The organism is Paenibacillus sp. M-152 (genome assembly GCF_003856555.1).
Taxonomy (GTDB): Bacteria; Bacillota; Bacilli; order Paenibacillales; family Paenibacillaceae; genus Paenibacillus; species Paenibacillus polymyxa_C.
Genome location: NZ_CP034141.1, coordinates 785,858 through 843,528 on the forward strand (window position 1 = coordinate 785,858; position 57,671 = coordinate 843,528).

The 57,671-nt window shown below is 46.1% G+C and carries 44 protein-coding genes and 2 rRNA genes (1 of these 46 cut by a window edge); 30 read left to right on the plus strand and 16 right to left on the minus strand.

The features are described from left to right. The first annotated feature begins 28 nt into the window (after positions 1 to 28). Positions 29 to 2,958 (plus strand): 23S ribosomal RNA (locus tag EGM68_RS03595). A 77-nt stretch (positions 2,959 to 3,035) separates the two neighbouring features. Further along, a 5S ribosomal RNA gene (rrf, locus tag EGM68_RS03600) occupies positions 3,036 to 3,152 on the plus strand. 183 nt (positions 3,153 to 3,335) lie between these two features. Here the strand turns inward: rrf and EGM68_RS03605 are convergent. Beyond that, the gene (locus EGM68_RS03605) at positions 3,336 to 3,761 is read right to left on the minus strand and encodes a MarR family winged helix-turn-helix transcriptional regulator (RefSeq protein ID WP_025675712.1); all 426 of its coding nucleotides are present in this window, start codon (positions 3,759 to 3,761) and stop codon (positions 3,336 to 3,338) included. A 203-nt stretch (positions 3,762 to 3,964) separates the two neighbouring features. Here EGM68_RS03605 and EGM68_RS03610 point away from each other — a divergent pair, with 203 nt between their 5' ends. The 4 genes from EGM68_RS03610 (at position 3,965) to EGM68_RS03625 (ending at position 8,397) form a co-directional block, all read left to right on the plus strand. Further along, positions 3,965 to 4,405 carry an OsmC family protein gene (locus EGM68_RS03610; protein ID WP_090737030.1) on the plus strand — a complete coding sequence of 147 codons (441 nt, stop codon included), beginning with the start codon at positions 3,965 to 3,967 and terminating at the stop codon, positions 4,403 to 4,405. Positions 4,406 to 4,463: 58 nt separating this feature from the next. After that, a complete protein-coding gene (lpdA, locus tag EGM68_RS03615) occupies positions 4,464 to 6,149 on the plus strand; it encodes a dihydrolipoyl dehydrogenase (RefSeq protein ID WP_129548673.1) in 1,686 nt (561 codons plus the stop codon). 450 nt (positions 6,150 to 6,599) lie between these two features. Next, on the plus strand, positions 6,600 to 7,814 hold the full coding sequence (locus EGM68_RS03620) for an MFS transporter (protein ID WP_481855130.1): 1,215 nt from the start codon (positions 6,600 to 6,602) through the stop codon (positions 7,812 to 7,814). 13 nt (positions 7,815 to 7,827) lie between these two features. After that, on the plus strand, positions 7,828 to 8,397 hold the full coding sequence (locus EGM68_RS03625) for a sugar O-acetyltransferase (protein WP_013369292.1): 570 nt from the start codon (positions 7,828 to 7,830) through the stop codon (positions 8,395 to 8,397). A gap of 121 nt (positions 8,398 to 8,518) precedes the next feature. Here the strand turns inward: EGM68_RS03625 and EGM68_RS03630 are convergent, their stop codons facing one another. Further along, positions 8,519 to 9,073, minus strand: coding sequence for a helix-turn-helix domain-containing protein (locus EGM68_RS03630; protein WP_090737024.1), 555 nt, complete (start codon positions 9,071 to 9,073; stop codon positions 8,519 to 8,521). Positions 9,074 to 9,185: 112 nt separating this feature from the next. Here EGM68_RS03630 and EGM68_RS03635 point away from each other — a divergent pair, with 112 nt between their 5' ends. From EGM68_RS03635 to treR, 4 genes are all read left to right on the plus strand, one after another. Beyond that, on the plus strand, positions 9,186 to 9,767 hold the full coding sequence (locus tag EGM68_RS03635) for a LysE family transporter (RefSeq protein ID WP_013369294.1): 582 nt from the start codon (positions 9,186 to 9,188) through the stop codon (positions 9,765 to 9,767). Between the two features lie 277 nt (positions 9,768 to 10,044). Continuing rightward, positions 10,045 to 11,772, plus strand: a complete 1,728-nt coding sequence (gene treC, locus EGM68_RS03640) for an alpha,alpha-phosphotrehalase (RefSeq protein WP_129548674.1) — start codon at positions 10,045 to 10,047, stop codon at positions 11,770 to 11,772. A gap of 105 nt (positions 11,773 to 11,877) precedes the next feature. Continuing rightward, complete coding sequence (gene treP / locus EGM68_RS03645) at positions 11,878 to 13,842, plus strand: PTS system trehalose-specific EIIBC component (protein WP_013369296.1); 1,965 nt, start codon at positions 11,878 to 11,880, stop codon at positions 13,840 to 13,842. 76 nt (positions 13,843 to 13,918) lie between these two features. Further along, complete coding sequence (gene treR / locus EGM68_RS03650) at positions 13,919 to 14,668, plus strand: trehalose operon repressor (protein ID WP_013369297.1); 750 nt, start codon at positions 13,919 to 13,921, stop codon at positions 14,666 to 14,668. Positions 14,669 to 14,790: 122 nt separating this feature from the next. Here the strand turns inward: treR and EGM68_RS03655 are convergent, their stop codons facing one another. The 3 genes from EGM68_RS03655 to EGM68_RS03665 are packed head-to-tail and all read right to left on the minus strand — an operon-like array spanning position 14,791 to position 18,800. Then, entirely contained in the window at positions 14,791 to 15,990 is a 1,200-nt protein-coding gene (locus EGM68_RS03655) for a Ger(x)C family spore germination protein (RefSeq protein ID WP_013369298.1), read from the minus strand. Further along, positions 15,983 to 17,086: a GerAB/ArcD/ProY family transporter gene (locus EGM68_RS03660; RefSeq protein WP_013369299.1), complete on the minus strand. Its 1,104-nt coding sequence runs from the start codon at positions 17,084 to 17,086 to the stop codon at positions 15,983 to 15,985. The genes EGM68_RS03655 and EGM68_RS03660 overlap by 8 nt, the downstream gene beginning before the upstream one ends. Positions 17,087 to 17,111: 25 nt before the next feature. Then, positions 17,112 to 18,800 (minus strand): spore germination protein, encoded by a 1,689-nt coding sequence (locus tag EGM68_RS03665; RefSeq protein WP_013369300.1) that lies wholly within the window; start codon positions 18,798 to 18,800, stop codon positions 17,112 to 17,114. 317 nt (positions 18,801 to 19,117) lie between these two features. Between EGM68_RS03665 and nirB the strand changes: the two genes are divergently transcribed. Both nirB and nirD read left to right on the plus strand, forming a co-directional pair. Next, the gene (nirB, locus tag EGM68_RS03670) at positions 19,118 to 21,547 is read left to right on the plus strand and encodes a nitrite reductase large subunit NirB (protein ID WP_129548675.1); all 2,430 of its coding nucleotides are present in this window, start codon (positions 19,118 to 19,120) and stop codon (positions 21,545 to 21,547) included. A 42-nt stretch (positions 21,548 to 21,589) separates the two neighbouring features. After that, positions 21,590 to 21,919 carry a nitrite reductase small subunit NirD gene (gene nirD, locus EGM68_RS03675; protein ID WP_013369303.1) on the plus strand — a complete coding sequence of 110 codons (330 nt, stop codon included), beginning with the start codon at positions 21,590 to 21,592 and terminating at the stop codon, positions 21,917 to 21,919. Positions 21,920 to 21,986: 67 nt separating this feature from the next. Here the strand turns inward: nirD and EGM68_RS03680 are convergent, their stop codons facing one another. The 3 genes from EGM68_RS03680 to EGM68_RS03690 all read right to left on the minus strand — a co-directional run bounded on the left by EGM68_RS03680 (position 21,987) and on the right by EGM68_RS03690 (position 28,154). Continuing rightward, positions 21,987 to 23,660, minus strand: coding sequence for an exosporium glycoprotein BclB-related protein (locus EGM68_RS03680; protein ID WP_058831275.1), 1,674 nt, complete (start codon positions 23,658 to 23,660; stop codon positions 21,987 to 21,989). A 213-nt stretch (positions 23,661 to 23,873) separates the two neighbouring features. After that, positions 23,874 to 27,764, minus strand: coding sequence for an immunoglobulin-like domain-containing protein (locus EGM68_RS03685; protein ID WP_129548676.1), 3,891 nt, complete (start codon positions 27,762 to 27,764; stop codon positions 23,874 to 23,876). A gap of 48 nt (positions 27,765 to 27,812) precedes the next feature. Next, a complete protein-coding gene (locus EGM68_RS03690) occupies positions 27,813 to 28,154 on the minus strand; it encodes a phage tail protein (RefSeq protein ID WP_013369306.1) in 342 nt (113 codons plus the stop codon). A 245-nt stretch (positions 28,155 to 28,399) separates the two neighbouring features. Between EGM68_RS03690 and EGM68_RS03695 the strand changes: the two genes are divergently transcribed. The 3 genes from EGM68_RS03695 to EGM68_RS03705 are packed head-to-tail and all read left to right on the plus strand — an operon-like array spanning position 28,400 to position 32,419. Then, positions 28,400 to 30,100, plus strand: coding sequence for a spore germination protein (locus EGM68_RS03695; protein WP_040102183.1), 1,701 nt, complete (start codon positions 28,400 to 28,402; stop codon positions 30,098 to 30,100). A gap of 22 nt (positions 30,101 to 30,122) precedes the next feature. Beyond that, positions 30,123 to 31,217, plus strand: coding sequence for a GerAB/ArcD/ProY family transporter (locus EGM68_RS03700; protein ID WP_040102182.1), 1,095 nt, complete (start codon positions 30,123 to 30,125; stop codon positions 31,215 to 31,217). After that, positions 31,214 to 32,419: a Ger(x)C family spore germination protein gene (locus EGM68_RS03705; protein WP_090737004.1), complete on the plus strand. Its 1,206-nt coding sequence runs from the start codon at positions 31,214 to 31,216 to the stop codon at positions 32,417 to 32,419. Before EGM68_RS03700 ends, EGM68_RS03705 begins: the two co-directional genes overlap by 4 nt. A 74-nt stretch (positions 32,420 to 32,493) precedes the next feature. Here the strand turns inward: EGM68_RS03705 and EGM68_RS03710 are convergent, their stop codons facing one another. Further along, positions 32,494 to 33,042 (minus strand): PadR family transcriptional regulator, encoded by a 549-nt coding sequence (locus EGM68_RS03710; protein ID WP_013369310.1) that lies wholly within the window; start codon positions 33,040 to 33,042, stop codon positions 32,494 to 32,496. Positions 33,043 to 33,202: 160 nt separating this feature from the next. Here EGM68_RS03710 and EGM68_RS03715 point away from each other — a divergent pair, with 160 nt between their 5' ends. Next, positions 33,203 to 33,694 (plus strand): phenolic acid decarboxylase, encoded by a 492-nt coding sequence (locus tag EGM68_RS03715; RefSeq protein ID WP_016819418.1) that lies wholly within the window; start codon positions 33,203 to 33,205, stop codon positions 33,692 to 33,694. 105 nt (positions 33,695 to 33,799) lie between these two features. On the opposite strand, the gene EGM68_RS03720 is transcribed toward EGM68_RS03715, so the two are convergent. The 3 genes from EGM68_RS03720 to EGM68_RS03730 form a co-directional block, all read right to left on the minus strand. Next, the gene (locus tag EGM68_RS03720; RefSeq protein WP_058711701.1) at positions 33,800 to 34,246 is read right to left on the minus strand and encodes a hypothetical protein; all 447 of its coding nucleotides are present in this window, start codon (positions 34,244 to 34,246) and stop codon (positions 33,800 to 33,802) included. Positions 34,247 to 34,516: 270 nt separating this feature from the next. Then, the gene (locus EGM68_RS03725; protein ID WP_025677980.1) at positions 34,517 to 34,912 is read right to left on the minus strand and encodes a winged helix-turn-helix transcriptional regulator; all 396 of its coding nucleotides are present in this window, start codon (positions 34,910 to 34,912) and stop codon (positions 34,517 to 34,519) included. Between the two features lie 163 nt (positions 34,913 to 35,075). Then, complete coding sequence (locus EGM68_RS03730) at positions 35,076 to 36,419, minus strand: glycoside hydrolase family 30 protein (RefSeq protein WP_129548677.1); 1,344 nt, start codon at positions 36,417 to 36,419, stop codon at positions 35,076 to 35,078. 213 nt (positions 36,420 to 36,632) lie between these two features. Here EGM68_RS03730 and EGM68_RS03735 point away from each other — a divergent pair, with 213 nt between their 5' ends. The 7 genes from EGM68_RS03735 to EGM68_RS03765 all read left to right on the plus strand — a co-directional run bounded on the left by EGM68_RS03735 (position 36,633) and on the right by EGM68_RS03765 (position 42,404). Further along, positions 36,633 to 37,313, plus strand: a complete 681-nt coding sequence (locus EGM68_RS03735) for a response regulator transcription factor (RefSeq protein WP_014599457.1) — start codon at positions 36,633 to 36,635, stop codon at positions 37,311 to 37,313. Then, positions 37,310 to 39,079: a sensor histidine kinase gene (locus EGM68_RS03740; RefSeq protein WP_129548678.1), complete on the plus strand. Its 1,770-nt coding sequence runs from the start codon at positions 37,310 to 37,312 to the stop codon at positions 39,077 to 39,079. Before EGM68_RS03735 ends, EGM68_RS03740 begins: the two co-directional genes overlap by 4 nt. Before the next feature lie 23 nt (positions 39,080 to 39,102). After that, complete coding sequence (pssA, locus tag EGM68_RS03745) at positions 39,103 to 39,612, plus strand: CDP-diacylglycerol--serine O-phosphatidyltransferase (protein ID WP_025677988.1); 510 nt, start codon at positions 39,103 to 39,105, stop codon at positions 39,610 to 39,612. A 22-nt stretch (positions 39,613 to 39,634) separates the two neighbouring features. Further along, positions 39,635 to 40,129, plus strand: a complete 495-nt coding sequence (locus EGM68_RS03750; RefSeq protein WP_013369317.1) for a DedA family protein — start codon at positions 39,635 to 39,637, stop codon at positions 40,127 to 40,129. An 89-nt stretch (positions 40,130 to 40,218) separates the two neighbouring features. Beyond that, positions 40,219 to 40,635: a phosphate-starvation-inducible protein PsiE gene (gene psiE / locus EGM68_RS03755; RefSeq protein WP_013369318.1), complete on the plus strand. Its 417-nt coding sequence runs from the start codon at positions 40,219 to 40,221 to the stop codon at positions 40,633 to 40,635. A 55-nt stretch (positions 40,636 to 40,690) separates the two neighbouring features. Then, positions 40,691 to 41,698: an AI-2E family transporter gene (locus EGM68_RS03760; protein WP_013369319.1), complete on the plus strand. Its 1,008-nt coding sequence runs from the start codon at positions 40,691 to 40,693 to the stop codon at positions 41,696 to 41,698. 145 nt (positions 41,699 to 41,843) lie between these two features. Continuing rightward, positions 41,844 to 42,404 carry an NADPH-dependent FMN reductase gene (locus tag EGM68_RS03765; protein ID WP_129548679.1) on the plus strand — a complete coding sequence of 187 codons (561 nt, stop codon included), beginning with the start codon at positions 41,844 to 41,846 and terminating at the stop codon, positions 42,402 to 42,404. Positions 42,405 to 42,471: 67 nt separating this feature from the next. Here EGM68_RS03765 and EGM68_RS03770 read toward each other — a convergent pair whose 3' ends face one another. Then, positions 42,472 to 43,389, minus strand: coding sequence for a ketopantoate reductase family protein (locus tag EGM68_RS03770; RefSeq protein WP_129550286.1), 918 nt, complete (start codon positions 43,387 to 43,389; stop codon positions 42,472 to 42,474). Positions 43,390 to 43,792: 403 nt separating this feature from the next. On the opposite strand from EGM68_RS03770, the gene EGM68_RS03775 reads away from it, so the two are divergent. The 3 genes from EGM68_RS03775 to EGM68_RS03785 all read left to right on the plus strand — a co-directional run bounded on the left by EGM68_RS03775 (position 43,793) and on the right by EGM68_RS03785 (position 45,908). Further along, a complete protein-coding gene (locus EGM68_RS03775; RefSeq protein ID WP_025677993.1) occupies positions 43,793 to 44,164 on the plus strand; it encodes an MmcQ/YjbR family DNA-binding protein in 372 nt (123 codons plus the stop codon). Between the two features lie 119 nt (positions 44,165 to 44,283). Continuing rightward, complete coding sequence (locus EGM68_RS03780) at positions 44,284 to 44,910, plus strand: nitroreductase family protein (protein WP_045245148.1); 627 nt, start codon at positions 44,284 to 44,286, stop codon at positions 44,908 to 44,910. Positions 44,911 to 44,948: 38 nt separating this feature from the next. Then, positions 44,949 to 45,908: a ring-cleaving dioxygenase gene (locus EGM68_RS03785; RefSeq protein WP_129548680.1), complete on the plus strand. Its 960-nt coding sequence runs from the start codon at positions 44,949 to 44,951 to the stop codon at positions 45,906 to 45,908. A gap of 115 nt (positions 45,909 to 46,023) precedes the next feature. Here the strand turns inward: EGM68_RS03785 and EGM68_RS03790 are convergent, their stop codons facing one another. Beyond that, on the minus strand, positions 46,024 to 49,383 hold the full coding sequence (locus EGM68_RS03790) for a DEAD/DEAH box helicase (protein ID WP_129548681.1): 3,360 nt from the start codon (positions 49,381 to 49,383) through the stop codon (positions 46,024 to 46,026). Between the two features lie 169 nt (positions 49,384 to 49,552). Continuing rightward, on the minus strand, positions 49,553 to 50,410 hold the full coding sequence (locus EGM68_RS03795; RefSeq protein WP_276311707.1) for a macrolide 2'-phosphotransferase: 858 nt from the start codon (positions 50,408 to 50,410) through the stop codon (positions 49,553 to 49,555). A 425-nt stretch (positions 50,411 to 50,835) separates the two neighbouring features. Between EGM68_RS03795 and EGM68_RS03800 the strand changes: the two genes are divergently transcribed. After that, entirely contained in the window at positions 50,836 to 51,924 is a 1,089-nt protein-coding gene (locus tag EGM68_RS03800; RefSeq protein WP_013369327.1) for a site-2 protease family protein, read from the plus strand. A gap of 155 nt (positions 51,925 to 52,079) precedes the next feature. Here EGM68_RS03800 and EGM68_RS03805 read toward each other — a convergent pair whose 3' ends face one another. Beyond that, positions 52,080 to 52,994, minus strand: a complete 915-nt coding sequence (locus EGM68_RS03805) for an AraC family transcriptional regulator (RefSeq protein ID WP_129548683.1) — start codon at positions 52,992 to 52,994, stop codon at positions 52,080 to 52,082. Between the two features lie 273 nt (positions 52,995 to 53,267). On the opposite strand from EGM68_RS03805, the gene EGM68_RS03810 reads away from it, so the two are divergent. From EGM68_RS03810 to EGM68_RS03820, 3 genes are all read left to right on the plus strand, one after another. Further along, positions 53,268 to 55,274: a beta-galactosidase gene (locus EGM68_RS03810; protein ID WP_129548684.1), complete on the plus strand. Its 2,007-nt coding sequence runs from the start codon at positions 53,268 to 53,270 to the stop codon at positions 55,272 to 55,274. 135 nt (positions 55,275 to 55,409) lie between these two features. After that, the gene (locus EGM68_RS03815) at positions 55,410 to 57,209 is read left to right on the plus strand and encodes a sensor histidine kinase (protein ID WP_013369330.1); all 1,800 of its coding nucleotides are present in this window, start codon (positions 55,410 to 55,412) and stop codon (positions 57,207 to 57,209) included. Further along, positions 57,206 to 57,671, plus strand: the start of a protein-coding gene (locus EGM68_RS03820) for a response regulator transcription factor (protein WP_013369331.1). It continues 602 nt past the right edge of the window; the window shows 466 of its 1,068 coding nt (coding positions 1–466); the start codon lies at positions 57,206 to 57,208; its stop codon lies off the right edge, out of view. Before EGM68_RS03815 ends, EGM68_RS03820 begins: the two co-directional genes overlap by 4 nt.

Below are 57,671 nucleotides of genomic sequence, written 5' to 3' on the forward strand. Positions count from 1 at the left end.
GCATATCGTATTTACATTGTAGATACTAGGTTAAGCTACAAAGAGCACACGGAGGATGCCTAGGCGCCAGGAGCCGACGAAGGACGTGGCGAACAACGATAAGGCCTCGGGGAGCTGTAAGCAAGCTTTGATCCGGGGATGTCCGAATGGGGAAACCCGGCTGTCTTCATCGACAGTCACTACTCACTGAATTCATAGGTGAGTGAGAGGCAGACCAGGGGAACTGAAACATCTAAGTACCCTGAGGAAGAGAAAACAATAGTGATTCCGTCAGTAGCGGCGAGCGAACGCGGATTAGCCCAAACCAAGGAGCTTGCTCCTTGGGGTTGTGGGACGTCTCACATGGAGTTACAAAGGAACCGGTTAGATGAAGAGGTCTGGAAAGGCCCGCCAGAGAAGGTAAAAGCCCTGTAGTTCAAAACCTGTTCCCTCCGAGACGGATCCCGAGTAGTGCGGGGCACGTGAAACCCCGTATGAATCCGGCAGGACCATCTGCCAAGGCTAAATACTCCCTGGCGACCGATAGTGAAGCAGTACCGTGAGGGAAAGGTGAAAAGCACCCCGGAAGGGGAGTGAAATAGATCCTGAAACCGTGTGCTTACAAGAAGTCAGAGCCCGATCTATGGGTGATGGCGTGCCTTTTGTAGAATGAACCGGCGAGTTACGTTCCCGTGCAAGGTTAAGGTGAAGAGCTGAAGCCGCAGCGAAAGCGAGTCTGAATAGGGCGACTTGAGTACGTGGACGTAGACCCGAAACCGGGTGATCTACCCCTGTCCAGGGTGAAGGTGCGGTAACACGCACTGGAGGCCCGAACCCACGCATGTTGAAAAATGCGGGGATGAGGTGGGGGTAGCGGAGAAATTCCAATCGAACCCGGAGATAGCTGGTTCTCCCCGAAATAGCTTTAGGGCTAGCCTCGGAAAAAAGAATCGTGGAGGTAGAGCACTGATTGGGTGCGGGGCCCGCAAGGGTTACCAAGCTCAGTCAAACTCCGAATGCCATAGATTTAGTTCCGGGAGTCAGACAGTGAGTGCTAAGATCCATTGTCGAAAGGGAAACAGCCCAGACCATCAGCTAAGGTCCCCAAGTGTGTGTTAAGTGGGAAAGGATGTGGAGTTGCACAGACAACCAGGATGTTGGCTTAGAAGCAGCCACCATTGAAAGAGTGCGTAATAGCTCACTGGTCGAGTGACTCTGCGCCGAAAATGTAACGGGGCTAAACACACCACCGAAGCTATGGCTTGATGCTTTGCATCAGGGGTAGGGGAGCGTTGAATGCGGGTTGAAGGTGTACCGGAAGGAGCGCTGGACTGCATTCAAGTGAGAATGCCGGTATGAGTAACGAAAAGATCTGTGAGAATCAGATCCGCCGAAAGCCTAAGGGTTCCTGAGGAAGGTTCGTCCGCTCAGGGTAAGTCGGGACCTAAGGCGAGGCCGATAGGCGTAGTCGAAGGACAACAGGTAGAAATTCCTGTACCACCGTAATCCGTTATGAGCAATGGGGTGACGCAGTAGGGTAGTGACGCGGACTGATGGATGTCCGTCTAAGCAGTGAGGCTGATGTGTAGGCAAATCCGCACATCGTGAAGGCTGGGCTGTGATGGGGAGCGAAAATTATAGTAGCGAAGGTCATGATCTCAGACTGCCAAGAAAAGCCTCTAGCCAGGAGAAGGTGCCCGTACCGCAAACCGACACAGGTAGGCGAGAAGAGAATTCTAAGGCGCGCGGAAGAACTCTCGTTAAGGAACTCGGCAAAATGACCCCGTAACTTCGGGAGAAGGGGTGCCTCGGTAGGGTGAATAGCCCGAGGGGGCCGCAGTGAAAAGGCCCAAGCGACTGTTTAGCAAAAACACAGGTCTGTGCGAAGCCGCAAGGCGAAGTATACGGGCTGACGCCTGCCCGGTGCTGGAAGGTTAAGGGGAGTGGTAAGCTCTTCGGAGCGAAGCTATGAACCGAAGCCCCAGTAAACGGCGGCCGTAACTATAACGGTCCTAAGGTAGCGAAATTCCTTGTCAGGTAAATTCTGACCCGCACGAATGGCGTAACGACTTGGGCGCTGTCTCAACGAGAGATCCGGTGAAATTTTAATACCTGTGAAGATGCAGGTTACCCGCGACAAGACGGAAAGACCCCATGGAGCTTTACTGCAGCTTGATATTGAATTTGGGTACGATCTGTACAGGATAGGTGGGAGCCGTTGAACCTTGAGCGCCAGCTTGAAGGGAGGCATCCTTGGGATACCACCCTGATCGTATCTAGGTTCTAACTTGGTACCGTGATCCGGTACGAGGACAGTGTCAGGTGGGCAGTTTGACTGGGGCGGTCGCCTCCTAAAGAGTAACGGAGGCGCCCCAAGGTTCCCTCAGAATGGTTGGAAATCATTCGAAGAGTGCAAAGGCAGAAGGGAGCTTGACTGCGAGACCTACAAGTCGAGCAGGGACGAAAGTCGGGCTTAGTGATCCGGTGGTACCGCATGGAAGGGCCATCGCTCAACGGATAAAAGCTACCCTGGGGATAACAGGCTTATCTCCCCCAAGAGTCCACATCGACGGGGAGGTTTGGCACCTCGATGTCGGCTCATCGCATCCTGGGGCTGAAGTAGGTCCCAAGGGTTGGGCTGTTCGCCCATTAAAGCGGTACGCGAGCTGGGTTCAGAACGTCGTGAGACAGTTCGGTCCCTATCTGTCGTGGGCGTAGGAAATTTGAGAGGAGCTGTCCTTAGTACGAGAGGACCGGGATGGACGTACCGCTGGTGTACCAGTTGTTCCGCCAGGAGCACCGCTGGGTAGCTATGTACGGAAGGGATAAGCGCTGAAAGCATCTAAGCGTGAAGCCCCCCTCAAGATGAGATTTCCCAGTATGTAAGACCCCTTGAAGACGACGAGGTAGATAGGTTGGGGGTGGAAGTGCAGTAATGCATGGAGCTGACCAATACTAATCGGTCGAGGGCTTATCCTAAGATAAGGCGCAATGAAGTTTCGGATCCAGTTTTCAGGGTGTAACCTTGAAGTTAGAATTTGCGAGGCAAATTCATGTTTGGTGGCGATAGCGGAGGGGTTCCACACGTACCCATCCCGAACACGACCGTTAAGCCCTCCAGCGCCGATGGTACTTGGACCGCAGGGTCCTGGGAGAGTAGGACGCCGCCAAGCAAGATAAAAAGGCACATCCCAGTAAGGGGTGTGCCTTTTTTTGGAATCAAGCCGATCTTACTTACTTAACCATTTACTTCTACTTTTCCAGTAAGTATAGAAGTGTAAAACAGCAATTACATGCGCGCTTTATAAGAAAAACGACCAAGGGAAGTACCTTTCTTGGTCGTTTTTCTATATTTGCTATTTCCTTGTGTTATCAACCATTCTCTGAAGCACACTCTCAAAGGTATGAAGATCGTCTTGAGAGATCCCAGCAATGGTGTCTTGCTTAAACTTCTCAGCAATCGGCAGAAGCTTAAGACAAACCTGCGTACCAAGATCGGATAATTGAATTTGTTTCATTCGTTTGTCTGTGTCATCAATACTTCGAAGTAAATACCCTTCGGCTTCTAGTTTTTGTAGCAGCCGCACCACACTTGGCTCCTTAATCGACAATTCTTCTGCAAGTTCTCGTTGAGTCATGGATTTATGTGTATAGATATAATACATCGCAATCCATTGACTCCTAGTAATGTTATAAGGCCGAAATTCTTTCTCCAAGGCTTCCGAAAAGATTTTTCCACTACGATTGGTAATAAAAGCAAGACAATTCTCTAAGTTAAACATGGCCACACCAACCCATTCAACTAAACTATATTTCTTATACATCAACTTAAGTATAACAGACCTTTGTACTTTTCATCATATCAGATACTTTCTTAACAGCTAAAATAAATTACTTAGCTAACTATTGATTTTTGAAACCAAGAGTGCTACAATTTCCCTGAATCAAGTTATTTTTTTCACAAAGTAAACGGGAGGTTATATTTATGTTAACTACATTTAAAGCTACTGCAAAAAAATTACCTGAAGGGTTGCAGGTGGAAGCTCAATCTAGAGGGTTTAAAATTGTGATGGATGAACCTGAAGATTTTGGTGGAACCGACAAAGCGATGAATCCGGTTGAAGCACTTCTGTGTGCGCTTGGTGCATGTCAGTCGATCGTTGTTGCTGCTTTTGCCGAAAGCTTTGGGTTTTCGTATGAAGAATTCCATATAGAGCTGGAAGGAGATTTGGACCCGGATGGGTTCATGGGGTTAGCGGATGTTCGTTGTGGCTTTCAGGAGATTCGTTTTGTCATGCACTTTAAAACGACAGAGAGCCAAGAAAAAGCAGAAGCTTTTGCAGCGTTTGTTGAAAAGACTTGTCCTGTGGGTGATTGTTTGGCTAATGGGGTTAAATTGGTACAAGCTGGCGTAGTCAGACATTAAATTATTCGCTAAAAGGGCTCAATAAATTCTCTTTTGGTTGTGAAGGAGTTTGAGAATTATGGAAGTTAAAATGTCAATGATCCCTGGAGGAAAAAAGGGGAAAGCCAGCAGAAATCACGTCCAGCTCGGACAAAACGTTTCCTTTGGGGATGTACTACTTGAGGTTGAGACAGGAAAAGGTGTTCGAGAAATTACAGCGACTGTCGAGGGAAGCATTAGTAAAATCCACTTTGAAGAAGGCGACGAAGTGTCCTCTAATCAGGTCTTGTTTACAATTGACGCTGCTGCCGAAGAGGGGACGTCTACAGTAACATCACAGGCTACTAAGATGGAACAACCTACACTGGATAAGAACGTGGATTTACTAATTATTGGAGCTGGACCAGGAGGGTATGTGGCAGCGATTTATGCCGCTAAAAAAGGAATAAAGGTGGCCTTGGTGGAAAAGGAGGAGTTGGGTGGCACCTGTCTTAATGTAGGGTGTATTCCAACTAAATCCCTGGTGAAGTCTTCTGAGATTTGTCACCACATCAAGGAATCGTCTTTGTTTGGTATTCATACGGGAACAGATCTTCAAGTCGATATGAAACAAGTCATTCGTCGTAAAGATGAAATCAAAGGAAAATTGATTTCGGGTATTGATTATTTAATGGAAAAAAATAATATTGAAATTATTCGCGGTCAAGCAGCCTTTTTATCTGCCACACAAGTAAGCGTCAAAGGACAACGACATTACCAGGTTACAGCAAACGATATCATTATTGCGACAGGTTCTAAAATTACCAAAGTGAATATTCCCGGCATCAATCTTCCTATTGTAATGAATAGTACCGATGCCCTTGCCTCTACTGAACTACCAAAAAGTATTACGATTATTGGCGGTGGTGTGATTGGTATGGAGTTTGCTTTCATCTATCGCAATTTCGGCGTAAAGGTTCACGTAGTAGAATTTATGGATCGTTTGTTGACCATGGTTGACAGTGACATTTCAGAAGAAATTAAACATTCGGCAGAGAATGCTGGGATTCATATCCATACCCAATCTAAGGTATCTAAGATCCAACAGGCGGACAATGGACAGGCTATTGTCACCTATGAAAACAAACAAGGTGAGCATTTGTTAGTTAGCGAGAAAGTGCTTGTTGCGATCGGACGTGAGCCCAATTTGGATGGACTGGATATTGAACAAGCGGGTATCCAGCGCAATGAGCGAGGGAAAGGCATTGCCGTTAACGAATATATGCGTACAAACGTCGAACATATCTATGCCATTGGTGATGTGACGGATATTATGCAGCTTGCCCATGTCGCCTCCCATCAGGGGATCACGGCTATTGATGCCATCATGGGTGGATCGGAAGGTATGCACTATGCCGCCATTCCAAATGTCATCTTTACTTCACCCGAAATCGCAAGTGTTGGTATATTAGAGGATCAATGCAAGCGAGAGGGAATGGATTTCAGTGTAAGCAAAGTTTCGTTCTCCAGCAATGGGAAAGCATTAACGATGAATGAATCGGAAGGCTTTATTAAATTGATAAAGGATAATGTGACACAAAAAATTGTGGGTGGATCGATCATTGGTCCAGATGCATCATCTTTAATCAGTAGCCTGACATTGGCGATTGCCAATGAGCTGACAGAGCAGCAAATCACGCAAACGGTTTTTGCTCATCCAACGACTGGAGAAGTGATTCACGAAGCTGCGTTTGGCCTTAGCATTGGAGCGCTTCATCAAGCGTAACATTAAAAATAAAAGGAATGCTTCTAGTCTAAGTAAACGGACAAGGAAGTATTCCTTTTTTCATTATTGAATGTTCATGTAAGGTACATATACGAAACCGATCATCATAATGCTTTTGAGGAGAAAACGAAGAGGATTGACGGAGGAAGAGAGATGTATAGATCCATTATTGTAGGAACTGGTCCTACCAGACTAACCGCTGCCTTTACTTGGCGCATGCGGATATGAAGCCACTCGTCGGCATAACACGTCACACGGGAAGCGATTGGGGCGACTTGGGGATGGAGAAAAAACTTGTAATGATGAAGCACTGAAAACGGGCAGGCGGCTGTCCTCAGCTTTATCATACTGCCCAGTTTTTTTGACAATAGTGCTGGATACGAGTAGAATAACTTGTTATAATGATACTTATTAAAAGATTTATAAAAAGTATCGTTAAGGAGCTAATTGATGACAGTAGAACCCTCCATGAATCCTAGGATAGTTCGCAATGTTTTATTTGTTTTATTCGCTTTACCGGGTATAGCTTTTGCATCCTGGGTGTCCCGCACGCCTGTCATACGCGATATTTTGCATGTCTCGACTGCCGAAATGGGGATTATTATTTTTGGATTAGCCGCGGGTTCCTTATTGGGACTACTTAGTGCGGGCAATGTTATTTCTCGTATAGGTGGACGGTTGGTCATTCTGGGAAGTGCGCTTTTGATTGTGATTGGTTTTGTCATTGTAGGGTTGGGAACTGCATTTTCGCTCACGAGCATGGTGTTTGTTGGTTTGGTCATCTTTGGTGGTGGCTATGGTACAGCCGAAGTAGCTCTTAATGTCGAAGGTTCTGCGGTAGAAAATCAGTTGAATAAAACGCTTTTGCCCGCCTTTCACGGTTCGTTTAGTATGGGGACACTTATAGGAGCTATCATCGGTTCTGGAGCAGCGGCGTTACGAATACCTGTTGTGATTCATTTTGGAGCTATGGCTGCCATGATTGCCGCAGTAACTTTCTACTTGTATCGTTATTTGCCTCATGATACAGGTAAAGAAAAGGAAGTTTCTACGCAAAAGGTTGGATCTAATATGAAGGTTCAGCTTGCTGTCTGGAAAGAAAGGCGAATCCTACTGATTGGGATCATCGTGCTCGGGATGGCGTTTGCAGAAGGGGCTGCGAATGACTGGCTGCCGCTCACGATGGTAGATGGTTATGGCGTAGACTCCTTAACAGGCTCCTATATGTATGGGTTATTCGTGACCGCGATGACCATTGGGCGTTTCACAGGTGGATTTATACTGGATAAATACGGCCGTGTCCCTGTGTTGAAAGGAAGTGCTGTCCTGGCTGCTGTGGGTATTATTCTAGTGATCTGGGGACAGCATTATCTCTTAGCTGGATTGGGTATCTTGCTATGGGGGCTTGGAGCTTCACTTGGTTTTCCTGTAGGTTTGTCTGCTGCCGGAGATGATCCTCGTGGTGCGGCTGTCCGGGTAGGAGCCGTAGCCACAATAGGTTATATTGCCTTTTTAGTGGGACCTCCGGGATTAGGGCTTTTAGGTGAACATGTGGGTCTCCTGCATGCTTTAATTGTAGTGCTCATTGGCGTTATTGTTGCTGGTTTGATATCGGGTGCTGCCCGGCCCGTGGGGACGAAAGAAAAAAATGAGATTAAAATATAAAGGGGATTGTCGCATGTCTATGAAAACGGAAAAACAAAAGATGCTGGATGGGGAACTGTATGTAGCAGCTGATCCTCAATTAACGAGTGAAAGAGAGTATGCGAGAAGATGTGTACGTCTCTTTAATCAGACGACTGAGGCGGATAGTGAGTACCGTGAAAAGTTACTTAAGGAGCTTTTCGGTTCCACAGGTGAAAATATAAGCATGGAACCCAACATACGCTGTGACTACGGATACAACATCCATGTTGGGGAAAATTTCTATGCCAACTTTGACTGTACCATTTTGGATGTATGCGAGGTGCGTATTGGGGATAATTGTTTTCTGGCTCCGGGAGTCCATATTTACACAGCGACTCACCCCCTTGATCCATTTGAACGAATTGCTGGTCCAGAGTATGGAAAGCCTGTAACGATTGGCAATAATGTATGGATTGGCGGCAGGGCGGTTATTAATCCCGGTGTTACGATAGGTAATAACGTCGTAGTGGCATCAGGAGCAGTCGTAACCAAAGATGTTCCAGATCATATGATTGTAGCTGGGAATCCGGCACGAATAATCAAGCAAGTTGAAATCTCCTAAACAACAAACAGGTTAATCATTTATGATTTGTACCAAAGATCCTATTAAAAGAGCCTCTTATTTTAATAGGATCTTTTATATTTAAGGACTTTTACATATATGCTCTTCAAGAATTGAACTACTATACAGAGTAATAAATGATCATATTCATCCTTACCAGGGTTTCTCCAAAATTATAGTATATGTGCGGACGGTCTGCTTTAAAGCGTATCGAATCTCCGGCTTTCACCGTGTACGTTTCTTCGCTGACTTTTACCACCATTTCACCCTCAAATACGGTAATAAATTCTTCAGTACCCTCACGGTGAGGGGCGGAACTCAGTTCCCCGCCTGTTTCAATCTCTACGGTGTAGACCTCAAAATTTCTGTTTCCTTCATAGGGGAAAAACGGATACAAACGATAGTGATTGCTTTCTTCAAGCACTTGTATTTTGCTTTTAGGAACGACTATGGCATCGGCAGGCGGTTCGCTAATCAGGGCAGTGAATGATATTTTTAGGCCGTTTGCAATTTTCCATACCGTTGTAATCGAAGGATTCGATTCTCCGCGTTCAATCTGGCCGAGCATTGTTTTACTGATCCCCGTCAGGTCAGCTAATTTATCTAAACTCAATTTTCTTTCATTTCTTAGATGTTTTAGGTTTTTACTTAAAATCAAATTAATATTCTCCATCATTTTTTCGCTCCCTATTGTGCTATATAAAGACCATGATTTACAATCATGAAGTACAAATGTGCGTTTCAACGTACATTTCATTCAATTATAACACACTGGAGTTGATTGTTGCATGCCGTTTATTCCATTTTTATCTTATGTGCTTGTTACTAGCTTTACGCCAGGCCCCAACAATATTATGTCATTGGACAGTGCCAGGCGGTTAGGTTTGAAGAGAGCTTTTCCATTCTTACTGGGAGTAACAGCAGGCTGTTTCGCCATTATGCTGTTAGCCTGCTATTTTAATCTAGCTTTATATCATTTCTTGCCTCGAGTAAAAATCTGGATGAATGTTCTTGGTAGTCTGTACATGCTTTATCTGGCAGTAAAAATAGCAAAGAGCAAATCTACTTCGGAGGATAATGACCACAATGAAGGATATTCCTTCAAATCAGGACTGCTGCTGCAATTTATCAATTTAAAAATTATTTTGTATGGTATTACGGTCATTTCAACGTTTGTAATGCCGTATGATGTGTCGTATATGACAATGTTTACGATCTCGTTACTCCTGACCTGTATTGGTTTTGTAGCTGTAATGTGCTGGGCGATTTTCGGAGCCATGTTCCAGCGCTTCTTGAATAAGTATGAGCGCTCCTTCAATATCATTATGGCCTTATTGCTCCTTTATAGTGCACTATCCATATGGATTTAAATAAATACCGTATTCACGATTTAAAAGAGAGGTTCCTGACTTATAAGCAGGAGCCTTTTTCGTGTGAACAGAGCTTATTCAAAGATTCATGAAATATAATCCGGACAGAATGGATGAGTTTCCTGATCATTTAGCCGTAAAACGGGTATTACCTTAATACATAAAGTATATTGACAACTTGTATATACATGATTTAATCTTGTATATACAAGAAGTTGAAAGCGTTATAATAAATTCTTTTACGCTACTTCATTTCGCAAGAAAGGAATGAGCATGAATGGAAGCAATGAACAAGGCTTTAATTCCTCAAGATAAGGACTGGTGGCGCAAATCGGTCGTCTATCAGGTTTATCCCAAAAGTTTTAACGATACGACGGGCAAAGGAACCGGTGATATAAGAGGACTGACACAAAAGCTGGATTATCTGCAAGGACTGGGTGTTGATATTATCTGGTTGCAGCCTGTATATGTCTCGCCACAACGTGATAACGGGTATGATGTAGCCGATTATTGCCGGATTAATCCTGACTATGGAACAATGCAGGATTTTGAGGAATTGAGCCGGGAAATTCGGGCGCGTGGGATGCACTTGATGATCGACATCGTGGTTAACCATTCTTCCACAGAGCATGTCTGGTTTCAGCAGGCGCGGCTTTCTAAGGATAGTGAGTACAGGGACTATTATATCTGGCGTGACCCAGCACCCGATGGAGGACCTCCGAACAACTGGATTTCCAAGTTTGGTGGACCAGCTTGGCAGTATGACGAGGCTACAAACCAATATTTCTTGACACTGTTTGATAAGACGCAGGCGGATTTAAACTGGGAAAATCCCAAAGTTCGTCAGGAAGTTGTTAATGTGCTGGAATTTTGGGCAGAGAAGGGAGTTAGTGGCTACCGACTTGATGTCATTAATTTGATCTCCAAAGATCGGCAATTCTCGGATGACGATGGAAGCACGGCTCCTGGGGACGGGCGTAAGTATTATACGGACGGTCCGCATGTACATGAATACCTTCATGAATTATATGAGAAAGTATTCTCACTGTATAACAGTGTCACTGTAGGGGAGATGTCCTCCACCTCACTGGATCACTGTATCCGTTATTCCAATCCAGACAGAAAAGAATTATCCATGACCTTTAATTTTCATCATTTGAAGGTGGATTATCCCAATGGGCAAAAGTGGGAACTCATGGCTTATGATTTTGAAATGCTGAAAAAGCTATTCTCGGATTGGCAGATTGGCATGCAACAGGGTGGCGGCTGGAGTGCATTGTTTTTTAACAATCATGATCAGCCAAGAGCGATCTCTCGCTTTTTGGATGATAATGAATACCATGTGGAGAGCGCCAAGCTACTGGCAACCACGCTACATGGACTTCAAGGAACACCTTATATATTTCAAGGTGAAGAGATCGGAATGCCCAATCCGCAGTGGTCAGATATTGAAGAATTCCGTGATGTTGAATCGCTGAATATGTATCGTATCTTGCAGGAGCAAGGAAAAAGTGCAGAGGAAGCATTGGATATCATTCGAGAGCGGTCACGTGATAATTCGAGAACACCGATGCAGTGGGATAACACTCGCAATGCAGGCTTCACTACAGGCACGCCTTGGATTAAGGTAGATGAACGATATCCACAGATCAACGTTCAGTCTCAGTTAGAGGACCCGAACTCGATCTACAGCCATTACCGTAGGCTGATTCGTCTGCGTAAGACGGTACAGGTCATCACCGATGGGGATTACCAACGTTTGGACGAAGCTCATCCTCAGGTCTACGCATATCAACGCAGCAATGAACAGGAGACTTTGGTCGTCATCTCTAATTTTAGTGGGCGGGATGTACAATTCCGTATACCGGATTCATTTTATTTATCATTAGATAATCAAGCAGTAGCAGCGGCTGAGCTTTTAATCGGTAATACCCAGCATGCTCCACAGCTAAATCAGGTGGTCTCTTTGACTCCGTATGCTTCCTATATGTGGATTGTTCGTTAACCTTAGTGAATAGTATGGAAATATCCAGTAGCACCCCGGTAGTACATTTATTTTTAAGCCGGGGTGCTGCTTTAAAAATGAGCAAACGTCGAGGGAGTGGACTAGATGGCGATTGAAAGAGCACAGGTGGAAGACATTATAAAAGCCGTTGGTGGTAAAGACAACATAGAGGCCTCTACGCATTGCGTAACTCGTCTGCGATTTGCCCTGTATGATGATAAGTTGGTCGATAAAGATGCACTCGAACAAAATGATCTGGTCAAAGGCCAATTTTCTTCACAAGGACAGTATCAGGTCGTGATTGGCCCAGGTCTGGTGGATAAGGTATATGACGAAATGATCTCCATTACAGGAGGCAGTCGGGCTTCTAAGGACGATGTTAAGAACGCCGCTAGTAAAAAACAAAACCCGATTCAGCGTGCCATCAAGACGCTGGCAGATATCTTTATTCCTATTTTGCCCGCAATTGTGACTGCAGGCTTATTGCTTGGGATCAATAATATTTTGACTGGAAAGGGAATCTTTTTCGAAGGAATGGCTCTGGTACAGGTCTATCCTCAATGGACTGACTTTGCGTCTATTATTAACACCATTGCCAGTACCGCTTTTACATTCCTACCTGCCTTGATTGGATGGTCGGCCGTTGTTAGGTTTGGCGGTAGTCCTTTACTCGGGATTGTACTCGGTTTGATTCTAGTTCATCCAGATCTGCTAAGTGCATACAGTTATGCGGATGCCGTTACCAAAGGAACTGTTCCAGTTTGGGATTTATTTGGTTGGGAAGTGAACAAGATTGGATATCAAGGACAGGTTTTACCCGTTTTGGTATCCGCTTACGTGCTCGCACAAATTGAGAAATTCCTAAATAAAAAGATAGCGGATTCATTTAAGCTGTTGCTCGTTGCACCGATTACATTATTAATAACAGGATTTCTTGCATTTACAGTGATCGGTCCGGTTACTTTTATGATTGGTAATGCGATTACGACTGGTCTTGTATACGTTTTCGATTTGGCTCCTGCACTGGGTGGCCTGATTTATGGAGGTTTTTACGCCTTGCTCGTGATCACGGGAATGCATCATACTTTCCTGGCGGTGGACGTGCAATTAATTGGTACACAGGGTGGAACGTTCCTATGGCCGATGCTGGCCCTGTCCAATATCGCTCAGGGGGCCGGGGCACTGGCAATGATGTTGGTATTGAAGGAGCAAAAGGGAAAAGGATTGGCTCTTACCTCTTCCGTGTCTGCTTTTCTGGGTGTAACCGAGCCTGCCATATTCGGGGTGAATATTCGGTATAAATATCCGTTCGTATTCGGAATGATCGGTTCCGGTATCGCAGGTATACTGCTCACCGTAAATCATGTGTTGGCTTCTTCCATTGGTGTGGGAGGGATTCCAGGCTTCCTGTCTATTTTCCCAAACAACTGGGGGGTATTCTTCGTTGGGATGGCGATCGTATTGATTGTGCCGTTTGCTTTAACCTTTATGTATGGGAAGCTGCTCAATAAGCGTCGTCAGACTCCAGCTACACCAGCTAATGACTCCATACGGAAAAATTCGGACCAACAAAATTCTGCACTGGATGTGCTTGAAGTAAAGACTCCGGTACTAGGACATGTTGTGCCATTAGAACAGGTTCCTGATCCGGCTTTTGCCGAACGGCAGATGGGGCAAGGAATTGCAGTGGAACCGAAGGATGGTCGGATTCTTGCCCCTTTCAGTGGAAAAGTCATTCACATCATGGTGAAAAGCAAGCATGCCTTGATTTTGGAGCATCCAACAGGTGTGCAGATTCTGGTGCATGTAGGAATCAACACGGTGTCATTAAAGGGAGAAGGATTCACCATGCATGTGGAGACAGGTCAAAACGTGAAGCAAGGACAGCTACTGATGGAATTTGACCGTGAGCTGATTCAGAAATCAGGGTATCCTATGATTACACCGGTCATTGTTCCCGAAGGGCAGAGTATGATTGAATCGATTGAGGAATTGCCAGGTGAGGCGAACGATTTGCAATATGTCTTAATGAGAATTCATTTGAATTCTTCATCAGACAAAACGAATTAAGTCAGATTCATCCCTGCTAGCCTAATTTAGTAACTTGGTCAGTGAAAGAATGCTACAATAAACGTGGTGATGAAAATTGACTAAGAATATATTTTTGCAAATTTATCAAGAGTACTCGGGGCGAATCCAGACAGGCGAATTGGCTCCTGGTTCGAAAATGCCCTCTGAAAATGAATTGGCCCGGGAGTATAACACTTCTCGTGAGACTGTGCGTAAGGCACTTCACTTGCTTGCACAAAATGGGTATATCCATAAAATAAAGGCTAAAGGATCTTTTGTTCTGGATATCGGACGGATGGATTTTCCTATAGGAGGATTGGTCAGTTTCAAAGAAATGTCTGAGCGGATTGGGCGTAAATCACAAACGATTGTTCATAAAAATCAGTTGATTCCCGTTCCAGATGACATAGCTACTCATCTTGAGATTGACAAAGATAAGTATTTGGTTTGGGAAGTCATTCGTGCGCGTGAAATTGAAGGTGAATGTGTCATACTGGATAAAGACTACTTTCGATCAGACATTGTCCCTGTGCTTACCGAGGAAATTAGTCGTGAATCTATCTACGAATATCTGGAGGGGGAACTCCATCTTCCAATCAGTTATGCTAAAAAAGTCGTTTCTGTAGAAGATGCAGATGAAGAAGACCGTAAGCTAATGGACCTCCAGAACTATACTCATGTGGTTGTAGTACGTAACTATGTTTATCTGGAAGACACCACATTGTTCCAGTATACCGAATCAAGGCATCGACTGGACAAATTCCAATTCGTCGATTTTGCCAGACGTTCCCACGGTGAAGAGAGAAAGTCTGATTTTTTAAGCTGACCCATTAGGGTTGATCCAAGGACGAGAGATTAAATCGGAATAGTTCCCTGTGGTGGAAACCCCCTCTTCTAAGAAGAGGGGGTTTTTGTTAACTCCAAGGTAAATTTTTGAGTAGACTTCGACTATTCGGCAGAGGAACCTAAATCCGTAATGGTTAGTTTAATATCGAAGGTTACAGGGATTTTACTGAACTTATAATCCCAATCATCTTTTACTTTTTTCCACACCTGTGGTTTATCAATTTTCAGGTGATCACCAAAGCCGGCAACATCGACTTTATATTCGGATTGTAATTTGTGCATAAGAGACTTAATCCTTCTAGTCACTTGTTTTTCAAACTCTTGCTCAGCTTCTTTCATGTTCCGCGTCTCAGTCGGGTCTACCTTCTCATCCCAGTTTTCGATTAAACGCCCTTTGGATTCAATTTTTACGTGAAAGGAGATGTCGTCGTCCTTGCCCACTTTAGTTGTTATTTTGCTTTTTACCGATTTGATTTCATAAGTTATGGCTTCATTCCGCTTGTCATACGTTTTGACAGCTCCGCCCTCAACATCACCTGTAATCCATCCAATACTCTCCACGTCTTGTTGTCCCAAAGCACCAATCCAGTGACCGGTTTCCCCTTTAATAATGCCGGCACCTGAAAATTCTAATTCTCCCTTAGATTCAGTAATGTTTTGCAGTATATAGCTTTTTTTGGAGTGCATTAACCCATCTAATTCAGACAAATTGACTCCCCTCATTACCTTGCTGGTTCTAAAATGGTTACGAAGCATATTCAGAATATGAATAGACGGAATTTCGCCTGTATATTTGGTAACTAAGGTGTTGGCTGCTCGATCCTTACTTAAGAAAACCATACAACTTGGACGAATATCATTATCACGTAGCACAAAATCCATCAATTGTTGCATCGTTTGTAGTTTTGCCAGTTCGGTGGAAACCACGATGACTTTTAGGTGGTGACCAATAACGGGGCGATCCAAACGGAGAGAGAGCTGTCGGAAGATTTCAAGTATAGAATCACCGGTGCCAGCTATATTTACATAGTTTAGCTCTTGTCCACCGTCGCCGCCTTGTTGATTTGTGCTTCCGGATGATTTTTTGGGGACGATTTGTACGCTGGTCGTAATTGTATTTTTCTTGAAGTAACGGCTGCCTTTCTTCTCCAGCTCCTGTTCCAATGGACTGAGCTCTCCCTTATCGAGAGCCAATCCTGTATATATGCTAAGCTCCTCTACTTCCTTGCTGCTCCAGCAGCCGACTTGAGTCACCAGCAGAATGAAAGCAAGCAGCAAGGATAGGAAAGATCGTCTACACATTTTGCTTCATTCCCTTCTTCCTGATCATAAAAACGATGGAGAGAAGTACCGGGATCAGAAAAAATAATACGATTCCCATGTATCCGATCTCATCGCCAAGGCGAAACACTTCAGTCATACGAACAGGAGTCATCGTGGAAATAAAGATAAACGGGATTAAACCGAAAATCGCATAACGATATTTAAGACCAAATACCTGTGAGACACCTAAGGAAGCATTGAAGAAAAAACTACAGAAATTACAAAACATTTGCATCACCCAGATCACCAGCAGTGGAAACTCCAGACGTTCAAAAAGAAATCCGGGGATCTCAAAACTGCGCATCAAATTAATGGTAGGCCAAGTACTTGTCACAGTAGAATCTACCGATAGCCCGCCGATCACCATAACTACGGTCAAAAAATACAAAACTAATGGGATACTGATGCCCACTGCCATGGCCTTAAATGCTTTTTCGGGATGCTGCATAAAAGCGACCAGTGTCATGACGACTTCACATCCAGAGAAGACAAGAATAGTCGATTTTAGCCCTTTGATGACGGGTAATATCCCGTCACTCAATACAGGACGAAGATGATCAATTTCAAATATTCTTAAGCTAAAGAGAAAACAGAAAAGCAGAAAGAAGAGACTGATTGGAAGTACAATTTGGTACAGCCGCGCGATGGAATTAATGCCTCCAAACACCAAATAACTACCTACCCAAATGAATGGAATCACAATCGCCCAGATAGGTGTACCTTCAAGTAGAAAAAACATGGTTACTTCGGCTAACACACGGATCTCAAAGCCGGCTATAATTATAAAGTATATAATTAATAGCACGCTTAAGAATCCTCCCGGAACAGTGCCTACAATTCTTTTGGAGTATTGATACATGGTGTTTCTAGGAAACTGTTGACTTAATTTCACCATGATCCAGACGACGAAGATGACAATAGCTCCACCGATGAGGACAGAAAGCCATGCATCAGGAGTTTGTACTTGTTCAGTTACACCTCTCGGCAGTGTCAATATCCCCGCGCCCAATACGGTATTGGTCAGGAATACAGCCCCTTGCTTAGTTGTGATTTTATCATCAGAGCGTCTAAACACAGTGGCTCCTCCTTCGTATTGGGCATCATGATCTACGCTTGCGTTGTTGTGTTTTCATCATGACAGGTCTTCGTTTCATCAGAGACATAGGAGCCCGGATGTACAGATCCTTCCAATCGCTTAGGCGCATAGGGGAAAAGGGAGTTACATATGGTACACCAAAGCTTTTCAACTTCGTTAGATGGATACAAATTAACAGAAAGAACAATATGGTTCCAAACATGCCCAGCATTGCTGCAAAGAACATTCCGACAAAACGCAAAAGACGCAGGGTAATGCCCGCACTGTATGTCGGTATCGAAAACGATGAAATGGCAGTAACTGCAACTACAATCACAAGGAAGGGACTAACGATGCCCGCATTGACAGCAGCATCACCGATGACCAAGCCTCCCACAATGCCCATCGCAGGGCCAATGGGTTTGGGCAGGCGAATGCCGGCCTCTCGTAGAATTTCGATAGAGATTTCCAAAATCATGACCTCTATAACGGATGGGAAAGGGACGCCTTGACGGGTTCCGATAATGCTAATGACCAGCTTGGTTGGAATTAAACCGGGATGAAACGATATAAAAGAAATGTACAGAGCAGGCCCCATAAGCGCTATAAAAGCCCCGCTAAACCGTAGCAGACGTAATAGTGTCCCCGGAATCCATCGCTCATAATAGTCCTCGGGAGATTGAAGCAGCATACTGAAGGTCACCGGGACAATAAGTGCAAAGGGAGTACCATCCAGTAAGATCGCTATTCTTCCCTCCAACAAAGCATTAATAACACGGTCAGGACGCTCTGTATTATGAGCCTGTTGGAATGGACTTAAATAATTGTCTTCGATGAGTTGTTCCACATACCCGGATTCAGGTAAAAAATCCATGTCTATTTTTGATATTCTGCGGCTTACTTCTTCAAGAAGGTCTGGATTCACAATATCCTTTATATACGCGATAACCAGATCCTTTTTGATTCTGCTGCCCACTTGGAATTTCTTCAATTCCAAACTTTTATTTAAACCCTGGCGCCGAAGCATCGAAGTGTTTTCACTCAATACTTCCGTAAAACCGATTCTGGGACCCCGAAGCAATGCTTCAGAGGTTGGCTCATTGACGGAGCGAATAGCGCCATTAGGAGGGCCCACCAGTAGCGCTTCCTTCATTCCTTCAATTAATAGGGCTGTATGACCTAAAAGGATGAACTCGTACAGTTCCTCCATACGGGTAACTTCACTAATTTGCGTAAGTGGCATCAGGCTTTCTTTTATAAAAGAGTTACTTATACCTTCCGGTTGTTCCTGCTGATCCTGACCCTGCTGCTGGCCTTCAAACATCAAGACCTCCAATACCTGCTTGCTCATAAGTTTTTCATCCTGCATACCTTCTATGAAGACTAACACGGACCGAGCATGAAATTTCTTTACCACAAACTCACGAAAATGCACATCACTATTTTCGCCTATAGCTTCACGAATTGCCTGTAAGTCGGAATCATAATTTCCTGTAATTTTAGAGCTCGGTTCATGCTGCTGATCCATGTGCCCTTCGTTATGTTTATTAGAGAGCGGATGACTGGAAGAGTGTTTGGATTTGGCTCCCTTACTGCCGACAAACGAATAAATCGAGGTGTTTATATAATAAATTCCTAAAGGAATAATCAACGCGAGGCCAGCTTGAAAGAGTGTACTCCAGCTAGGAAGATAAGAAATGATTTTAGACCACATGCTGATTACCTCCAAACAATTCAATTCGTTTTCCCATAAGATACAAGTTGTTCATAAAGTATTCCTTATAACGGTTGTATTTACGCATGAATTGGAAAGATTCTTTCGATGACACTGCTATGATTTCCGGTCCTTACCTTAATCCCTTGAAATAGAATAGGGAAATCCCTAAATATTCATAATTTTAACTACATTGTGATCGAAATCACATATAGACCTATCTACTGTATTAGAATAGAAGCATAAACAATATTCATTAGAAACGTAGAGATGTCGTCGGATAGGAAGTAGCGTCGAATGAATGGAGGAACCGGTATATGATAAACAGTAAAAAGAAGCTTGTGGTTATAGGGAACGGGATGGCTGGTATCAATACGGTCGAACAAATTTTAAAATTAACAGATAAATATGAAATTACAGTCCTGGGAAGTGAGCCGCATCCGAACTATAACAGGATCATGCTCTCTTATGTGTTGGAAGGTAGTAAAACAATAGATGATATCATACTGAACGATTTGCAATGGTATGCGGATCAAGGGATTACTTTATATACAGGAAAAATGGTTAAAAGTATCGACGGTGAGCACAAGAAGATTCTCACCGAAGACGGACTGGAAATTGATTACGATGTGGCTTTGGTGGCTACTGGTTCACAATCGTTTATTCTGCCTATTCCGGGTAAAGAATTACCGGGAGTTATTGGTTTCCGAGATATCGCCGATTGCTCGGCCATGCTGGAAGCAGCGAAGACCTATAAAAAGGCCGCTGTCATTGGCGGAGGTCTATTGGGGCTGGAGGCAGCTAAAGGCCTGGTCAACCTCGGGATGGATGTTACGGTCGTTCATCTAATGGAAGATTTGATGGAACGTCAGTTAGACCGGGAAGCCTCTGCGATGTTGAAAGCAGAACTGGAACGTCAGGGAATCAAGTTTGCTATGCAAATGCAAACTGCGGAAGTGTACGGTCAAGATCGGGTACAAGGACTGCGCTTCTCGGATGGAAGCGAGCTGGAAGCAGATTTGGTTGTAATGGCCGTCGGGATTAAACCTAATATCCAGGTAGCTAAAGAAAGTGGTATGGAAACGAACCGCGGGATTGTGGTCGATGATTTCATGAGAACCTCCATGCCGGATGTATACGCTGTAGGGGAATGTGTTGAGCACCGTGGAATCTGCTACGGTCTGGTAGCTCCGCTGTTTGAACAGGGAAGTGTGATTGCCAAGCATTTGGCAGGCGTGGATACTGAAGGCTATGCAGGATCGGTAGTTTCCACCAAGCTTAAAATTTCAGGGGTAGATGTTTTCTCAGCTGGCGAATTCATAACCCAACCTGAACATACGGCGATTGTAGCGAAGGATGAGTGGAAGCGAACATACAAAAAGGTACTGCTTCGTGATAATAAAATTGTTGGTACTGTACTGTTTGGCGATGTGAGTGAATCTGCTAGTCTGCAAAAATATGTGCGTCAGCAAACGGAAATGACAGATGAGATCTATGGACAGATCATGGGTACTGGATGCGGCAATCACGGGGCGAAAACGTCATCCGTTGAAACGATGGCGGACGATGAAATTGTCTGCGGTTGTAACGGTGTGACTAAAAAGGCAATTGTGGAAGCAATCAATGAAAATGGACTAACCACCGTTGATGAAATTAAGGCATGTACCGGAGCTACGCGTTCTTGCGGAGGATGTAAGCCCGTTGTTGAGCAAATTTTGCAATATGTTCTTGGAGACAGCTTCAAAACATCAGCCAAGCAGGGAATATGTGGTTGCACAACCTTGAGCCGGGACGAGATTGTTGAAGCGATCAAAACCAAAGGGCTGACAACTACGCGTGAAGTGATGAATGTACTCGGCTGGCATAATGATGAAGGATGCTCCAAATGCCGTCCGGCGCTGAATTATTACTTGGGTATGATTAACCCTGATACCTATGAAAATGAGGGAGATTCCCGGTTTGTAAATGAGCGATTGCACGCGAACATTCAAAAGGATGGAACGTTTACAGTGGTGCCGAGAATGTACGGCGGTGTAACGACTCCAGAAGATTTGAAGAAGATAGCTGATGTATCGCTTAAATATAACGTTAAGGTCGTTAAAGTAACCGGGGGACAACGGCTGGATTTGATTGGTGTACGTAAAGAGGATCTGCCTAAAGTGTGGGAAGAACTTGATATGCCTTCGGGATATGCGTACGCGAAGTCACTTCGTACGGTTAAAACCTGTGTTGGCTCGCAATTTTGTCGTTTTGGTACACAGGACTCGATGGGAATGGGAGAAGTACTGGAACGGAAATTCGAACGATTGGATTTCCCGGCAAAATTCAAATTAGCGGTTAATGGATGTCCACGCAACTGTGCGGAATCATGTACGAAGGATATCGGAATCGTAGGCAACGATGGGGGCTGGGAGATCTTTATCGGTGGAAACGGTGGTATTAAAGCACGGTTGGCTGATTCACTCTGTAAAGTAAAAACCGACGCTGAACTGATTGATATTGTAGGAGCCGTGATGCAATTCTACCGGGAAACAGGGCAATACCTGGAACGTACTTCCGAGTGGGTGGAACGGATCGGTCTGGAAGAGATTCAGAAGGCTGTCGTTAACGATACAGCTAATCGACAAGCTTTAGTAGAACGCGTTGAATTTGCATTACAACAGGTCGAAGACCCATGGAAAAAAATCATCCATGATGAGGATACACGCAAGAATCTATTCGAGGCTGTCACTCCGTCTATTGTGTAAAATTGCATCTAAAAATGCCTGAGGAAGGAAGCGAGCAAGCAAATGATCAAGAATGCCGAATGGCTTGTTGTCGGTCATAGCAAGGATTTTCCGATCAGAATAGGACGCACTATCCACGTCAAAGGTGCTGAAATTGCTGTTTTCCGCACTTCGGAGAATAAGCTGTATGCTGTTGAAAATAGTAATCCTCACCCTAAGGGGGGTCCTCTTACAGAGGCAATAGTATCTGGTCATTATATTTATGATCCTTTGTATGACTGGAAAATTGATTTGCAAACAGGCCTCGTTCAAGAGCCTGACCACGGACAAATTAAAACGTTCGCCGTCTGTGAAGAGGGAGAAGTAGTGAAAATATCGCTTGAAACGGTTTAATTCATGTGAGGGAAAGTATAAAAAGGGCTCGACAGGAACAATCCTGCAGGGCCCTTTTTGTTTTGGATCAGGTAATAGTGACACCTGCACTTGCGTAACCCACCACGGTGTTGACGAGGGAAACGCCTGTCGCAGTGGCAGAGAAAACCATAAGCAGACGGGTTTGCGCGGTTACAGGTATAGCCAATCCAGTAGCAATACCACTAGAAGTCGTTCCTAAAGCAACGATGTCAGTTAGTGGGGGGGTCAATGTAACGGTAGCTCCGGGAACGGCTATAAAGGTGTTATTAGGTGTCGGGGAACTAAACAACTGGGCAGTAATGCTAACGGATGATCCTAAGAGGGTTAGAGCAGCAGTTGTACTGAAATATCCGGTAATGGATGTGATTACACCCCCCCGTGGAACGGAAAAAGCAAAGTTAATGAGTGGTCCTACAAGCGTACCTGTGAGGTCTATAACCCCATTTACAAGGCCAATACCTGTAGCTGAGCTTCCGAAACCAATCAAACTTGTGGTTCCTACCAATCCGCCAAGAACGGTTGTCAGTATAGCAGGACCACCGGAGGCAAATGGGATAATTGCCCCTGAACCGGTGGCTCCAGTAACCCCAGTGGCTCCAGTAGCTCCGCCGACACCTGTAGCGCCCGTGGCTCCAGCAGGACCGGCTGCGCCAACCGCGCCCGGCAGTCCATCAGCGCCAGTCGCTCCAGTGGCTCCAGCAGGCCCAGCCGCGCCAACCGCACCTGGCAGTCCATCAGCCCCGGTCGGTCCAGTGGCTCCAGCGGGCCCGGCCGCACCAACCGCGCCCGGCAGTCCATCAGCGCCAGTCGGTCCAGTGGCTCCAGCAGGCCCAGTCGCGCCAACCGCGCCCGGCAGTCCATCGGCGCCAGTCGGTCCAGTGGCTCCAGCGGGCCCGACCGCACCAACTGCGCCTGGCAGTCCATCAGCGCCAGTCGGCCCTGTGGCTCCAGCGGGTCCGACCGCACCAACTGCGCCTGGCAGTCCATCAGCGCCCGTAGCGCCTGTGGCGCCTGTTACACCCCCGGCAGGCCCAGCAGGCCCTTCAGGTCCGACGGCCCCGATAGGCCCAGCGGCTCCGACAGGCCCGGCAGGCCCAGCGGCCCCTACAGGCCCGGGAGGTCCTGGTGGACCCGGTACACCTGCTGGACCAGGCGCACCGCCAGGCCCCACAGGTCCGGGAGGTCCTGGTGGGCCCGGCACACCTGCTGGACCAGGCGCACCACCAGGCCCCACAGGTCCCGGAAGCCCTTGTGGGCCGGGCTCCCCTGACAAATACGGTTCACTTAGTGCGTTGCTAACCGTCGTACCCGCAGTTCTGATTGCACGGATTAAACTGTCTTTAAGAGTTGAATTGAGGGATTCCTGTAGAACGATGGACAATAGGGCATCCAGCAGTTGCTGTAATGTAGTACCTACGCTGATCGGAGAGAAAGGCGTGGCTTCTAATGCTACAATAGCAAGTTCCAACGCCGCCAGTAAATCTGCCTTAGCCCCGCTTCTAAGTCTTAAACTTTTCGCCAGAGACAGCAATTGTCTTAAAATCTGTTGCAATAAAGATACATTAGCCGCAGAAGGGTTTGCGAATACAAGTGGGACGATCGAGGTCAATTCATGAATAAGCTTGAGAAGCGCTTCGATACTTCTATTATCTCTTGGTGGTTTGCAGTCCTCGTCTTTTTTTGAAGCACCACTGAACCTGAACGGTCTTTTATGTTTCATGCTCAAGTATCTCCTCCTCATTCTTCCTACTGTAGAGGTGACAGATGGTTAATCGCCCCGTTTTACAGATATTCATAATATATTTATTGAAGCGAAAAGGGTGAATACACAAGCAAAGCTTAATAAAATATTGATAACAAAAAGCGCGGTCCCCAAATAGCCTGGGACCGCGCTTTAGTGTGTAGTCTATTAGATTATACGTCTTCGACAGATTTATTTGAAAATTCGTACCAGCAGTTCAGCCATCTCGCCTCTGCTGATGGCGGCTTTTGGTTTGAGTGTTCCATCAGGATACCCGCTAATCCAACCCGAGCCTATGGCTTTCTCGAATGCTGTGGAAGCCCAGGAAGCAATCTGCTGATCATCTTTGTAAGATTGCAGTCCAGTAGGGCTGGAAACGGATGTCTGTTTCTGCATCGCGTGTGACAGGATCACCATCGCCTGTTCACGGGTAAGACTTTCATCAGGTCCGAACGTCTGAGCGGTTAGTCCTTGAATCCATCCCTGACGGTGAGCGGCATCCACGGCTGATCCAGCCCAGTGCCCCTTCATATCTGTAAATGAGGTAGACAGGCTTTCGTCTCCAGTAGTTCCTAAAGCCCTGATCAATATGGCTACAAATTCTGCACGGCTTACCGCACGCTCAGGGCGCATGTTGCCATCTTTATAGCCTTGCATCCAGCCTTTGGCTGCAAGAGATTGTAGGGACTTCGCTGCCCAGTGATCTTGTAGGTCCGGCCACACTTGAGCTGGCTCTTGCGAATCTGACGAATGGATTGGGTCATTTTGTACATCGGTCTGATCAACCTGAGACGCGTCCGTAGAGACGGCAACAGCGAAGGTACCTAACCGAGGTGTATTCAGACTCACACCCGACAAAATCCCTTGTGAATTTATCACAGCAGTGCCCTTTAGAATCTCACGCTCGCCATTTTCATACATCACAAGAATAGAGAATTGGGGTTCTACATTCTGCAATTCACTTGAAGATTCGCTATCCAGCGGCAGAACGATGGACGAAGTCCCTGTCACGTTAGCTTTAATTTCTACAGCCGCTCCTATCAGCTTCAGGTTGGATTGTTGCTCAGCCCAATCTCGGAATTGCTGATCTGCCTGCTGAAATGAAATGGTAACGTCCTGCTGACCTGAGGCGGCCATGCTGGTTAGTGTGTCACTGGATAGCATCAGTGTTCCATAACGGGAGATCACCGAAGCTCCAATCTGCTCCCATTTATTCAGTACAGAATGAGTCAGGAGAACACGGCTCATTTGCTTTTCCTGCTCCAAAAGAATGTCAGCGTATGCCTTGCCTTCGCGCAGTGCTTGTTGAATCTGTTCATCCAGAAATGCCGGCGAAGGAACAAAGAGGGAAACAGCTTTCCCTTGCTCTGAAAAAACGATCTGTTGTACGCCAGCAGACAGATCCTGATCCTCATTCTTATCTTTGTTAGACTTGCCTGTGCCCACAGTCACTTTAGCAGGGACGATGACTTTTATGGCCTGCGTCAAAGCATGAGAACCATCGCTTGCCTTCATGACATCCAATATTATAGTGACAACGGAAGGAGTGTCTCTCTGAAAAATAGTTCCGTCTGTACGCACGATGTCTGGTTGACTACTGCTGCTGATGGTCACACGGAAGCCATCGGGTACAGCAGGCAGAATAAGCATTGTATCACTTGTTGTAGGGGCAGGTATGCTTGTGATGGAATCCGCGACACGCTGCGCGGTTAATCCTTGTGGATACACTAGCCCAGAGGGCGCGCTCTTCATGCCATTTACGTTTTGTAGCACATAGTAGCTAGCTCCTTCGGGTACTGGTGTAAATGTATATTTTCCCTCACTCGAAGCGATTCCTTCCGCTATAAGCTCCTGCTGAGCATTATACAGTTCAAGCCGTGCGTTCGGTAAAGCGCCTGTGACGATCACAGAGGCAATGTCCTCATCGCCTGCTGCGGCTGCAACAGCACGGGGCAGCACGTTTATACGGCGTTCTGCCGGCTCTGAGGTCCAACTTCCATTGTCGCTATAAGTATAGTTCAATACGTATACACCAGGTACATTCGTATCGACATTGCCGATACCTGAAAGATCGGGAATCAGAATATTGCCGTATACACTGTCCAGTACGCTGGCTCCTGGATCAGTGAAGCTATCCCCAGTTTCCAGAACAATTGGATTACTGCCATTCAGTCGTACATAAGGTGTATTCGGCAATGCTTTCAGCACGGTAATCGTGAATGTTTTTTGGACAGAAGCTATACCTTTAGAAATCATAGCAATTAACTGTACATTCATATCACCGTCTGTATATTTAGGCCGATTCACCTGACCACTGTCACTGAGGATATCCGGTCGATCCGAAGACCAGTCGATCTGGGTGTCGAATGCCCCTGTACGAGGCAGGGTGATGGAATCCTTAATCCCTTCCGGGTAATCCAGATTTAGTGTTTTTGCCGCCAAATTCACTGCTTCATCAGCACTTACAGGCAATGCGGGTACGAGCAGGCTGAAGGTTTTTCGAAGCTCAATCCCACCTCTTGACACAATCGCTTCGAGCGTGATGGTCTGATCGCCCTGTACATAGGTCGGGAAGGTGACATGTCCAGTATGATCCAGGAACTCCGGTTGGCTCGACGACCATGACACCTGAACACCATTTAGAGCATCTTTTGGCAAATATACGTCTCCGGTTACTGTCGTTAGCGGTAGTTCAAGTGCTCTGTATGCTGCGTCCACGGCTTCAGTGTCGCTCATCGGCAGACGCAGTACGTGTGCAGTAAAATCCTTTGTTTTCGTTAAGCCTGCAAGTTGCAGGGTGGCCGTTAGGGTAACATCGGTATCTCCACTACTATAGGAAGGTCTGGTGAGTGTTCCATCTGCTGCAATGACAAGAGGTTTGGACGAGGACCATTCGATCTGCACTCCACCATAACCGGATAAAGGGAGAGATACATTTTCTTGTACCGCAGACAAATCACCCAGCGATAGGGCATCTGCTGCTTGATTCAATGTATCTTGAGCAGTCATCTTCGAAACGGTAACTTCAAAAGTTTGGGTATCCGAGGCGGTTCCTTTTACAATCGTTGCTGTCAGTTTTACCTTCTGATCACCCAGATCGTACCGCGGGCGTATTACAGCTCCTTCGTTCGTAATAACGTCAGGAGTATCCGAACTCCAGCTCACCGTCGTATCATTCAACCCAGTGAGTGGCAGGGTCAGCTTTTGGGATACTGAATCCACTGTGTCTTCAGGGGAGAAGCCTAAAGTAAGGGCGGCTTTGGCTTGTGCGACTTTCTCGGCATCGGTAAGTATGGTCACTTTGGCCTCTGCGGGGGTGCTCTCCCCCTTAGCATTCACGGCCTGAACCGTGTAGACTGCTTCACCTGGCGGTAATGCTGAAGTGTCTATGAATTGGGTTAGGCTGCCTGTGTAGAGCGTTATACCATCACGCACGACTTTGTAGGAAGTTGCATAAGGAACGGCATCCCAGCTTAACTCCACCGTATTTCCATTTTTAATACCTGTAAAATGGCCGGGGGCCTGTGGAACGGGTAATCGCTCCCCATAAGCCGCGAATTCCATGATGGAAGCCCATTGATTGTTTCTTGCATTTCCTTGATCAATATATAATCGCAGGTATCGTGCAGTTACAGGGGGAATGCTTTTTTGAAAATTAGAACTCCCATTATTCTGCACGGTATCCACAGTCGCCCAATTAAATCCGTTGCTGCTCGTCTGCAATCGGAAACTGTATGGATCACGTTGATCGTTCCATCCATAATGGACACCCATACCTGTAACAACATATCGATCTACGATATACCAGTCTCTCAGATCTACCTGGATCCATTTTTCACCATTGCTTGCCTGATACCAGCGGCTTGTCGGGTCGACTGACCCATCCACAGCCCTGGAGGGATCATAGGGCTGGGTGTAACCGCTGGATGTAGTTGGTTTGTTAAACACTACATTTTCCCAACCGGCAGCATGGGCTTCATTCGTCCCTATGAACAGGAACGCACCACTGATCAATGGCATGAGTGGAACCAGCACACGGTAGGGTTTTAACTTATTGCGTGTGAAGCTATTGCCTTCGAGCACGCTATCACCTCTTCTTTATTAAATAGCACACTTATTGATGTATTCATATTATGGGCGGGAAGGGTATGGCCCCTCGGTAGCGATGTAGTAGTTTACATTCGGCAACGGGGAAGCTCCGCGCAAGTCAGGCAATGCAAATGTACGCACTCCATCACCGCCAAAATTAGTGCCCAGCAGGCTGAATAATACTGAATTCTGAGAAATATCCAGGAGTTGACCCTCGCATTTTATCCAGCCCTTAGGAGCGTACGTATACGGATACATCGTAATTTCCCCAATATAAGGCTCGGGCGATGCTTGAGCCTGTTTGGGACTGATTGCCGTTCCTCCTAACAAAATGACCGCCAGCAGACTCAATACAGCGGTTTTTTTCAAAAAATGATTCTTCATACCTACAACTCCTTTTAGATTCGAATAATGGACCACGAATTCAACAAATTTGTGACATTAGTCATAGAATGAATAGATATTATCATGGATTTCCACTTTTGCAATACAGTTCATCTATCAAATTCACCTTTTTATTCCTTTTGTGAGCAAAGAAATTTATTCCATCTGGTCCATCTTTCATGCATCTTTTTTCTAATCCAGGTAAATCTATATACAAATCGGGTGGAATTCAAGGAGGAATGAACGTGTGGAAGGTCATCGGAACTCATGTGCCCAAATGGAATGTGTGGGTGGAAGCCCTCTTTTTATTTATCATCCCTTTGATTATTTTTCTGACAGTACGACAACTTAAAGCGCTGGATGGCCGGGAAAGCAGACGCAAGGAGCGATTGAAGCTGCTAGAAGAAGAAGACCGTTCGGAGCAGGCAGATCACAACCCGTCTATAAGTGAGGCAGAGAAGGCAAAGGGGACCTTTACTGAAGATTATGAAGCCAATGTAGCCAAAATCAGACAGGCAGTCACGGATATGGCAGACGTGAACGAACGAGCAATTTTTCTGGATAATCTGAACGCTGAAGGCACACTTTTTTTTGTAGATGGATTAACGGACAAGGTTGGCATGGACCAGAACATTTTAAAGCCTCTGATGGATTGGGGCAGCTCCGGGCAAGAAAGGGAAGAGCTTCCGCGAGGAAAAGAGCTTCGGGATATGATTGTTCACCAGGTCATGCTGGTATCGGAGACAGAGTATACGTTAGAGGTACAGTTTTCCTTGCAAAAGGTGCTGTTCGGTTCAGTCATACTCATGATTCAGGGCATACCCGGTGCTTTTGTACTGGGTACGCCCAAAGGGAGTACACGAGGGGTGGAAGACCCGATATCGGAATCGGTGCTGCGCGGACCACGAGTCGGCTTTACAGAGACACTCAGCGACAATACAGCGATGCTGCGCAGACATGGAGAAAGTACGGAACTGGCTATGTCTTCCTTCAAAGTCGGCAAAAGAGTGGAAAAACAGCTGATGGTAGTGTATTTCAGAGATATTGCCGACCCGGAGCTTGTAGATGAGGTGAAGCGGCGGGTCCAAACGATAGATATGGATGAGGTACTGGAGTCGGGCTATGTAGAGCAGCTTATTGAGGATAATTTTCTCAGCCCATTTCTGCAAATTCAAAATACGGAGAGACCAGATCGAGTCATGGCTGCATTGCTAGAGGGACGTGTAGCGATTCTGCTGGACGGTACACCTTTTGCGCTTCTTATGCCTGTAACGTACGGGATGATGCTCCAGTCTCCTGAAGATTACTATGAACGATGGCTACCGGGGTCGCTGATTCGATTTCTTCGTTTTATGGCAACTTTCATATCACTATTCGCCCCAGCGCTGTATATCTCCTTCATCTCGTTTCATCCCGGATTGATTCCAACCAAGCTGGTCATTTCCATTATCAGTGCGAGACAGGGAGTTCCATTTTCGACGCTGATTGAGGCCCTGATTATGGAAACCTCGATTGAGATTTTACGCGAGGCAGGACTTCGGCTCCCCAAACCCATTGGACCAGCCATGGGCATCGTCGGAGGTTTGATTATTGGACAAGCCGCTGTTGACGCCGGGATTGTAAGCCCGATTCTCGTTATTGTGGTGGCAGTCACGGCGATTTCTTCCTTTTCCGCCCCTGTATACAGCGCTGGCATTTCCATGCGTGTTCTGCGCTTTGGAGCCATGTTCACGGCGTCTATCTTTGGCTTGTATGGCGTGATCATGTTTTTTCTGATGCTGAGTATTCATATGGTTAAATTACACAGCTTTGGAGTTCCGTTTCTTAGTCTAACGACCCCCCGTTCGTTCAAAGACTGGAAAGATTACTTCATACGAGCACCGTTGCAATTTATGAAAAACAGACCCATTCTTTTGAAGCATAAAGACCCTAAGCGACAAGGATGAGCTCAACACAGGAGGGAGCAAGATGGCCCGTGGGAAAAAAGCGGATAAGATTACAACGTTACAGACAACGGCAATTGTGGTTTGCTTTATGCTGGCTGCCGGGTTGCTTACCCTTCCAAGAGTAGCAACTGAAGCTGCAAAAACACCGGATGCGTGGATATCTGTCATTTTAGCAGGGGTGGCCACTTTTCTCTTCGGATGGGTTATAGTCAAACTAAGCTCGCGGTTTCCAGAAAGCACCTTTTACCAGTATGTTCAGCAAATAACAGGCAAATTCATTGGCAAAGGGATTGGCATGCTGATTGTTATTTATTTTGTTTGTATAGCCGCATTTGAAATCCGATCTGTGGAGGAAGTAACGTCGTTCTTTCTGCTTGAAGGCACTCCGGCGTGGGCGATTTCAGCACCTTTTATGTGGCTCTCTCTGTACCTATGCATGGGGGGAGTGGGTTCATTAGGAAAGATATGTCAACTGATATTTCCGGTTTCGGCGGCTATCTTTTTGCTGATCTGCTTGCTGAGTTTAAATATTTTTGAATTGAATAACTTGCGTCCTGTCTTGTCGGAGGGGGTAATGCCAGTGCTTAGAACGCTCAAGACTACAATCCTGACATTAACGGGGACAGAGTCCTTGCTGATTATTCTTTGTCGGATGGAAAAACCTGAGAAAGCAACGAAGGCAATCGGACTGGCGATTGGGATCGCGGTCGTTTTTTATACAGCTACGTTGATCCTGTGCATTGGCGCCTTTTCAATGGAAGGGGTCTTGAGCAGAACCTGGCCATTTTTAGATTTGGCCCGCAGCTTTGAAGTGGAATATCTGTTATTAGAACGGTTCGAGTCCTTATTGTTGACCATTTGGATCATGCAGATTTTTGCGACATTCAGTATTGCTTTTTATTGTGCTTCGCTCGGAGTTTCTCAAATTTTGAATAGCTCTTATTCCAAGATGTTGTTCATTTTGCTTCCGCTCATCTACCTCTTGTCCCAAATTCCGAAAAACCTGAATGAGCTATTTTCTTTTGGAACGGTCATCGGGAATGTAGCGTTCGCTTTATTCGCGCTACTTCCACTGCCACTGTTGCTTATTTCGTACTGGAGGGGGGCACGCTCATGAATCGTGTTCGTGTCCAGTCAGGATTACTCGGATTGATGGCTCTTCTGATGTGCTGTACACTTTCAGGTTGCTGGAGCAGTTCCCCAGTGGAGGATCTAAATCTGGAGACAGGTATTGCTTTGGATATAGCGGAAGAATCCTCGCAAGAAAAACAAATTAATCAGGAAGGGGGAGATTATCCCAAAAAGGAGTTAATTACAGGAACCTTTCAATTTGTCATTCCAGAGGAAAGCGGCGGCTCCAACAGCTCCTCTCCACAAGCCAAAAAATTTTTTAATATTACGGAAACAGGAGATTCTGTTTTTGAAATGATAAGAGAAATTTCTTTGCGGACCAATCGTCCTCCCATTGGGCAACATTTGAAAACCGTTATTATCAGCTCCAGTCTGCTTCGCAAGATTCCGTTGTATGAGCTGCTGGACTTTTTCTTGGGGGATAATGACATTCGGCCCAGCGTACAGCTACTGATTAGTACAGAAAAGGCGGGTCATGCGCTTCAAGAGAAAATTCCTGGTCAGATTCCTGCCTATATTTTAAAGGATATTTTCCAAAACCGGAAACGGAACGCACGGTTGATAAAACCCATGGCCTTTGTTAAAGTGATTGGACCCATGAAGGGTGAAAGAAGCTTTATATTGCCCAATGTCATTACAGCAGAGAATGAAATCAAGCTTGCAGGTGCGGGAATCATTAAGGGAAAGACGCAAACATACGGTGGTTATCTGAATGAGTCAGAGGTTGAGGGTCTTATGTGGATCAAAGGCGATCTGAAGGGAGGCGTGCTGAAAAGCAGCGATCCGAAGACCGGTAAAAATATAGCATATGAGATCAAAGCGGTGAAAAGCAAGATCAAGGCCATCGTTCAGGGGGATGACATTTTCTTTCAGGTAAAAATGACCTCAGAGGGACGCATTTCGGAGGTGCATATAAAGCATGAAAATTTACGCAACAACAATGTGCTTGGACAAGAAGAGAGTCTTTTTCAGGAGAAAGTGAATTCATTAGCTGAACAAACCGTAGCTAAAATGCAAAAACTGAAGGTTGATGTCGGAGGTTTCGGAGAAGCCTTGAGGATTCAACATCCTAAAGTTTGGCGTAAGGTCAAAGAGGATTGGGATACCACCTTTAGCACCATTCCCGTAAGGTTTAGCACAGATATTCATATTGAAGATTACGGCTCTTCGATTACGACGGCAGACTGAGGAATTTCGTTTGCACCTGTTATGGACAAACCTTCAATACCACGAATCTAGGTGGCATTGAAGGTTTTTTAAGTCTATTTAAATAGGGATAGTGTTTCTTTCAGCCACGTAATATAGCTTTCTTCCCGATTAATAGCACGACTCAGCACTAAATAATGGCCGAATTGACTAGATCCGGGCACTTGAAGGTTCTCGTCCAGCCGTTGAAGGGATTTCTTACTTTCGTACAGGTATTCCAGCTTTTCTTCTCGTTTGGCAATCTGGTCCTCGAACAAGCGCTTGCTTTCTTCCTTGGGGATGGCTGCTGAGAAATACAGCATAAGCATAAACTCATCCTTTTCTGTTTCCGGTAACTCTTTGGGGCTTAGCAGCCATTCAGTTAGCTCCTGGGTCCCTTTGGGGGTTATACAGTACAGCTTCTTTTCCAGCTTGGCTCCTGTAATGGATGTGCGATATTCAATGAGTCCCTCTTCGGTCAGCCTTTTAAGCTCGGGGTAAATCTGACTGTGCTTGGCGCTCCAAAATTGTCCGATTTCCTGCTTGAATTGGCTCGTAATATCATAGCCGCTCATTTCCTCTTTGTGAACCAGACCCAAAATGGCATATTTTAATGTGCGTTTCAACGTTGTTCTCCTCGCAATGGGTATTTGACAATAGTATATCACAGCGCTACAATTTATATGTATCATAAAACATGTTTATATTTACATGTTTGAATGATTGTTTATTATTTTGGTGTCTTGTTCAATTCATAAACTCATAATAAGGAAAGAAGGATGCAAGATGGACAAGTTTATCGGCAGTCACATGATTTACACCTATGAGAATGGCTGGGAGTACGAAATATATATTAAAAATGAGGATACGATTGATTATCGCATTCATAGTGGGATGGTAGGCGGACGCTGGGTACGTGATCAGAAGGTCAATCTGGTGAAGCTGGTAGAGAATGTGTATAAAGTATCGTGGACCGAACCGACAGGCACAGACGTTTCCCTGAACTTTATGCCTGAGGAAAAACGGATGCATGGCATTATTTTCTTCCCAAAATGGGTTCATGAGCATCCGGAAATCACGGTGCGCTACCAAAACGATTTTATTCCGCTAATGGAAGAATCGCGTGAAAAGTATGAAACCTATCCGAAGTATGTGGTTCCTGAATTTGCGGATATTACCTTCATCGAAAATGCAGGTGTGAACAATGAACAATTAATTTCCCAAGCACCTTACGCTGGAATGACAGACGATATTCGTGCAGGGAAGTTGCAAGCATAATCGAACATGGTTAATGGAAGTTGTACAGCCTGAGCCTGTGGTAAGCAGTCTCAGGCTTTTTTACGTAAACTGGAGAGTGGATTGCTTATGCAGTGGTGGACGTAGCTAGAATGAATAGTAGACCAGTCCATGCTCGATAAGATATGAACGACTAATCCGAGGGGGGAGGACGGTCGCTGTTGGGGAGAGAATGTACGAGTTCGCATGGGCAGTCAGATCGGATAGGGCAGATAGAGCCAACTCTGTTTTAATAGGTCCCCAGTGATCAGCGCGGTGCTTAATATATTGTTCAGCCTCGGTCAAGGAGAGACCTTTGAGCAAGGTAAATACGGAAGCCCAGCGGACAAGGTCAAAGGTGCCTTTAATTTCAGGCAGCTTATATTCCGCCAGGCCCTGAGCGCCGTTACACGACATAGTAAGCAAGCCGCAGCAATGATGTTGATACTGTTCCGGGTTAGGAAATTGACGATGGTCATATTGGATAATTACCATGGAACCAATGCATAATTGCGTCGTTTGGAGCGTTGAGGGCTGGGCAAGCGTCGGGCTCATACTGGAACGGCCTCCTTCTTGGATTCACTGTAATAGGGATGAAAGAATCATACGTCACAGCGGATGTAATGTAAATCATGAATACAAGCGTAAAACAAGTATATGTAGCGGAAAACGGATTTTAATGGCAATGGAAACGGATACTTGTATCCGTCTCTTTTATTATCTTGACGATGGTCTTTATATTACAAAAAACAACCCCAGGTCACCCCAGGGTCGTCTTTATGAAAAATATATATCTGCATTTTGCAAAATGCTTGTTTAGCTGAATCACACGGGTGTTACATCCTGAATCACTTCTTCTTTTTCTTCTTTCCAGATCACGTTCTCGCGATAGTTAGATCCCCAATCGTACATCGCTCGCAGTACCGGAATCAGGCTTTCACCATGCTCGGTCAGTGAATATTCCACATGTGGAGGGACGACAGGATAGACTTTACGCAGAATGAGTTTATCTTCTTCCAGCTCGCGTAATTGGTTGGTCAGCATTTTTTGCGTGATGTGGGGGATCAGCTTCTTCAATTCACCGAACCGCTTGGTGCCTTCCATACCAAGATGCCACAAAATAATCAACTTCCATTTGCCACCGATGACCGCGAGAGTCAATTCTTTATCACAATTAATCAGTTTCAAATCAATCCGGTCTTTTACAGTTGTGATGTTCATCGACCTCCTGTCCGTAGTTATTCCAAGTATACTATGTATAACTACAGTACGCAAAAGGAGATACATCCATTTTGGAAACTATGCATACGATGGGATACGAATCGACTGAAATCACAATCTGATGATGTGCGCCAGACTGGAAGCTTCCAAAAATCTACAACGGTTAAGCAGGAATAACGATGGTGTTAAAGGACTCCGGCTCCAGCTCCAAACGGTGTGTTGTTTCTCCGACAGACAGATTCAGCACGCGAGATTTCTTAAACGGGTTGGCGATGACCAGAACCTTTTGTCCGTCTGTATTTTGAAAAGCAACCGCATTTCCAGCCCATGAACCCCGAATTCCAATGCGTCTGGCCCCTGGTAATACAAAATGAGAAAAGTGCTTCATAACGTAATATTCCGGGTTCAGAATAGGTTTTCGATTCGCTGGATCCACGGTGATCATCGAATTTTGCTCCCAGCCCCATGTGCTCTTGCCTTTCGGCTCCAAAACCATATTCCAGTAAATATAAGCATTCACACCATTGGTGAAATAGTGCTGATACAGGTTATATACGTATTTGGCGTAGTCCCATGAGTTTTCTCCGTTTCCGCATTCATTTTCGGTCTGCATGTAACGAAGCTCAGGATAGCTGGCTACAGTGCGCTGAATGGCATTTTTGCCTGCCCATTGATAGCCTACCCCTTTAATATATTTATAGGCCTCGGGGTCACTCAACACGGTGTGGGCATACTCATCAAATCCGGTCGACGTCTTTTTCATTAATTCCTCCCACGGATCAGGGGCGTTAATGGTACCCAGCCAAATCTCTGTATCCAGCCCATGTTCCTCAAAATCGGGCCCCAAATAGTCGCGAATAAATTCACGCAGCTGTTCTCCGGTCCATACACAGGAAGGGAACTTCTGATCGGCAATGACTTCATTTTGAACATGAACCTGGTGAATCGTAATGCCTGCCTTGCGGTATGCCTGAACAAATTTGACAAAGTACAATGCATACGCTTTCAAAATATCCTTTTCCCAGCGCAGTGTGCCGTAATTGTAAGCTTTGGGTGATTTCATCCATGTCGGCGGACTCCAGGGTGAGGCGAACAGCTTCAAGTCTGGATTGAGTTGTAACGCTTCCCGAATAAAAGGTATGAGATATTGCTGATCGCGCTCAATGGAAAAGTGCTTCATCTCCATGTCGCCGTCCGTTTCATTGTGGCTGTACCATTCCAGCGCGTAATCACTCGCTCCAATAGGAAGTCGGCAGATTGTGAATTTGTGCTCGCCCTCCGGGTGAAAGAGAGCATGAAGCACCTGCTCTCGTTCTTCGCTGACCAAATGGTTCAGAGCTACATAACTCAATTCATTAAAACAGCCGCCAAAGCCCTCGACGAGCTGATATGCTTCTCCCGTAAGGGTTAGGTTGGCACTCTCTTGGGTTTCGGTCAAATGATGAGCTTGGGATTGCCACGCATTAGCTTTGGAAGTGGAAAACCACTGAATGGTTTGATTGCTCATATGTTACCCTCCTGTTCAGGCTTTTTGTATCTCTACATATTATAGGGTAGGATCTTAGGGGAAGAGATGGTCTGGGCGAAGAGAAATTTGCCCTAATCCAAGGTGAAATTTGCGGATGGGAAGTTTCTGTAGATAAAAAGTAGTGAGAACACATAAAGTACACATCTCTTTGATATGCTGTTGTCCTAGAATGACCGAAAGAGGGAAGTCGATTTGAATAAAAGAGTTCTTCTCGTGGAGGATGAAATACGTATTCGTGAAGTGATTGCGGATTATTTTAAACAAAATAATTGGGAAGTCTATGAAGCAGGCAATGGAAAAGATGCACTCCTCTGGTTCGATTCGGTGCAGCCAGAACTAATTATACTCGATATTATGATGCCTGAGCTGGATGGCTGGGAAGTATGCCGTCAGGTACGCAGCCGTTCAGGGGTACCGATTATTTTGCTGACGGCCAAATCCGGTGATGATGATAAAATATTGGGCTTTGAGCTGGGGGCAGATGACTACGTGACCAAGCCTTTCAGTCCCAAGGTGCTGATTGCCCGCGCGAACGCACTGATGAAACGGGTGGAGGGGCATGTGCAGCCGGAGTCGCATATTTTGCGTTTTGGCAGTGCTATGCTCAACACGATGGCTCATCGGCTTGAGGTGGATCAGGCGGAAGTTGAATTGACGCCCAAGGAGTATGAGTTGCTGCGGCTGCTTATACATAATAAAGGCATCGTAGTTTCACGGGATGCGATACTGAACCGGGTGTGGGGTATCAATTTTGAAGGGGATACACGAGTTGTCGATACGCATATCAAAAAGCTGAGAAGTAAGCTGGGCCGTGAATCACGCCATATTCGCACGGTTTTTGGCACAGGCTACAGGTTCGAGGAGGAAGAATGAACAAACGGGGAGTTACCTTTAAGTTGTTCATTATGACAGTTGTGTTTTTCCTGTGTTTTTACGGTATGGTGATTTTAAGTCAGCTGCTGTTTTTTGAAAATTTTTATCAGAAACAGAAGATTGGGCGTGTGGAAAGCCGTTTGCAAAGCTTCGGTCAAAGTTATGTCCAGGAGGCTTGGGGATCGGGCAGGGTTTCGCGTGAGGCGGCCCGCTTCATGCTTCAGAATAAAAACCAGTTGGCGATTGTAACGTTGGACGGCAAAGTAAAGCTGGATGATGCGTTTCATATCAGTCTCAGAAAAGCAGATGGTAAAGTTGTTAAAATATCGCTGTCTCTATTTATGAGTGAGCACGGAGATGAGCTGAGAGCTGCCCGGATTCAGCCTGGTGATCAGGTCACTGTGGAAGGTGAGATGTTGGGATCTGACGGAATCTCTTCTGCCAATTTAATTTACCCAACAGGCATACAGAAGCTCGGTTTCAAAAATATAGGTTCAAACTCGGAAGAGACAAGCACAAATGACAATGTAAGGCTGTCCGGTACGGTGACAGAGATTGTACTGCCGGATCTGAAAACCTGGAGCCAGCGTCAAGGCCTGCTGTTTAGTGCGCTGGAGGAATGGTTTCCTTTATCCCAGGATCATCTGGAGAGGCTTAAAAATTTTGAAGTGTTGGAAGAAGATTGGACAGAACCTTGGACAGGGGTACGAAATGCAGTTATCGTCCATCCTGTTCGTCAGAGCACAGGCGAGATCGATCTCTTGTTCACTGTGACATCGTTGCAGGAAATCAGTGAGACGAATGAGGCTCTACGCTGGTTTTATCTGTACCTGGGGGTCGGCGGTTTTGCACTCATTCTGATTTTGTCCCTGTTCTATTCCCGAATGGTAACCCGTCCGCTCATTACTTTGAATAATACCGCCAAGCGGATGGCCAAGCTCGATTTTACAGCCCATACGCCAATCCGGCAAAATGATGAGCTGGGCAGCCTGTCCTACAGCATGTATACCCTGTCCCAGAACCTGGACACAGCTTTGCGCGAGCTTCAGGAGGCCAATCAGCAATTGGTCGAGGACATGGAACAGAAGCAGAGGATGGAGGCTGTGCAACAAGACTTTTTTGCCAATGCTTCTCATGAGCTGAAAACCCCGTTAAGTATCATCAAGGGATTCGCAGAAGGACTACAAGATGGGGTTAGCGCGGGGAAGCAGGATCATTATATGAAGGTCATTGTAGAGGAAGCGGACAAAATGGAGCGATTGGTCAAGGATATGCTAGACCTTGCCAAATTGGAGTCTGGAACCCTCAAGCTTCGCAAGGCGACCTTTATCCTGAGTGAGCTGGTGGAAGAGGTTGTGGATAAGCTATTCCATCTGTTGAAGGAGAAGAAGCTGGAAGTGGTTATTATTCCTGCCAATGAGCTGCCGATTCATGCCGATATAGGATGGATGGAACAGGTGATTATCAACTTTGTTGTCAACGCCATACGGCATGCCGAGGAAGGAAGCTCCATCACGATTCGTATCGAAGGCTCTGGGGAAGTCAATACGTTTTCCATTGAAAATAAGGGTGAGACCATCCCAGATGATCAGTTGGAGCTGATATGGAATCGTTTTTACCGAGCCGAGCTCTCCCGTAGCCGTCAGACAGGTGGGACAGGACTCGGGCTATCGATCGTTAAACGAATTCTCGATTTACACGAATTCCGCTATAAGGCGGAGAATACCAAGGACGGCGTCCGTTTTGTCGTTATATTCGGAGGCTAAGCTACGGCAAAGGAGTTAAGAGTATGAAATGGAATTGGTTGCCCTCACTATGCACGATTGCAAACCTGGGGGCAGGGGTCTTATCCCTGTATTTCACGATTCATGAGCAATACATGACCGCTTTTATTCTTGTGGTGGTGGCTGCTTTATGGGATGTATTAGACGGTTTGCTGGCAAGGCTGCTGCATTGCTCCAGTGATTTTGGCAAACAGCTTGATTCGCTGGCGGATGTGGTCTCATTTGGGGTTGCCCCTGCTTTCTTGATCTTGTTATACAAGCTGGGAGATACTCATTGGATAGGACCGCTTGTAGCTGTGTTGTTTGTGATATGCGGTGCGGTGAGGTTGGCAAGATTCAACCTGATGGCTTTTAGCAAAGGCTTTGTGGGCATGCCCATTACGGCCGCAGGTGTGATTTTGTCCTTTATGTTTTTATGGAGTGAGCATTTGAAACCAGGGTTGTTGCTGGCACTCATGGTAGTGCTGTCATTCCTAATGGTTAGCCGTATTCCCTTCCCGTCCTTCAAAAAATAATCGGTCAGGAGGTGGCGTCCCTATGGAATGGGCCATCAGCATGATTACACAATACGGATATATTGCTATTTTTGCACTTCTTGCCCTTGGAATTATAGGGCTACCCGTTCCTGATGAAATTATTATGGTGTTTGTCGGCTATCTATCTTCTATCATGGTACTGAATTATTCCCTATCTATATTAGTCAGTTTCATTGGGGCGATGACTGGGATGATGATCAGTTACACGCTAGGCAAAAAGCTGGGTCAGCCATTGGTAGATAAGCACGGCAAGTGGGTGGGACTGACACCGAAGCGGTTTGCACGGGTAAAAGGATGGTTTGCACGCTTTGGGTTGTGGACCATTTTGTTCGGTTATTTTATTCCAGGAGTCAGACATGCAACAAGCTATTTGTCGGGGATTAGCGCGATGCCTGTCCGAAAATATATGCTGGTGGCCAGCGCCGGTTCTCTGGTATGGACACTGATCTTTATCTCTATTGGTTACATTGCGGGGGCGAATATAAATTTTCATTAAGGTGACCGCAAAAGTAATGTAGCATTTTTCATGTATTGCACCGATAATATAATATAAAAGAACCTGTACAACCAGTGAGGGGATCTGTATTGAATGCACTAATGAAGTATATTGAAAAGTTACCTGGTTTTCTGCAAATAATCTTGAATATCTCGCTGTTTCTGGTCGGGCTGATTTTAAGCTTCTTACTTCTAAAAGAAACATGGTCCATATTTTCATATGTGTTCTTGTATACAGAAGCCGACAAAAATTACTATGAATTCACGGAAGAACTGCTTGTATTCTTCTTGTATTTTGAATTCATTGCATTAATAGTTAAGTACTTTAAAACCAATTTTCATTTTCCATTACGTTATTTCATCTATATTGGGATTACAGCCGTCATCAGGCTCATTATTGTGGACCATGATGATGCTCAAAATACATTCTGGTGGTCCATTGCTATCCTAGTCATGGTAGGTTCTCTATTGATTGCTAACAGTAAATTATTAAAGAGAGAAAGTTAATGCCGAGGAAGATTGCAAGGGTGACAGTCAAGTAGGAGAGAGGGAATAAAGACGAATGGTAAGAAACTGGATGAATCATGCAGGCGTCAGGCGGGCAGCTGTCCTTGCGATAATCGTTTTACTGCTCTTTATGTTAAGAAGCATGATGAATATTATTTTGTTAACACTGTTGCTTACGATCTTGATTGGCAGTATATATAACGGTGTGAATAAGCTGATCAAGCGGTTCGCCAATGTGCCGCCTATGATCGTGCTACTACTGGTATACGGGTTGCTGATTCTGATTATCGTGTGGGGAGTTTACCGAATGGTGCCGCTAATCAGTGTACAGGTCAAGCAGGTGTATCTCATGATTCAGCAAGCCTACATGTATCCTGATCGTAACCAATGGAACGAAACGATTATTGAATTTATGGACACGCTCAATGTTCAGCGGTTATTTGAGCCTGGCTGGAATGCGGTAATGAAAATCAGCCAACTGGGAACACAACTGCTGGTATCGATTATTTTGAGTTTGTTCTTCCTGATGGAAAAATCCTATATTACACGCTTTACAGCTACGTTTGTGGATAGTAAGCTGGGTTGGTTCTTCAAGGAAGTGGGCCATTTTGGACGCATGTTTCTGGGTACATTCGGGAAGGTGCTGGAAGCTCAACTATTGATTTCACTCATCAACTGTATATTGACGACGACAGCTCTTTGGATTATGGGTTTTCCCAATCTGCTCGGCCTCGCGCTCATTATATTCTTGTTGGGGTTGGTGCCAGTGGCGGGTGTATTTATTTCCCTGATCCCGCTCGGTCTGATTGCTTTTAGCGTCGGAGGAATCAATTATGTGATTTACTTGGTTATTCTGATCGTAGTTATTCATGCGATTGAAGCCTATTTCCTGAATCCGAAGCTGATGTCATCCAAAACCAATTTACCGATCTTCTTCACCTTTGTTGTATTGATCTTCTCTGAGCATCTAATTGGGGTGTGGGGCTTGATTGTAGGTATTCCGTTGTTTGTCTTCTTCCTTGACTTGATTGGAGTACAACGCAAGCAAGAGAAGGATACCTAATATATTCACGACAGATACGAACATAGTAGTGACTATGGATTCTTCATCACGAATGCCTGCGAAGCCGCAGGCATTTTTTTTGATTTTCCTGGCGTTGACTGTAGTACACTGAGTATCAAGATTAGATCAAGTGAAAAGAAACGAGATGATAAGGATGGAACAAAAGATTAAGGTATTGGCTATATCGGGGAGCCTTCGTCAAAAGTCTTCCAACACCGCGCTTATGAAGGCTACTATTGGATTGGCTTCTGAAAATATATCATTCATAGTTTATGATGGATTGGGGGATCTGCCCCATTTTAATCCTGACTTGGATGTAGAGGAGGGGCCAGCTTCCGTAAGAGAGCTACGGGAGCAATTGAAACAAGCCGATGGAGTGCTGATCTGTACGCCTGAATATGGGAATGGTGTGCCGGGTACTTTGAAAAATGCCTTGGACTGGCTCGTATCTTCAGGTGAATTTGTAAACAAGCCTACAGCGGTCATTAGCGCTTCACCGTCCCCTATGGGCGGCAATCTGGCTCATGCTTCGCTACTGCTCACATTGCAAATGATCAATGCAGAGATTGTGGGAAATGGAAAGGTCATTATTCCGCATATCACATTGAAGCTGAATCAAGAAGGCATCATTACAAATGCTGAAACTAGACAGGAGCTGGAAGCATTACTTCAAGGGCTTGAGCAAGTTTGCCGAGGAAAGGTATAGGGAAATTCAAAGCAGATCCTTCATTATAGAAGGATCTGCTTTTTCGGATGGCCACCTACTTCGTAATTCAATTCAATAAGCTCTCATAGACCTTTAAGCGGGCATACACCGTTTCAAGTATCGGATATGAAATATTACTGTTAGAAGCCAATGCCAGAAGTGCACCATGCAGATGGCTTGCTTCAACCGGTAGATTTTTCTGCATATCACGTTGCATGGAAGACATCATCTCAGGCTTTAAGGAATCCATCGTTTTTAGCGTATGTGCTTCCATTTCTGAATGAATAGGCATATCTGCATTGCGTGCGATTGTGACGATCTCATGCAGTAGCTTTTCATAGATTGCACGCGATTCGGGCGTGGCGAGTATAGGTCCGACGGAGGTACCCATCAGGGTTGTGATTCCGCTCATGCTGGCAATAAATATATACTTCTGCCAAATTTCACGCTGAATGTCATGACTGTGTGTGACTGTGAAGCCTGCATGATCAAGATGGCTACATAGTAGTTGCGCCCGCTCTGAGTTTCCTCCATCCCATTCACCAAAAACAATGCGGTGGAACGGGCTTGTCTGAACGATAGAGCCTTTGTGATTTAACGTCGTTTCAATATAACAAAGCCCACCCAGCACTTTTTCAGCCCCGAAATATTCACGCAAAGATTTAAAATGTTCATAACCGTTAAGTAACGGAAGAATCATTGTATTTTTGCCGATATAAGCCGCTAGATCGGGCCGCAATGGAGGCAGGTGGTACGCTTTGACCGCGAGAATAATACAGTCAAATGGCTCAGTAGCTTCACCATAGGTAATAGCCTGGATCGGTGTCTGAAAATCTCCGTGCACACTTTGAATCGTAAGACCGTTTTCTGCCAAATGAAGCTTCTTGGAAGGGCGGACGAGAAAGGTTACATCTTCTCCCTTTTGAACCAGGCGTCCCCCGAAATAGCCTCCAATAGCTCCTGCACCCACAACTAGAAACCGCATCATAGGGTCCCTGCCTTTCCTAACTTAGTTTTTGAAAAACAAAAAAACCTTCCAGCACATTACTGAAAAGGTCCGAAAGGCAAAAAAAGAGTCAATTTGCGACCGTTCTTTTGTCTCGGTCCTTTCGGATCAGAGCAAAATCCAACGAGTTCACCTCCATAGGCTCACGCTTATACTTATTAAATTGAATCTTACCAGAGTACCGTTCGAATATATCGATACAGCCTCTCAGGGAAGTATACCAGAATATAGGGTTCCTGTCCCATATAAATCCAATCCGAACAGCGTGTGTGTGATGGTATCCATAAAGCACGAACCTAGTGTATATGGAGCGTATAGAGGTGATATAATAGGGCGCAATAGGTTTATAGACCGATAACTTGGAGCAGAGGAGAGAAGGCTGATGTTTGAGCAAATTGTAGCGTATGGTCTGAGTCAAAAAGAGGCTGTTAAGGATTATCCATTTGGTGCTGATCCCCTGGTACTAAAGGTAGGGGGCAAGATGTTTGCTCTCCTGACTGAAAAAGATGGCATTAGCCACGTATCCTTGAAATGTGACCCGGTCATTGCAGAAAACCTGCGTGAGCAGAACAAGGCCATTAAACCAGGCTATCATTTGAACAAAAAGCATTGGAATACGATAGAGGTTGATAACAGCTTCCCGTTGGAGGATTTGTACAGCATGATCGACCATTCGTATGAGCTGGTCTTCAAGGGCTTAACCAAAGCGCAACGCGAAGCGATTACGATGAGGATACGGTCAACGGATCTGTAAAGGGTGGTAAAGCCCGTACATAACACTTTTACAGTTTTACTTGACAGAAAACAACTAAAGATATATTCTTAATTTAAAGATAATTTATTTGAAAATAATATCAAGGAGTGGACCTGAATATGAGCGAACTGGTGAATGTTATTCAAGAGAGAAGATCGGCTTCTAAATTTATTCCTGATGTTACTATAGATGCAAAAGAACTGGAAGAGATATTTCAGCTGGTGAAGTTCGCTCCATCGGCTTTTAATTTACAGCATGCGCGTTATATCGTAGTGCAGGATGCAGAAATCAAACAAAGGCTGCATGATGAAGCAAGTAAGCAGTATAAAATATTAACTGCTTCGGCCACCATTATAGTGCTGGGTGATACAGAGGCTTATACCAAGGTAGCTGACCTCAACGAAGGGTTCCTGAATTTGGGTGTTCTGAGCAAGCAGGAATATGATAGCACAGTAGAATCGGTAACTCAGTTTTATCGCGAGCGGGGACCTGTCTTCCAGAGAGAAGAAGCAATTCGTAATGCCAGCCTGTCGGCTATGCAATTGATGTTGATTGCCAAGGACAAAGGCTGGGATACTTGTCCGATGATCGGTTTTGACCCGGCGAAGGTGCAGGAAGTACTGAATATCCCAGAGCAATTTGTACCCGTGATGATGATCACCTTGGGAAAAGAGGACGAATCAGGTCAGCGGGCAAGAGGATATCGCAAGCCAGTTGGACAGTTTGTTAGCTACAATGGATTTTGAAATTTGTAAATCATCATGTTCATTAAGGAGTGACTGAGATGTCTTTGAAAACCGCTGGAATTCACCATATTACGTCCTTTGCGGGCGATCCGCAGGGCAATGTTGACTTTTATGCAGGTGTGCTTGGTTTGAGATTGATCAAAAAGACAATTAACTTTGACGCTCCAGAAGTATATCACTTGTATTTTGGGAATGAAGAAGGCAGCCCGGGAACGATCATTACCTTTTTTCCGTCTCCGGGTACACGCAAGGGTAAAATTGGAGGCGGACAGGTCGGGATTACGACGTATGTCGTGCCGCTGGGCTCGCTAGATTACTGGGAAAACCGTCTGCACAGCTTGAAGGTATCCTTCACGAAGGCTACTCGCTTTGGCGAGTCATTCATCCAGTTCCGAGACAATGAGGGCTTGCATCTGGAACTGGTGGAGCGCGAGGAAGGCCCGGTGAACACGTGGACAGCCGGAGGCGTGCCTACAGATAAAGCGATCAAAGGCTTTGGAGGAGCAGTGCTCTACAGTGCGGATTCCAAGCACACCCAAGGCGTGCTGGAGAATGTTCTGGGCATGACTCCCATCGGTGAAGACGCAGATGCGGGTTATATCCGTTATCAGACGACTGGGGATTTGGGCAACCTGATCGACATTACAGTCAAGGATGTACCGTGGGGGAACGGCGGCGCCGGTACGGTTCACCATATTGCGTGGCGCGCGCAGGACGATACCGAACATCAGGCGTGGAATGAATGGGTTCGTCAGCATGGTTTGGGGACGAGTGGCATTGTAGATCGCCAATACTTCAATGCCGTATACTTCCGCGAGCAAGGCGGTATATTATTCGAGATCGCAACCGATCCGCCCGGATTTACGGTGGATGAGGAATTGAATGAATTGGGGCACAAGCTGATGCTGCCTGAATGGTATGAGTCTCAGCGCGCCCAGATTGAATCTAATCTTGTTCCCATTGAGCCTAGAGTGCTCAAACAGGATGAATCGGTTTGAGCAGGACAATCACATATGGAACATTAAAAGGTCCAATGCGGGAAGATTTCCACCCTCATTGGACCTTTTGGGTTCTGAAGTGTCAGTATCGTAAAAATAAGCGTGGAAGAGCTAGTTAGATCATGAGCAGCTCACGAATCTCCAGCTCGGTCAGTGCTGAAAGGCTTTCTTGTCCCGGCTGAATGACCTGGTCGATCAGGTTTTTCTTTTTTTGCTGTAGCTCATACATTTTGTCCTCTACCGTACCTTGGGCGACGAGCCGAATAACCTGCACAACTTTTTTCTGGCCCATTCGGTGTGCACGGTTGGTAGCCTGCTCCTCTACAGCGGGATTCCACCACAGGTCATATAGAATGACGGTATCTGCGCCGGTGAGGTTCAGACCCGTACCTCCTGCCTTGAGGGAAATCAGGAACAGCTCGCGTTCTCCTTCGTTGAAGCGACTGCACAGCTCGACTCGTTCGGGGGCAGGAGTCTGTCCATCCAGGTAAAAGTAGGGAATCCCTTCACGGGAAAGCTCGCGTCCGACCATTTGAAGCATCGTAGTGAACTGTGAGAAAATGAGCATCCGCTTCCCGGAGCCGAGACATTCCGTAATAATCTCCAGCAGTTGTTCAAATTTGGCCGAGCTTCCCGTATATCCTTCTATGAATAAGCCCGGATGACAGCAGAGCTGACGAAGCCGGGTCAGACCTGCTAGAATTTTGATCCGGTTTTTCTGAAATCCTTCTTCGTTGAGATGCTTCAACGTTTCATGCTGGAGCTTGGCCAGATAAGCCGTGTACAGCTTTTTCTGATCCGGAAGGAGCCGTGATACCTGCACGGATTCGATTTTTTCCGGCAGTTCCTTAAGAACATCACTCTTCAGACGGCGCAGCAGGAACGGACGAACCCGCTTGGCAATCACATTGCGAGGCAGATTGTGAAATGCTCTTTTTCCGCAGGGAAATAGCTCAGGAAATACAACGTCGAAGATGGACCATAGTTCTTCCAAGGTATTCTCGATTGGCGTTCCTGTCAGGGCAAAGCGGTAACGGGCTTGTACATCCTTAACTGCCTGTGCCGTCTGGGTGGCATGATTCTTGAACGCTTGCGCCTCGTCCAGAATAAGCGTATGAAACGATGGCTTGCTGTACACCTCTGCATCGCGCCGCAGCAGCGGATAGGATGTAATAATGACGTCATAACTGGCGGCATCCCGTATAATCCGGCCTCGTTCCTCCGGGCTGCCATCGGCAATAGTGACGCGAATATGCGGGGCGAATTTCTCCAGTTCATTCCGCCAATTGTATACCAGTGATGCAGGGGATACAATCATGGCTGGAAGCTGTTGACTGCGAATCTCCGGCAATACAGAGACGAGGAAGGCAATGCTTTGCAGCGTTTTGCCCAGCCCCATATCATCTGCCAAAATGCCCCCAAAACGGTAATGTGCCAAGGTCTTAAGCCATTGAAAACCGTAGACCTGATAATCTCTTAAGATTGGGGCGAGCGTGACGGGTACGGGAAAGTCAAGATGATCAGGATTGCGTATATTTTCTAGCAGCTGGCGAAAGGTTTTACCCAAGGTCAGATTTTTTACATGATCGTGAGGATCAATCAAGTACAGCCCCTGTGTGACTGGGATCCGAATTTGCGCTGCATCCAGATCGCTTTTGCGGATACCTGTTTCGTTCATGAACCGAATTAACTCCTTGTACTCCTCTGTTTCCAGCGGTAGCAAGGCGCCATTCGGCAGACGGTGATATCTCTGTTTTTCTTCCAGCGATTGGAGCAGCTTGCGAATTTCCGATTCTGGTATACCCTCAATATCAAATTTAAATTCAAGCCAATCTGTACGTTCGTCCCATTCCGCTCGTATTCTTGGGACAGGTAGCGTATTATTGATTTTCGCTTTGACTGCACCTGTGGCATAGACGTCCAGTAGCTTTTCCAGTTGCGGAACAGTATGGTACAAAAAGTCATACTCTGCATCTTCATCTTCCATAAAATATCCGCTGTCTGTTCTGGCGAAGGAGCTATGCTCCATCAGTTCCAAAATCCGCTGCTCCTGTTCCCCATCACGTATCAGAATACGATCGTTACCTGGCGTTCGAGCATCTGTTTCCAACGGGTTGATGATGATGTCTCCATATTGGAATTCCAGTCCTGCCAGCAGCTTGTCTCTTACCCGGTCCAGATACAGTTTGGCCTTCAACGGATGCTGGGCGACCCGATCTGAGACAGCACGTGTCATATGGACACGTCCAAGCTTCATTAACCCGGGCACGACCTTATCCATAAATGATTCCATCTGTTCTGGTGCAATCTGGACTGCTCGTCTGTGATGTACTTCGACCATCTGCTTGAGCTCGGACAAACGCCGTAAGGAATCAGCCTTTTGTTTTACAAGCTTGCCATCGGCAATGACGACACCGTAGTCCTCCATGATGGTCAAGTCATCTAGTCCTTGAATGCTTAGCTGGTAGCCTTCACTTGTGGCTTCGGTCTCATCAAATTCAAATTGCAGCGGAAGCATCAGGTCGGACTGGGGGATACCTTCGCTCATGTTTCCGTGAATTTCAAAGTAGACGCCCTGTGCTGCTGTCAGCAAGGGGAGCAGCCTATCCCAGGCCGCGGGCGGGATGAGAAGCATTCGCTCACCACTCATATGACTGCCGGAGGCTGAATACGTACCAGAGGTTTCCCGAATCATGCGCTCCTGGTGGCACACCTGAGATAATTGCTGGAGGATAGCGTCATGTTCAGCTCGGAAGCGGTACAGCTCCGGCTCGTAAGAGAAGCTTTTCGTGAACATGTAGCTATCCCCACGGTCGATACTATCCAGAAACGGGCGGATTTTCTGAACGATGTATAATCGTTTGGGTCCAGCCTTCATTTCCAATCCAAACATATATTTTTGGTAACCGTAGGCAAAAGGCCGGATGACAAATTGAAAATCCAAGATCGCGCGAGTATCCAGCAGCGCAGGTGTGCTGCGAAGCGGTCTCTTGCGGCCGAATAGTTTTAACATACTGTCGGTCAGCTGGAGATCCCCTTGTGTGATGCCTGAGGATCGTGCTGTTCTGGCAGTGTGCTCATTTGGGGCATCTGTAGATATCCCGTCTGCACCCATACTTCCCGCTGGATCTGGGGCAGTGCCGGGATGAAGTCTGGAGACATAGGAACGTACGGACACACTTTTCCCACGTCGCATATCATAGGCATTTAGGAGAACAGCGGCAATATGTTTGCAATAACGTTCGGTGGTCTGAAATGAGCTACAGGTGCATTCCGCGCGGATACTGCCGTTGGGCCGAATCATCGCAGCAACAGCATAAAAGCCGCTTCCTTTGACTGTAGCTTCATACACACCTTCATTATGATCTATCTGTGTAAAGGCCACCTTTTTGGCCCGGTAATAGGCATCCCCGTCGTCGTAAGCAGATTGACTGCATAGTTGTCTGATCGCTCGCCGGGTAAGTTCAAAACTCATGGTTCGTAATCCTTTCCTGAGTTATTCCGTTTTCTACATGATAACAGAACAGACAGGGGGAAAGACACTTGAGTACGGAATGTAATTTTACGAACAAGGAGAGAGGACAGAAAAAAAGCAGGCCTTGGTCCGTCATTGAACCAAAGTCTGCCAGGTGGCTACAGCTATATTATATGTCGGGCAGTCCTTCTTCTTGCTTATGGACACCCAGCGCGTTACGTGCCATCTCCATATATTCATCTAGTCCGGATTTGAGGGCGAATTCGGCGATAAGCACAGGGTAAGCCGCGGTCAGTTCAATGATGTGTTCGCTCATACGCGGCCATACACGTCCGCCTGCTGCCTTGTAAAACTTCAATAGACGAGCAAGCTCTACTTCTCCGAACAAAGTATAGTAACTCGTAAAATCAATCGCTGGATCAGCTACTTCGGCCTCGGTCCAGTCCAGCATTCCAGTAACCTCTGTATTCGATGAGACTAGAATATGGCCTGGATGCAGATCGCCGTGGACAAGAACGGAATATTCCGGCCAGTAGCTATCATCTGCCAGCCAGGCCTGCCATCGTTGCCACAGCTCCCCGGATACACCAAAGACGCGCTGTGTTTCTTCCATTCGCTGACCCATTAAGTGCCGAACTTCGTCGTGTTGCTTTACGCGGACACCGAAATCGGCTGCCCGTCGGTGATCCGTCTGGTGCAACGCGGCTAAGGCTTTAGCGAGCGAAGCAACGAATCTATCCGTCAGAGCGTCTGGGTTGATGAACCATACATAGCTTTTTGTTTCCATATCAATAGTAGCGGCAGGAGTGCCCTCCAGCTGAGGATAGGCGATGAACTCTGGACTATATACCTGCCAATCCGGTACTTCTACAGGTAGCGTATCACGAATCAACCGAAGCACTTTGTGCTCGTAAGCCGCTGATTGGATCACATCTATTCGTCGCGGTGTACGTAGAACCCAAGGGGTACCCTGAACGTCTTTGGCGAATAGGGCCCGGAAATCCAGCCCGGACTCGTTGAGCTCCAATCCTTCATGTCGTATGTGAAGCCCGTTGCTTTGGGCAAGGCCAATATATCGCTAACATCTTTTGAGTTAGTCAAGGGACGCTTTTCAGTCATATGAAACACACCTCATTGTTCAGATTTAGTCTTAAAAAAAGACAACTTAAACAAGCTTCAACCCTTCATGTGAAAAACGAGTTGAGCTTCATGCAGAAGTCTATCCTTTTATCTGAGACGCATGTAGTGAGTACACATGAATGAGCAAACCTCCTTTTACAAAATAGGGTATCTAACCCAGCACCAATATACCATTCGACATTGGCAGATGTCTACAATATACGGAATAATGTACATAGCTTCCCCAGTTCGCTTATCTGTGGGTATAGAAGTTTTTACAACCTGCACATTGCAAGATACAATGGAAGTATTAGAGAAAGGAGACGGATACTTTTGCAAAAAGAAGACAATAAAACCGATTCCAAATCCGGCTCATCCAAATGGTATCTTGGTAGTGCAGCAGCATTGCTCCTGTTGAAAGGCAAATCGTTACTTGCCCTTTTAAAATTCAGTAAATTTGGCGGTGCGCTGATCTCTATGGCATTTACGATTGGCACGTATGCGATCATATACCCGTGGGGATTTGCGGTTGGGTTCGTGTTGCTGTTATTTGTGCATGAGCTGGGGCATGTATTGGCTGCCAAACGCAAGGGGCTTCCGGTGTCGACACCGTTATTTATTCCTTTTCTCGGTGCGTTAATCACCATGAAACGACATCCTTTGGATGCCCAGACAGAGGCTTACGTAGCCATGGGCGGCCCGTTATTGGGGACGGTTGGGGCTATGGCAGTATACGCAGGAGCGTATGCAACAGACAGTCCACTTTTGTATGCACTAGCATATATCGGTTTTTTCCTGAACCTGATCAATTTGCTGCCGATTCATCCGCTTGATGGAGGACGGATTTCTACAGCAGTGACACGTTGGTTATGGCTAGTGGGCCTACTGGGTGGGATTGTAGTGATTGTGTATTTGAAATCCATTTTATTTTTCTTTATTTGGGCATTATTTGCCTATGATTTATACAAAAAATATGTCAAACGCAATAAAAAAGACGTCAAGGTTCAGTCGTTATTACAGAAGCCGCTGGTTGACGTACAGCATTTGTATGAGCAAGGATATCCGCTGCCTGGGCCGGAGCATACGCGCAGACTATCCTTTAATACCTACTCGGATCTGGAGGGGCAGCAATATGTAACGGTATATATGGAAAGTCTTGATGTGGAGCATACGCTTCTGCTGCCCCAGCAGTGTCTTGTTCAGCATGTATGGCTGAACGGTGTAGAACATATACCGACCCCGGATGCGTATCAGCTCAGATTGCTGTGTGGGATTGACTACATTCCGTTTGAAAATGATAAATATTACGAAGTACCCGCTGCATCACGGTGGAAATTCGGAATCGGGTACTTGGGATTGGCCTTATTCCTGATGGGGATGATGTATGTAGTACATCAGCACATAGGAGATATCAGGCTATGATTTGCAGGATAGGAACTTCACCATCAGTATAGATTATTAAGGCAATGAAACTCATTGGAAAATAAAGTGAAAAGAGCGCGACAGCCGCAATATACGGTGTCGCGCTCTTTTTCATATGATTAACGCAGTGGAGCCATTGTTACCCTTCCTTATGTCTAGCTCCTTTGCTCATCCGTAATCGGTTTTAACGTCTGGCGGTATTTTAGCGGGCTGGTACCTGTCCAGCGCTTGAACTGTCTGCTGAAATGAGCCAGACTGGAGTATCCCAGTAGGGAAGCTACCTTGTTTAGCGGTAGATTGGGTTGCTGGATCAGCACCTTAGCCTCATGCAGCTTGGTCTCCGATAGATAGTGACGTGGTGAATAGCCGTAGACCTTGCGGAACACTTCCTGCGCATAGCCTGGACTGATCCCAAGGGAACCCGCCACATCTTCAAGCCGGAATGTCTGCTCGCCAGATTCATCCTCCCGATAAGGCTTGAACCTCGATTGAATTGCTTCCATAATGGCCTTGGCATATTGAACGGATGAAGGTGCAATTCTCGGCTCCAATCCCGTAGAAATCATTTGCGAGAATATCCCGAATAGCTCGAACAAAGCAATCTGCATGCGAAAGCGGTCCGCTGTCGTATATTCTCCGTTCTCTCGCACCATGCTAATCCAGCTATGGACCACCTTTTGCAGCTTGGTATTGGTTTCAGTGCCTGCCGGGAAAAAGAGCTGATTGTTCTTAATCATTTCTTGACGGAACAGCGGATCATCAACATTAAAATGGGTGCTAAAATAATACATTCCATCCGGGGATACACACTGAGTTACATGCTTGAATCCTGGTGGAATCATTAAAATATCACCCTTTCCCACCGAGTATACGTTATTCTCCATTATCGTTTCCTGACGACCTTCTAAAATGAGAGCAATTTCAAAACCAATATGAGACTCCTCAGGCATGCACCAATCCGCTTTGACCCGATGAATATGAGCGCCAAAAAATTTCACATTCCAGTCGATAATGGGCAGCCATTGACAATCATGGAATAGAGCTGGATCAACATCCGGATTTAATATCATCAGATCACCTTCGATTAGGGCAAATTTTACACCGCTTAGACAATCTCATTGTACCTAACATTCATCTATAATAAAAGAGCGCTTACAAGTGCTGTAATACATGCTTTTACATAAAAAATCGTTTATATATAGTATTTTTGAAAGCGGCACCATATTGTAATCAGGAAGAGCTATGTTTCGAATATAGCGCAGACTGGACAGGGTTTACATGGATATTCGCACTTTATGCTGGTGCTTGGTGTAGGAGCATTAAACTTATTGGAGGACGACTCGATGAAAAAGCTATTGTACGGTGTTGCTTATTATGATGAATATATGCCTTATGACCGTTTGGACCAAGATATCCAAATGATGAAGGATGCAGGAATCAATGTAGTGCGGATAGCCGAATCTACTTGGAGTACGCATGAACCGCAGAACGGAGTGTTTGATTTCACCTCCGTGGATCGGGTGCTGGACGCCATGCATAAGGCGGGTATTGAGGTCATTGTGGGCACGCCGACCTATGCCGTACCCACATGGCTGGTGAAGGAGCATCCCGATGTATTGGCGACAACACCTCAGGGACCGGGCAAATACGGGGCTCGTCAGATTATGGACATTACGAACCCGGTGTATCTGTTCCATGCTGAGCGAATCATACGCAAGCTGATTGGACGGGTAAGCCAGCATCCGGCAGTTATTGGCTTTCAGACAGACAACGAGACGAAGCATTACAATACGAGCGGTCCCAATGTGCAATTACAGTTTGTGAAGTATTTGCGGGAGCGGTTTGAATCACTGGAGGAGCTGAACCGCAAATTTGGACTGGATTACTGGAGCAATCGCATCAATAGCTGGGAGGACTTCCCTTCGGTGGTCGGAACGATTAATGGAAGCTTGGGCGCGGCCTTTTCCCAGTTCCAGCGCAAGCTGGTGACGGACTTCCTGGCCTGGCAGGTCGCGATTGTCAATGAATATAAGCGGGAAGACCAATTTGTTACACAAAATTTTGATTTTGAGTGGAGAGGTCATTCCTTTGGAGTTCAGCCGGACGTGGATCACTTTGCTGCATCTGAAGCGTTTGATGTGACGGGTGTCGATATTTACCATCCATCACAAGATGATTTGACTGGAATTGAAATCTCTTTCGGTGGTGATGTGGCACGTTCGACAAAACATAATAATTACTTAGTGCTGGAAACGGAGGCGCAGGCGTTTACACACTGGGTTCCTTATCCGGGACAATTGCGTCTGCAAGCGTTCAGTCATCTGGCTTCCGGGGCCAATATGGTAGCTTACTGGCACTGGCATTCCATTCATAATTCCTTCGAAACCTACTGGAAGGGTCTGCTTAGCCATGATTTTGAACCGAATCCTGTGTATGAGGAAGCACAGACGATAGGGAAGGACTTTGCAAGACTGTCCACGCATCTGGTCAATCTGAAAAAGAAAAATAAAACAGCTATCCTGGTTAGCAACGAAGCGTTGACATCCATTAACTGGTTTAAGTTTAATATGAACAGCCCACTGAATTACAATGACATCGTACGCCGTCTGTATGACGAGCTGTATAAGCTGAATATTGGGACAGATATCGTCCATCCGGGTACAGAATCGTTTGATGACTATGATCTCTTGATCGTTCCGAGTCTGTATTCTGCGCCAGATGCACTGCTGGAAAAGCTGAACCGATATGTCGAACAAGGTGGTCATGTGGTATACACGTCCCGCAGCGGATTTACCGACGAACATGTGCAGGTGAGAACATCGCAGCAGCCGGGCGTGATTAGCGAAGCGTGTGGTATTCATTACAGCTTGTTTGTGGAGCCGAAAAATGTGACACTCAAGGATAATCCTTTTAAAGTGGCAGAAGATGACAATCAGGTAGATACGTGGATGGAGCTGATAACGCCGACGACTGCCGAAGTATTAGCCTATTACGATCACCCGCATTGGGGCAAATATGCTGCGATTACGCAAAATCGCTATGGTCAGGGAACGGCGACCTACATCGGCTGTATCGTCAGTTCGGCGGTCATCCGCGAATTGTTCAGCTCTGTAGCCAAAAAGGCAGGCGTATGGGGACTGGATCAGGAAGCTTCTTATCCGATCATTGTTAAGTCCGGTACGAATGATTTGGGACGAACGATCCGGTACTATTTTAACTATTCCGAACAAGCAGGCTCGGTGGTGTATCCGCACGGGGACGGCAAGGAGCTGATCGGAGAGCAGTCGGTTACCCATGGACAATTGCTCCAATTGAAGCCTTGGAGTGTTATAATTATCGAAGAAGCGTAAATGATGAATAATGAGTTGAAATCGACGTACGAATAATACAGAATAGGTATCCCGCCGTAACGATCCGGCACATTGAAGCGCCCCTGCGAATTGCGGGGCGTTTTCGCATATGGCTGAATAGAGGAGTGCATCGCTATGCCAACCCGAGCAGTCCGCTGGTTCCGGGCGCTGACGGCCCCGTATCGAAGCAGCATTCAGCTCAAGCTGATTTTGACGATGATTGTTCTATCTGTGCTGCCTGTCATTGCTGTCACGGTGCTGGCTGCGGAGAAAAGCAGAGCATCTATGGAAACCGAAGTGGTCGAGACGAACATGTCCAATATGAAATGGACGGGCATTTATATCAGCGACCAGTTAGATCGTCTGAATCATCTGATTTACAGCATTCAGATCAGCCCTGATCTAAGCGATTATTTGAATGAACGCGAGCCTGACAATCTTTCAAGCCAATTTAATGCTCAGCGAAAAATGTTGAATACGCTGGCGAATGTATATTATTCAGCCGGGAGTCATGTCATCGGTATTCAGCTGTATCTGAAGCAATCGCAAACCCTATTTACCTTTAATAGTATGCAAAATGAAATTACGACAGTGAGCGGTATTCCCTCGCAGTACGCCGAGATGTGGCAAGCGAACAAGGATTATTCGATTCGATCAAGCCCTGCAGATCCTGATCGCTTTACACTGACACGCAGTATTCGGCGTTTTGAAGACCAGAAGCAGACGGGGGCTATTTCATTGGAGGTGCTATGGTCACAATTTGATCAGACGCTGGGTCTGCTGGGACGTGGGGATCAGCACCAGGTATTGATTACAGATGGGGATGGCAGGGTCATGTATCCAGCGCAGGCTCGTCAGTCGCCTCCTCCTCCAGGAGTACTGACAGCTCTTCGTGATGTTAAGCCGGGTCCCGGGATGCTTCAAACTGCCGAACATTATGTGTTCTACAATGATCTGGATGTGGTTGGACTGAAACTAGTCAAAATCATACCGACTTCCTCCATTAACCACAGTGCCTTTTCAACCATGCTGTATGGTATTGTCGTAGGCGTGATTTCAATCCTGGTTTCCATCTGCATTGCCGTTTTCATCGCATGGCGGACTGCACGCCCGATTGTCCATTTGGCGCGTTCGGTGCAGGAGCTTGATATGATCAAGGGGCCAGCTGGAGAGCCAAGTACACGACCGGATGAAATTGGGTTACTGGAAAGAAGTCTTCATGGGATGGCAGGCCGAATACGCGAGCATATCCAGACGGAATACAGTATCAATTTGCAAAAAAAGACGGCTGAATTGAAAGCGCTCCAGGCGCAGATTCATCCTCATTTTCTGCAAAATACGCTGCAAATGATCGGAAGTATGGTGTTTTCACAAAAGCCGGAGGATACCTATGAAGTCATTCGTTCGCTGAGTGAGATGTTCCGTTACGTGGTACGGGAGCCTCAGGATATGGCCTCTCTGCGTGCAGAGCTCGATCATGTGGGACATTATATGCGTATCCAGCAGCGTCGTTTTCCGCAAAGATTAGTATTTCAAGTGGAGACAGAAGAGCAGGCGATGGATATTCGTTTGCCCAAGCTATCGCTTCAACCATTGTTGGAAAATGCGTTTCAGCATGGTCTTGATCGCAAGGCAGGGGCGTGGCGAATGGCAATCCGCGTGGAAATTATGAAGGAAGAAGTGTGCATTACGGTCAGCGATAACGGTAACGGCATGCCCCCGGACAAGCTGGAGAAAGTTCGGGCAAAGCTGGAAAACGCATCGGAGGAACCAATTTGGGCCCAGGGCAGTCATATCGGATTAAGCAATGTGGCTTCACGCATACAAATGAATTTTGGAGTGCATTATGGAGTGACTATAGATAGTGAGCAGGGAGTCGGTACATGTGTCACTATTCGTATTCCATTCATCTCAGCAGAGGAGGGCAAAATATGATCAGGGTATTAATCGTTGACGATGAGCCGTGGAACCGCGATATTTTGAAGACATTTGGCACATGGGAAAAGCTTGGAATGGTAGTAGTGGGTGAGGCTGAGGATGGAGACGAGGCATTCAGGCTGGTCGGGGAGTTAGCTCCCCACATTGTGATTACGGATATGCACATGCCGGGTGCGGACGGAGTAGAGCTGCTGCAAGCGCTAAATAACCAATGTCCTGATGTGAAAATCATTGTCGTGAGCGGTTATGATGATTTCGCGTATGCCAAACATGCGATCCGTTACAAGGCTGTTGATTATTTGCTCAAGCCTGTCAATCCTGTCGAGCTGAATGCGGTGCTACTCAAATGCAAAAACGATCTGGAGGTCAAGGCGGCCGAACAGCAGCCAGAAGCAACAGAACTGGATTATGAGTTTTTCCACAAGTTAACCCGGTATAAGCAACTGCTGCGTCTTTATT

Excerpts from the sequence above, each read along its gene's own strand:
- EGM68_RS03635 (WP_013369294.1), top strand. The coding sequence starts at position 9,186 with ATGCCGTTTATTCCATTTTTATCTTATGTGCTTGTTACTAGCTTTACG.
- EGM68_RS03690 (WP_013369306.1), bottom strand. The coding sequence starts at position 28,154 with ATGAAGAATCATTTTTTGAAAAAAACCGCTGTATTGAGTCTGCTGGCG.
- EGM68_RS03610 (WP_090737030.1), top strand. The coding sequence starts at position 3,965 with ATGTTAACTACATTTAAAGCTACTGCAAAAAAATTACCTGAAGGGTTG.
- EGM68_RS03605 (WP_025675712.1), bottom strand. The coding sequence starts at position 3,761 with ATGTTTAACTTAGAGAATTGTCTTGCTTTTATTACCAATCGTAGTGGA.
- EGM68_RS03730 (WP_129548677.1), bottom strand. The coding sequence starts at position 36,419 with ATGAGCAATCAAACCATTCAGTGGTTTTCCACTTCCAAAGCTAATGCG.
- EGM68_RS03750 (WP_013369317.1), top strand. The coding sequence starts at position 39,635 with ATGGAATGGGCCATCAGCATGATTACACAATACGGATATATTGCTATT.
- lpdA (WP_129548673.1), top strand. The coding sequence starts at position 4,464 with ATGGAAGTTAAAATGTCAATGATCCCTGGAGGAAAAAAGGGGAAAGCC.
- treC (WP_129548674.1), top strand. The coding sequence starts at position 10,045 with ATGGAAGCAATGAACAAGGCTTTAATTCCTCAAGATAAGGACTGGTGG.
- EGM68_RS03625 (WP_013369292.1), top strand. The coding sequence starts at position 7,828 with ATGTCTATGAAAACGGAAAAACAAAAGATGCTGGATGGGGAACTGTAT.
- EGM68_RS03805 (WP_129548683.1), bottom strand. The coding sequence starts at position 52,994 with ATGATATTAAATCCGGATGTTGATCCAGCTCTATTCCATGATTGTCAA.
- nirD (WP_013369303.1), top strand. The coding sequence starts at position 21,590 with ATGATCAAGAATGCCGAATGGCTTGTTGTCGGTCATAGCAAGGATTTT.
- EGM68_RS03760 (WP_013369319.1), top strand. The coding sequence starts at position 40,691 with ATGGTAAGAAACTGGATGAATCATGCAGGCGTCAGGCGGGCAGCTGTC.
- EGM68_RS03790 (WP_129548681.1), bottom strand. The coding sequence starts at position 49,383 with ATGAGTTTTGAACTTACCCGGCGAGCGATCAGACAACTATGCAGTCAA.
- EGM68_RS03680 (WP_058831275.1), bottom strand. The coding sequence starts at position 23,660 with ATGAAACATAAAAGACCGTTCAGGTTCAGTGGTGCTTCAAAAAAAGAC.
- EGM68_RS03630 (WP_090737024.1), bottom strand. The coding sequence starts at position 9,073 with ATGATGGAGAATATTAATTTGATTTTAAGTAAAAACCTAAAACATCTA.
- pssA (WP_025677988.1), top strand. The coding sequence starts at position 39,103 with ATGAAATGGAATTGGTTGCCCTCACTATGCACGATTGCAAACCTGGGG.
- EGM68_RS03620 (WP_481855130.1), top strand. The coding sequence starts at position 6,600 with ATGACAGTAGAACCCTCCATGAATCCTAGGATAGTTCGCAATGTTTTA.
- EGM68_RS03725 (WP_025677980.1), bottom strand. The coding sequence starts at position 34,912 with ATGAACATCACAACTGTAAAAGACCGGATTGATTTGAAACTGATTAAT.
- treP (WP_013369296.1), top strand. The coding sequence starts at position 11,878 with ATGGCGATTGAAAGAGCACAGGTGGAAGACATTATAAAAGCCGTTGGT.
- EGM68_RS03705 (WP_090737004.1), top strand. The coding sequence starts at position 31,214 with ATGAATCGTGTTCGTGTCCAGTCAGGATTACTCGGATTGATGGCTCTT.
- EGM68_RS03775 (WP_025677993.1), top strand. The coding sequence starts at position 43,793 with ATGTTTGAGCAAATTGTAGCGTATGGTCTGAGTCAAAAAGAGGCTGTT.
- EGM68_RS03815 (WP_013369330.1), top strand. The coding sequence starts at position 55,410 with ATGCCAACCCGAGCAGTCCGCTGGTTCCGGGCGCTGACGGCCCCGTAT.
- EGM68_RS03785 (WP_129548680.1), top strand. The coding sequence starts at position 44,949 with ATGTCTTTGAAAACCGCTGGAATTCACCATATTACGTCCTTTGCGGGC.
- EGM68_RS03740 (WP_129548678.1), top strand. The coding sequence starts at position 37,310 with ATGAACAAACGGGGAGTTACCTTTAAGTTGTTCATTATGACAGTTGTG.
- EGM68_RS03655 (WP_013369298.1), bottom strand. The coding sequence starts at position 15,990 with ATGTGTAGACGATCTTTCCTATCCTTGCTGCTTGCTTTCATTCTGCTG.
- EGM68_RS03715 (WP_016819418.1), top strand. The coding sequence starts at position 33,203 with ATGGACAAGTTTATCGGCAGTCACATGATTTACACCTATGAGAATGGC.
- EGM68_RS03700 (WP_040102182.1), top strand. The coding sequence starts at position 30,123 with ATGGCCCGTGGGAAAAAAGCGGATAAGATTACAACGTTACAGACAACG.
- EGM68_RS03665 (WP_013369300.1), bottom strand. The coding sequence starts at position 18,800 with ATGTGGTCTAAAATCATTTCTTATCTTCCTAGCTGGAGTACACTCTTT.
- EGM68_RS03810 (WP_129548684.1), top strand. The coding sequence starts at position 53,268 with ATGAAAAAGCTATTGTACGGTGTTGCTTATTATGATGAATATATGCCT.
- EGM68_RS03765 (WP_129548679.1), top strand. The coding sequence starts at position 41,844 with ATGATAAGGATGGAACAAAAGATTAAGGTATTGGCTATATCGGGGAGC.
- nirB (WP_129548675.1), top strand. The coding sequence starts at position 19,118 with ATGATAAACAGTAAAAAGAAGCTTGTGGTTATAGGGAACGGGATGGCT.
- EGM68_RS03720 (WP_058711701.1), bottom strand. The coding sequence starts at position 34,246 with ATGAGCCCGACGCTTGCCCAGCCCTCAACGCTCCAAACGACGCAATTA.
- EGM68_RS03770 (WP_129550286.1), bottom strand. The coding sequence starts at position 43,389 with ATGCGGTTTCTAGTTGTGGGTGCAGGAGCTATTGGAGGCTATTTCGGG.
- EGM68_RS03780 (WP_045245148.1), top strand. The coding sequence starts at position 44,284 with ATGAGCGAACTGGTGAATGTTATTCAAGAGAGAAGATCGGCTTCTAAA.